Origin of the sequence: Variovorax glucosi, from assembly GCF_051216695.1 — a bacterium.
Taxonomy (GTDB): Bacteria; Pseudomonadota; Gammaproteobacteria; order Burkholderiales; family Burkholderiaceae_C; genus Variovorax.
The window spans coordinates 394659-451316 of the sequence record NZ_JBPJZE010000003.1 but is presented as its reverse complement, the minus strand read 5'-3'; the positions used below and the strand labels follow the sequence as shown (position 1 = coordinate 451316).

The window sequence follows — 56658 nt, the reverse complement described above, 5'->3', positions numbered from 1 at the left end:
CTGACTCGGCTTCTGAGTCTTTCGAACAAGCACCTGCCGTGGCAGGTGCTTTTTTTTGGCCCTTGAAAACGAGAAAAAAGAGCGTCGCGCGCAAAATTGCGTTTTTCCTCATGCGGAGAACCCGATGAACGCCCCCCTGCACCGCGAAATGCCCACCGGCCTGCTCGACGCCGAACGCACGCTTTCCGAAGTCACCACGAAGTGGGACACCGACATCGTCCGGCAACTGTCCGAATACATCGCCATTCCGGCCAAGTCGCCCGGTTTCGACAAGGACTGGATCGCCAACGGCTACATCGAGACGGTCATGCGAAATGCGGCCGCCTGGGTCGAGGCGCAGAAGATCGATGGATTGACGCTGGAAATCGTCCGCCTCGAAGGACGCACGCCTGTGCTGTTCTTCGAAGTCGCCGCCACCGGCACCGCCATGACCGACACCGTGCTGATGTACGGCCACCTCGACAAGCAGCCCGAGTTCACCGGCTGGCGCAACGATCTCGGTCCGTGGACGCCTAAATACGAAGACGGCAAGCTCTACGGACGTGGCGGCGCCGACGACGGCTATGCGGTCTATGCCAGCATCGCGGCAGTGCAGGCGCTAAAGAGCCAGGGCGTCGCGCATCCGCGCATCGTCGGCTTGATCGAGACCTGCGAGGAAAGCGGTTCCTACGATCTGCTGCCGTACGTGAACGCTTTGCGGTCGCGGCTCGGCAACGTCGCGCTGGTGATCTGCCTCGACTCGGGCGCCGGCAACTACGACCAGCTCTGGCTGACGACATCCCTGCGTGGCATGGCCGGCGGCCTGCTCAAGGTGGAAGTGCTGACCGAAGGCGTGCATTCCGGTGATGCGTCGGGTCTGGTGCCATCGAGCTTCCGGATCATGCGGCAGGTGCTCGACCGGCTCGAAGACAGCAAGACCGGCCGTCTGCTGCCCGCGAGTTTCCATTGCGAAGTGCCCGCCGACCGTCTGGCGCAGGCCAAGGTGACGGCCGCGATCCTCGGCGACGAGATCCACAAGCGCTTTCCGTGGGCACATTACGACTGCGGCGGCTCGACGGCATTCACGTTGCCGACGACCACCGACCCGGTCGAGGCGCTGCTCAACCGCACATGGAAGCCGACGCTGTCGGTCACCGGCGCGGACGGGTTTCCGGCGCTCAAGGATGCGGGCAACGTGCTGCGTCCGTACACCGCCTTCAAGCTGTCGCTTCGTCTGCCGCCGCTGGTCGATGCTGGCGAGGCGGTGCAGGAACTGAAGAAGCTGCTGGAAGACAACGCGCCTTATCAGGCCAAGGTGACTTTCGAAGGCGGCGGCGGTGCCACCGGCTGGAACGCACCGAGCATCACGCCGTGGTTCGAGCGCGCGCTCGATTCGGCTTCGCAAGCGCACTTCGGCAGTTCATGCGGCTATATCGGCCAGGGCGGCACGATTCCGCTGATGAACATGCTGAGCGAAGGCTTCCCGACTGCGCAGATGATGGTCTGCGGCGTGCTCGGCCCTAAAAGCAACGCCCATGGCCCGAACGAGTTCCTGCATGTGCCGTATGCGAAGAAGCTGACGGCGGCGGTGGCCGAAGTGATTGCCGCGCTGCCGATCGCGCATCTGGCCGAGAGCGCCGCAGCCTGATCTTTCAGCGCTTTTGAAGCAGGCTCGACAGCGAGCCCATCAGATCCTGCTCGTCGCCCAGACCCTGCGCCGGCGCCGTGCCATGCGGCGTCAGCTTGTCGATCAGCGACGGCAGCAGCGCGGCAAGCAGCGGCAGCAGGGTCGCCGCGCTCATGCCGAGCTTGCCGGCCAGGTTCGAGATCATGTCGCCGCCGAGCGCGTTGCCGACTTCGCCTTCTGACACCGGCGCGTTCTCGCCCTTGCCGATCCACGAATTGACCTTGTCGCCCAGGCCGGCCTGCTCGAATTTCGAGACCAGTCCGCCGAGGCCGCCGGCTGCACCGTTGTTCGCCAGCAGGCTGCCGAGGACGCTTGCCAGGCCGCCGGCGCCGGCCGCTCCTCCGGCACCGCCCAAACCGCCGAGCAGACCTCCGAGTCCGCCCAGCGAGCCAAGGTCGCCGAATCCGCCCGTTGCTCCGCCCGTTGCCGCGTTATCGCCCTGCGAGCGCCCCGCGCTGCCGCCGAGCACCTGTCCGAGTACCGAATCGAGTAATCCCATGATGTGTTCCTTGGTTGAATGGTCTGGATGATGAAATCAGGTCACGGCCCGCGCGGCGGGCGCTTCGGCAGCAGCGGGCTGCTCACGCTTTCTACACCCGCAAGCGCCAGCACGGTGAGCAAAGAGCGTTGCGCGCCTTGCCAGGCGTCCGTCAGGTCGATCCATTCGCCGAGCGAGTGGAAGCCGCCGGTCTCGCCGCCGCTACCGACCACGATTGCGGGCACACCCAGCGACATCGCGACATTCGCATCGGTGCTGGCGCCGACCAGCGTGGTGCGCAGGCCGAAGGCTGTATTGGCGCGCATCGCGGCCTCGACGATGGGCGTGTCGGACGGCGTGCGGCCGCCCGGCCGGTCGCCGATCAGCCGCACCGAGGCCACGAGTGTGGCAACACCCCAGCGCCGGTTCTCCTCGGCGACGGCGGCATCGACCGCGCTCAGGACGCGCCGCTCGGTGCGCGCCAGCGCGGGCATGCCGTCGGAGCGGATGTCGACAGCCATCCGCGCCTGCGCGGCAATGGTGTTGACCGAACTGCCGCCCGAAACAGTGCCGACCGTGAAAGTGGTGCGCGGATAGCCGGCGGGCCGGATGTCGGCGATCTTCGCGATGGCGCGACCCATGCCGTGGATCGCACTCGGCACCTTGCCGAAATCCGCGTAACTGTGGCCGCCCGGACCCTCGAACGTCACCTGGTGGCGCCGGCTTGCCGTGCCGGAGACGATCACCATGCCGTCGCCGGCCGGCTCCAGCCCGACCATGCCGTCGATGTCGCGATGGTCGGAGAACAACCGCTTCATGCCGCGCAGATTGCCGAGTTCTTCCTCGCCGACGCTGCCGACGAAAAGCAGGTCGCCGACCGTGACGATCTTGCTGTCGTCGAGCACCTTGATCCACGACAGCAGCACCGCGAGCCCGCGCGTGTCGTCGGAGATGCCGGGCGCGTAGAGCCGACCGTCGCGCTCCTTCACTTTCACATCGGTGCCGGCGGGGAACACTGTGTCGAGATGCGCCGAAACCAGCAGCTTCGGCCCACGTCCCCGGCTGTTGCCGACGCCCTTGCGCAGACCGATCACGTTGCCTTCGTCGTCGATATAGGCGTCGGGCAGACCGAGCGCCTTCATGCGGGACAGAAAGGCCTCGGCGCGTGCCCGTTCCTTGAACGGCGGTGCCTCGATCTCGGTCAGCAGCCGCAAATCTTCGGTGGCGCGCGTGTGGTCCGCCTTGACGGCTGCGAGCAGGTCGGCGACGGGCGGGGAGCCGAGCAATCGCACATAGGCCCGATCGACTTCGGGCCGCACCGGCCACCATGCCGCCGATGCGCCGTTGGGGCTTTCGACGCCGGGTTGCGCCCATGCGCCGGCGCAAAGGCAGGCGCTCATGAACAAGCCTGCGGACACGCGGCGGCATGACCAGCGCCGCGACGTCGAGCGCGGCCGTGCCAGCGTCATGCGCTCGCCCGGGCGGGCGAAGTGAGCGATGTCAGCGAAATGAGTGCGGCAAGACCGGCGGTTTCTGCCCGCAGCACCCGCGTGCCGAGTGTGACGGGCGCAAAACCTTCGGCCAGCGCGCGCGCTTCTTCGCCAGCACTCAGCCCGCCTTCCGGACCGCTGAGCACGCGCCAGGCGCGCGGAGCGTCGTTGCCGGCGATCGGTCGGTCGATGGCCTGCGTGCCGGCGGCGAGGCTCAGGATCAGCCGCTGCGGCGGATCGATGTCGCCGCTGTCCGGCGCGCCGATCCAGTCGGCGAACGCCCGCACCGGATGGATCATCGGCACGCGGTTGCGGCCGCACTGCTCGCAGGCCGCGACCGCGATGGCTTCCCAGTGCGCGCGCTTCTTCTCGGCCCGTTCGCCGACCAGCTTCAACACGCCGTGCGCGCTCATCAGCGGCTGGATGCTGGCGACGCCGAGTTCGGTCGCCTTCTCGACCAGCCAGTCCATGCGCTCGTTCGCCGGCATGCCGGCTGCCAGATGCACGACGGCGCCGGCTTCGCGCTCGACCGGGTCGTGTGCGCCGACGACCACCGCGACATCGCTGCGGCCCATGCGCTCGACCGTGGCTGCGTACTCGCCGCCGGCACCGTCGAACAGCGTCAGCGCCTCGCCGGGTTGCATCCGCAGCACCTGCACATGGCGCGCTGCGCCGGGCGGCAGCGAGAGCGTGTCGCCGGAACGGAGCGCCACGGCGCAGAAGAAGCGCGGCACCGCGTCAGACCCGGCCGTAGGCGAAGCCGACCTGGGCCTGCGTGCCCTCGATCTCGTCGATGGCGCGCAGCAGCGGCGTGAGTTGCGTGTAGCGGCCGGCGGTAGCGCGGATGTAAGCGATGAAACGCGGCGTGTCGGCCAGGTACTTCGGCTTGCCGTCGCGCAGCGTCAGGCGCGCGAAGATGCCGGCGACCTTCAGATGGCGCTGCAGGCCCATCCATTCAACTGCGCGATAGAAAGCGCCGAAATCCTCGTCGACGGGCAGGCCGGCCTTGCGCGCCGCCTGCCAGTAGCGCACGGTGACGTCGAGCACGAAATCCTCGTTCCAGCTCAGGAAGGCATCGCGCATCAGGCTGGCGATGTCGTAGGTGATCGGGCCGTGGACGGCGTCCTGGAAGTCGAGCACGCCAAGCCGTTTCTGCGCGCTGCCGGGCGTCGGAACCATCAGGTTGCGTGGCATGAAATCCCGGTGCACGTAGACCGTCGGCGATGAAAGGTTGTTCTCGACGATCAGCTTGAAACTGCGTTCGAGCCGCTCCTGCAGCTTGCCCTCGACGGCAACGCCGCGGTGCCGGGTGACGTACCACTCCGGGAACAGCGCCAGTTCGCGCTCCAGCAGGGCGCGGTCGTACGGCGGCAGTACGCCCGGCTTCGACGCCAGCTGCCAGCGAACCAGCTCTTCGATGGCTTCGTCATACAGCGGACGGCTGGCTTCGGCATTGTCCGGGTCGATGACGTCGAGCATGGTCTGGCGGCCGAGATCGTCTAGCAGCAGGAAGCCGTTTGCGGTGTCCCATTCGAGCACCTGCGGCGCATGGGCGCCGGCATCGCGCATGAGTTGTGCGACCTTCACGAAGGGCGCGCTGTCCTCCTGGGCGGGCGGCGCGTCCATCACGATGCGGGTGGCTGCGCCTTCGGTGCCGGAGTCGTCTGTGTCGATCCGGAAATAGCGGCGAAAGCTGGCGTCTGCCGAGGCCAGGCGCACGGTCCGCGGCAGCAGTCGCTGCGCCGGCGCGATGCGCGCGAGCCATTTGGCGAAAGCATCGCCGCGAGCCGGGTCGCTCCAGACGACGGGGGAAGCGATTTCGGCAGCGTTGACGGGGGTGTCGCCAGCAGGCGGGAACGAGGGTGCGGTCATGGATAATCGATTCTACAAATCCGCCTTCCGCGGGCACTGCGCAATTCGCCACCTTCGTGCGGTGCATGGCGCCCCCGTTCCCAGATCTCTCCGATCTCCCCGACGATCCTGACGACGCTGCCCATGTCTGAATCCAACCGTCTTCGCGCCTGGCGCGCCCGTTCCGAATGAGCCGGTCCATCCGGCCCTTGCGGCGCGTACTGAGACCTTCGCGTCCGCCGCTTCCCCTGGCCTTGCTGACGCTGGCGCTGATTCCGGTGCTGAGTCCGACATCCGCACAGGCGCAAGGCGCTTCCGGCAACCCCGATACCGCCTGGATCGGCACGCCGCTCACGCTGCGACGCTCGCCGGCGCTGGTCGAGATCATTCCCCAGGCCCAGCGGGCCCAGCGGCCGAACTTCATCGGCGGCGACAGCATCACCGGGCGCCCCGACCTCGAAACGGTGATCCAGGGCAATGCATCCGTGCGCCGCGGCGACACCGTCATCACCGCCGATCGGCTGGAGTACTACCAGCCCGACGACCTGGCCAAGGCCCGCGGCAACGTGCGGGTCAACCAGGCCGGCAACATCTACGAAGGCCCCGAACTGGAGTTGAAGCTCGAAACCTTCGAGGGCTTCTTCAACAACGTCCGATACCGTTTTCTCGAGACCGGCGGTCATGGCGAGGCGGAGCGCATCGATTTCGTCGACGCCAACGTGTCGGTTGCGCGCAGCGCCACCTACACCACCTGCCGCATCGAGGATTACCCCGGCTGGATGCCCGCCTGGTTGCTGAGCGCGGCCACACTGACGACCGACACCGAGGAGAACGTCGGTGTCGCGACCGATGCGCGCATGAGTTTCATGGGCGTCACCACGCCGGCGCTTCCGTCGCTGAGCTTCCCGCTCAACAACCAGCGCAAGAGCGGCCTGCTGCCTCCGCTGTTCGGAGTCGACAGCGTCAACGGCATCGAGTTGCTGCAGCCGTACTACTGGAACATCGCGCCCAACCGCGACGCCACGCTGTACCCGACGTTCATGAGCAAGCGCGGCGTCAATGTCGGCAGCGAGTTCCGGTATCTGGAAAGCGCCTATCGCGGCACCCTGCGCCTCGACTACATGCCCAGCGACTCCCTGCGCGACCGCGATCGCTGGGGCATCTGGACCAGCCACAACCAGTCCTTCGATCCGAAACCGTTCGGGCTCGATTCGCTCACCGGCACGCTGACGATCAACCGCGTCAGCGACAACGACTACTGGCGCGATTTTTCCCGCACGCCGACGCTGTCTTCGCGCCTGCTGCCGAGTCAGGGCTCGCTCAACTGGTCCAAGGGCGACTGGAACGGGCAGATCCGGGCGCTCAAGTACCAGACGCTGCAGTACGACCTGTCGCCGATCACTCCGCCCTACGACCGGCTGCCGCAGCTCACCGCCAACAACACCAAGTACGACCTGGGCGGTTTCGACGTCACGACCACGCTCGACTACACCCGCTTCAGCGCCAGCCAGCAGTACGCGCCGTTGCTCAACGGCATCAAGCAGCCCGACGGCGAGCGCGCGTTCGGGCAGGTGGCGGTCAGCCGGCCGTGGATCACGCCGGCGAGTTTCGTGATTCCGAAGGTGATCCTCAACTCGACTGCCTACCAGTTCGATTCCCCGCTGGCCGGTGGCGCCACGTCGGCAAACCGGACGCTGCCGACCTTCAGCCTCGACAGCGGGCTGGTGTTCGAGCGCGACGCCAATTTCTTCGGCCGCGCATTCCTGCAGACGCTGGAGCCGCGCGCCTACTACGTTCGCACGCCCTACCGCGACCAGAGCAAGCTGCCGGTTTACGACAGCGCCGCCAACGACTTCAACTTCGCGACCATCTACACCGAGAACGCGTTCTCCGGCAACGACCGCATCTCCGACAGCAACCTGCTCACGCTTGGCGTCAGCACGCGGCTGATCGACCCCGACAGCGGCGTCGAGGCGGCGCGCTTCGGCATTGCGCAGCGTATCCGTTTCGCCGACCAGAAGGTCACGCTGCCCGGTGTGCTTCCGGTCACGGACCGGCTGAGCGACGTGCTGCTCGGCGCCCAGATCAACTGGACGCCGAAGTGGAGCCTGGACACCACCGTGCAGTACAACCCGGATTCGCAGCGGTCCGAGCGCACCACGGTGAGCACGCGCTACAACCCGGCGCCGTACCACAACCTCAACCTGGCGTTCCGCTATCAGGCGGACACCACGCCGCTGTTGAACGACGGCAGCAAGTCGATCGACATGGGTTTCCAGTGGCCGCTCAACGACTTCTGGGGTGACAAGGGCAAGGTTCTTCCGGCCGGCAAGGGCGCCGGTGGCGGACGCTGGTACGCAGTGGGTCGCCTCAACTACAGCCTCAAGGAAAGCCGGCTCACCGACGGCGTGATCGGCGTCGAATACGATGGCTGCTGCTATATCGGGCGCATCGTGCTGGAACGTCTGACGACCGGACAGGTCTCAACCAACACGCGGATCATGTTCCAGCTCGAATTCGTCGGTTTCGCCAGCGTCGGCACCAGCCCGCTGCAGAGCCTGACCCGGAACATCCAGCGCTACCAGCCCCTGCGCCAGCCCGGAGGCGAGATGACGAGCCGCTTCACCCAATACGACTAAGCAATGAAACTTACCCCCAGTCTTCGCGCACTTCGTGTCGCTTCGCCAACCCCCTTGCAGGGGGCAACACCGGTGGCCCGGCGGAGCCGGTTCCACGGTGTTTTTGGTCTGACGGCAATAGGCGCGGTGGTGCTCACCACCGCATTCCTTGCCACCGGTGTCCAGGCGCAAGGCCTGGGCTTGCGTCCGCCGGGCGGCGGCGGCATCACGGACATCATGCGCATGGGCGTTTCGCCGACGGTTCCGCGTGCGGATACGGCGCAGCCGACGGGGCAGCGTGCGGCCGAGTTCATCGTCGCACTGGTGAATTCCGAGCCGATCACCAACACCGAAGTGCAGAGTCGCGTGGAGCGCATCGTGCGCGAGAACCCCGAAGCGGCGCAGCGCATGCAACGCTCCGAACTGACGCGGCTGGTGCTGGAGCGCGTCATCGCCGAGCGCGCGCAACTGCAGCTTGCGAAGGAAAACGGCATCAAGATCGACGACATCGCCGTCGACCAGGCCGAAGAAACCGTGGCGCGCCAGAACCAGATCACGGTGCCGGAGCTGCGCCGGCGCGTGGTTGCGGAAGGCATGTCGCAATCGGAGTTTCGTACCGACCTCAAGAACCAGCTGGTGCTGACCCGTCTGCGCGAGCGCGAAGTCAACAGCCGCGTGAAGATCAGCGACGTCGAAGTCGACCAGTACCTGCAGGAACAGCGCAACGCTGCCAAGCCGCAGGAGATCAACCTCGCGCAGGTGCTCGTCCTCGTGCCCGAGAACGCGACCGAGGCTCAGATCGCCACGCTGCAGCAAAAGGCCCGCGCGATCGCCGATCGCGCACGCTCCGGCGAGGATTTCGCCAAGCTGGCCCGCGAAGTGTCCGACGCACCCGACCGCGCCAGCGGCGGCGTGCTCGGTCTGCGCGCCGTCGACCGCTATCCGCCGCTCTTCGTCGAAGCGACGCAGGCCACTGCGGTCAACGGCATCGCCGGCCCTGTCCGTTCGCCTGCCGGTTTCCATGTCCTGAAGGTGCTGGCCAAGGCGCAGCAGGGCGGCATCGGAGAAGGCACGGTGACGCAGACGCAGGTCCGCCACATCCTGCTGCGCACCGATGCCCAGCGCAGCACGGCGCAGGCGATCGAGCAACTGGCCGAGTTCAAGCGCCGTCTTCAGGCCGGCACTGCGAATTTCGCCGGTCTGGCGCGCGACAACTCCCAGGACGGCAGCGCCAAGGACGGCGGTGAGCTGGGCTGGACGCGTCCGGGGCAGTTCGTGCCGGAATTCGAGGAAGTGGTCGAGCGGCTCGCGCCCGGACAGGTCAGCGATCCTGTGGTGACGCGATTCGGTGTCCACCTGATCGAGGTCGAAGGTCGGCGTGAGTCGCAGCTGACCCAGGCCGAACTGCGCGAAGCCGGACGCAACGCACTGCGCGAAAAGAAGACGGACGAGGCGTTCGAGACCTGGACGCAGGAAGTGCGTGCCCGTGCCTACGTCGAATTCCGCGAAACTCCTCAGTAACCGGTAATGGCACAGCACATCGCGCGCAAGCGCTTCGGGCAGCACTTTCTGTCCGACGGCGGAATCATCGATGCGATCGTCGATGCGATCGCACCGCAGCCGGGCGACGCGATGGTCGAGATCGGGCCGGGGCTCGCCGCGCTGACGCAACCGCTGGTCGAACGGCTCGGCCGGCTCACGGTGATCGAGCTGGACCGCGACCTGGCGCAAAGGCTGCGCGGACACGGTCAGCTCGACGTGATCGAGTCCGATGTGCTGAAGGTCGATTTCGCGACGCTGGCGGCCAGGCTCGGCGCACCGGCGGCGGAAGGTGGCGCGACCAGGGCGCTGCGCGTGGTCGGCAACCTTCCGTACAACATCTCGACGCCGATCCTGTTCCACCTGCTCGGCTTTGCACCACTGATCGCCGACCAGCACTTCATGCTGCAGAAGGAAGTCATCGACCGCATGGTGGCGCGCCCGGCCACGTCGGACTACAGCCGGCTCAGCGTGATGCTGCAGTGGCGCTACGCGATGGAGAACATCCTGTTCGTGCCGCCTGAAAGCTTCGTTCCACCGCCCCGCGTCGACAGCGCCGTCGTGCGGATGGTGCCACTTGCGCAGCCGCCGGATGTCGATCCGAAGCGCCTGAGCGAAATCGTGCAGGTCGCTTTCAGCCAGCGCCGCAAGATCATGCGGCATACGTTGGGCAAGTGGCTGGAACTGCACGGATTCAGCGGCAGCTTCGATGTACAGCGCCGGGCCGAAGAAGTACCGGTCGACGAATATGTGGCGCTGGCGCAGGCGGTACCGCCGGAGACCGCACCGATCGCGTGAATCGCTGCGCTATTTCGCCCATGAAGAAAGCCCGTCGTCGACGGGCTTTCTTCATGGTGCAGGAGCGCCTCGAAGCGCTTTTGCAATCAGGCTGCGCTGAGCCAGTAACCCGAATTGAAGGGGCTGCTCATGCGCAGCGCCAGGGGCGACACGTCGACCAACTTGTCGGTCGGCATTTTTTCGGCGGTAGGATCGACGGCCGGAACCTCGATACCCAGGGTCGGCGCATTGCCGTTCAAAGCCTCGTTCGCCCGTTCTGCTTGGCTGGTGTTTGCAGAACGGGCTACAGAAAAGAATAGAAGCACCTGAACGGTATCTTCCGGTCTCCCCAGTAGTCGGATGCATCCCGGAAGATGTCGAGCAGCTGCTCGCGCGCTTCCTTGTCGAACTTGCCGTTGGCCGGAATCTGCTCGAGCACGACGATGAAGCCGGGCTGCGGGCCCGACTTGTGCAGGGGATCGGTCATGCAGTCGTACAGCGCGTCGAAGTTCTTTCCGAAGTGCGACGGGAAGGTGAATTGCTGTGCAATGAGGTCGAGCACGTCCTGCTTGGTCTGGGCATTGGCCAGATTCGCGTACAGAAAATGCTGCCCCGCCGATTGCGCAGCTTCCTGCAGATCGCTCACGCGGAAAGCGCGAATCGACTGCACGATATTGGGGCGCACGGCACGAAGGGATAAGGTCATCTCCGCAGGTCTTTCCATGGTTGTCGTCATCATCTTTTCTTGGGGGCGCGAGACTGCGCCGTTCCGATCATCCAGTTCAAAGCTCATGGCACGATGCGCCTGAAGCTTGCGTAGTGGTCCGCTGTGTACCAGCAGGCCGCTGTAGGCGAATTGCGTCTTTCGCCGTTGTCTTTACTGCCGCCGCAGACGATGCGCCTGGCGCCTCTGTTGGAGGCGCCGGGTGTGTCGACCGTGTATTCGCGGTAGTGTCCGCGCCGTTCGGGCGGCAGAAGCCGTTCGCGGTTGCCGAACACCGTGCCGTCCTTGTCGTGACGGAAAGGACCGCCGTCGAGAATGGCTTGATAGGTGCGTTGGCCCTGTGCGGGCAGCTCGGCCAGCGGAATCGATTCCTGGGACAGCTGCCTCGCAGCCATGCCGGTGCTGTCGCGGGCTTGCGCCTCGGTCGCTCCCATCGCCAGATTCGCAAGCAGACAGGCTGCAAGGACAAATCGGGAAGCGAGAGACGTGATCGAGGCGTGAGCCGCCATGGGTGCACCACAAGGAAAAAGAGCGGGAGGCCGAATCGGGAATCAACCGTGGGGTTAACCCGTAAATTCAAGCCCGCCAGTGTGCACCAGGCAGGCGCAAATAGCAAGCGCGTGCCCAAAAAACGGGCAGGCTGCTAGCATTTGCAGATCCTGGAAAAGTAAGTGGCCGCTGTCGTCCGACAGGGCCACCGTTCTCACTTGCCGATCAACGGTCGGCGTTGGCGTCGGCGACCGTCAGCGCGGTCATGTTCACGATGCGTCGCACTGTCGCACTGGCCGTGAGAATGTGAACAGGTTTTGCAGCACCGAGGAGAACCGGGCCGATGGCAATGTTGCCGCCGGCTGCGGTCTTGAGCAGGTTGTACGAGATGTTGGCTGCATCGAGGTTGGGAAACACCAGCAGGTTGGCGTTGCCCGACAGCGCGCTGTGCGGCATGACCTGCGCACGCTGCTTGCCGTCGAGCGCGACGTCGCCGTGCATCTCGCCGTCGACTTCGAGCCACGGCGCCTGTTCGCGCAGCAGTTCGAGCACGCGGCGCATCTTGAGGGCGCTCGGCTGGCTGGTCGTGCCGAAATTCGAATGCGACAGCAGCGCAGCCTTCGGCTTGAGGCCGAAACGCATCATTTCCTCGGCCGCCATGGTCGTGATCTCGGCCAGCTCTTCGGGCGACGGGTCGTAGTTGACATGCGTGTCGACCAGGAAAACCTGGCGATCGGGCAGCAACAGGCCGTTCATGCAGGCGTAGACCGGAACGTTCTGCGGCGTGCTGGCGCAGCCGCCGGGACGCTTGCCGATGACCTGATCGATGTGGTGCAGGTGGGTCTGCGTGGTGCCCCAGGTGCCGCAGATCAGGCCGTCGACCTCGCCCTTGTGCAGCAACATCGAGCCGATCAGCGTCAGGCGACGGCGCATTTCGATCTTGGCCGTCTGCACGGTCGTGCCAAGCCGCTCGGTCATGCGGTGGTAGGTCTGCCAGAAATCGCGGTAGCGGTGGTCCTGCTCGACATTGACGATGTCGTAATCGAGCTCTTCCTTCAGGCGCAGGCCGAATTTCTCGATGCGCTGCGCAATGATCGCCGGGCGGCCGATCAGCGTCGGACGGGCAATGCCTTCGTCGACCACGATCTGTACCGCGCGCAGCACGCGCTCTTCCTCGCCCTCGCTGAAGGCGACGCGTTTCTTGGTCGCGCGCTTGGCCGCGTCGAAGATCGGCTTCATCATCGTGCCGGACGCGTAGACGAAACTCTGCAGCTTGTCGCGGTAGGCGTCGAGATCGGCGATCGGGCGCATCGCGACGCCGCATTCGGCCGCTGCCTTGGCCACGGCCGGCGCGATCTTCATCATCAGGCGCGGGTCGAACGGCTTCGGGATCAGGTACTCGGGGCCGAAACTGAGCTTCTCGCCCACGTAAGCCGCAGCCACGCGCTCGCTCTGTTCCGCCTGGGCCAGATCGGCGATGGCGTGGACGGCGGCGACTTCCATCTCGTCGGTGATGGTGGTGGCGCCGCAATCGAGCGCGCCGCGGAAGATGTACGGGAAGCACAGGACGTTGTTGACCTGGTTCGGGTAATCGGTGCGGCCGGTCGCCATGATCACGTCGTCGCGCACCGCATGTGCGTCTTCGGGCGCGATCTCGGGATTCGGATTCGCCAGCGCGAAGATCACCGGGCGCGGTGCCATCTTGGCAACCATCGCCGGCTTCAGCACGCCTCCGGCTGACAGGCCGAGGAACACGTCGGCGCCTTCGATGATCTCGGCCAGCGTGCGGGCCTGGGTCGACTGCATGTACTGGCGCTTGTCGTCGTCCATCAACTCTTCGCGGCCTTCGTAGACCACGCCGGCCAGATCGGTGACGTACACGTTGGAGCGTTCGAGCCCGACCTTGAGCAGCAGGTTCAGGCAGGCCAGCGCCGCAGCGCCAGCGCCGGACGTGACCAGCTTGACCTTGCCGATGTCTTTCCCCGCGACCTTCAGGCCGTTGAGCAGCGCGGCGGCGACGGTGATGGCGGTGCCGTGCTGGTCGTCGTGGAAGACCGGGATCTTCATGCGCTTGCGCAGCTCGCGCTCGACGTAGAAACAGTCGGGCGCCTTGATGTCTTCGAGGTTGATGGCGCCGAAGGTCGGCTCCAGCGAAGCGATGATCTCGACCAGCTTGACCGGGTCCTTCTCGTCGATCTCGATGTCGAACACGTCGACACCGGCGAATTTTTTGAAAAGGACGCCCTTTCCTTCCATTACCGGCTTGGAAGCCAGCGCGCCGATGTCGCCCAGACCGAGCACCGCGGTGCCGTTGGTGATGACGCCGACCAGGTTGCCGCGCGAGGTGTACTTGAACGCGTTGAGCGGGTCCTTGACGATTTCCTCGCAAGGCGCAGCGACGCCGGGCGAATAGGCCAGCGCCAGGTCGCGCTGGTTGACCATCTGCTTGGTCGCCGCGATGGCGATCTTGCCGGGCGTCGGGAGCTCGTGGTATTCGAGGGCGGCGCGGCGCAGTTCGGCGCGTTTGTCTTCTGCGCTCGGCACTGCCAGCGAGGAGGTACTCAGGGAGGCTAAATCGGACATTGGCGGCGGGCTCCTGCCGTCGCTGGCGTACGCGGAATGCTGCGTCGGCGACAGATTTGTAAAGGGGCGCGATTGTAGACCTCAGGCCTTCCGAGCCCGTCCCGAACCGACATTGCGATGTGGCAACATTCCACGACCGACAACCGCAAAAGAGGAGCTGCCATGGCGCTGATGGATTTCATCAAGAAACAGTTCATCGACATCCTCCAGTGGACCGAAACCGGCGATGGCACGCTGGCCTGGCGCTTTCCGATGGCCGAGATGGAAGTGCAGAACGGCGCTTCGCTGACGGTGCGCGAATCGCAGGTGGCGGTGTTCGTCAACGAAGGCAAGATGGCCGATGTGTTCGGGCCCGGCATGTACAGGCTCACGACGCAGACGCTGCCCGTGCTCACGTACCTGAAGAACTGGGACAAGCTGTTCGAGTCGCCGTTCAAGACGGACGTCTACTTCTTCAGCACGCGCCAGCAGATCGACCAGAAATGGGGCACGCCCCAGCCGATCACGATCCGCGACAAGGACTTCGGCGCGGTGCGGCTGCGCGCTTTCGGCAACTACAGCTTCCGCATCGACGATGCGAAGCTGTTCCATACCGAAATCTCCGGCACGCGCGATGTGTACACCGTGGCCGATCTCGACGGCCAGCTGCGCGGCCTCGTGTTGCAGAACATCAGCAACGCGATCGCCGCCAGCGGCGTGCCGTTTCTCGATCTGGCGGCCAACCAGATCCAGTTCGCTACGGCGCTCGGCGCGCAGCTGCAGCCGGAGTTCGCGAAGATTGGCATCCGGCTCGAGAACATCACCGTCCAGAACGTCTCGCTGCCCGAGGAGCTGCAGAAGATCCTCGACCAGAAGATCGGGATGGGCATGGTCGGCGGCGACATGGGCAAATTCATGCAGTACCAGACCGCCCAGGCCATTCCGAAGTTCGCCGAGGGCTCGGCGAACGGCTCCGGCGGCATCGCCGGCGACGCGATGGGCCTGGGAGCCGGTGTGGCGCTCGGCCAGGTGCTGGCTCAGAACCTGGCGCAGGGTCTGAATCCGAATGCCGCCGCGACGGCCGCCGTTGCAGCGGCGGCGCCTGTGACGGAGATCAGCGCCAACGACGTGATGGCGACGCTGGAAAAACTCGGCGACCTCAAGGCCAAGGGCATCCTCACGCAGGAAGAGTTCGATGCAAAGAAGGCGGAACTCCTGAAGAAGCTGGTCTGATGCGGCTTCATGGCTGAGGAAAGAGGCGCCCAGCGCGCCTACCGTGCGCCCTGTCCGGGCTGCGGCGCGCCGGTGGAATTCAGGTCGGCGCAGTCGAGCTTCGCCGTCTGCGCGTACTGCCGGAGCACGGTCGTGCGCGACGGCGACAAGCTCTCGCGAGTCGGCAGGATGGCGGAGCTGTTCGACGATTTCAGTCCGCTGCAGCTGTTCGCGGCCGGCCGGATCGGCGGCGAATCGTTCACGCTGATCGGCCGGCTGCAATACGCCTACGCCGGCGGTCGCTGGACCGAGTGGATCGCAGTTTTCGCGGACTCGGGCACGCGCACTGGCGTGCTGAGCGAGGACAACGGCGCGTTCGTGTTCTCGACGCCGGTCGTGCTCGACCGCGACGCGCCGCCACCCGACACGCTGCGGGTCGGCGCCAGCACTGCGTTCAACGGCCAGACCTACACCGTCGCCTCCAACGAACAGGTGACGCTGGTTTCGGCCCAGGGCGAGCTGCCGCGGCTGCCTGCGCTCGGCACGCCTTTCGCGGTGGTCGAACTGCGCAGCGACAAGGGCGAAGTGCTGAGCCTCGATTACGGAAGCGACGGCGTGCAGCCGCCGACCGCATCGCTGGGCCGCGCCGTGCGGCTCGACGATCTGAAGCTCACCGGCCTGCGCGACGCCTCGACGACCGAAGAAAAAGGCCGTGCCTTCAACTGCCCGAACTGCGGATCGCCGGTGACGGTGAATCTGGCGGACAGCAAGAGCATCGTCTGCGGAAACTGTCACAGCATCATCGATCTGACGCAGGGTATCGGCGGCGAACTCCGGCATGCCGAGCAGGACGCGCCGGTCCAGCCGCTGATCGCGCTGGGCAGCATCGGCCTGCTTCAGGGCCAGTCATGGCAGGTGGTCGGCTTCCAGCACCGGCTGGGCGCGGAATCCGGTCAGGTCGACGCCGAAGACGGCGAGCATTTCGGATGGAACGAATACCTGCTCTACAACCGGCAGCGCGGTTTCAGCTTCCTGGTCGACTCGGAAGACGGCTGGAGCATGGTCGCGCCCACCACCGGCGCGCCGACGACTCCCGGCAACGGCAAGACCGCCAGATACCTCGGTAAGACCTACACGCAACAGTCCGTCTACAACGCCGAAACCAGCTACGTTGCGGGCGAGTTCTATTGGCGGGTGGAGCGCGGACAACGGACGTCGAACCGCGATTTCTCGAGCGGTGCATCGCTGCTGTCGATGGAGCGCTCGGCCAACGAGATCACCTGGTCGCTGGGCAGCAGGATGGACAGTGCGGCAGTCGCTGCCGCATTCGGACTCGATGTGCGCAAGGACCTCTTCAAGCGCAGCGACGCGGCGCCGCTGAGTGCTGCTTCGGGCCTGGGATGCGGCACCATCGTCCTGATCGCCGTCGTCATCGTCGTCCTGCTGATCATCCTGAGCACCTGCAGCAGCCGGGCGGGAACCGGTTCAGGTGGCTATGCAGGTTCGTCGCGCAGTTCGGGTGGCTCGTACGGCGGCTATTCGAGCGGCGGCGGTCATAAATGAAAACACAACTTCCGGGAGATCTTCATGGACTATGAATGGCTGAAAGTCGGCGCCATCGTGGCGTCGCTCATCTATGCCGCGATCGGCGTGGCCGTCTTCTGGCTGGCCTTCGTGATCATCGACAGGCTGACGCCGTACGACCTCTGGGCGGAGCTGGTGGAGAAGCAGAACCAGGCGCTGGCGCTGGTGGTCGCCGCGATGTGCCTTGGCATATCGATCATCGTGGCTGCGGCGATTCATTGAGTCTCGCGCCATTGCACTCGCCTGCAGCGCGGGCGCGAGTCCCGCAGCCCATCGACATCGCGCTGCTCGCCAGCGTCTTCGTCGTCGCGGCCTGCGGGCTGGTCTACGAACTGAGCGCGGCGGCGCTCAGTTCGTACCTGCTGGGCGATTCGGTGCTGCAGTTCAGCACCGTCATCGGTACCTATCTGTTCGCAATGGGCGTCGGTTCCTGGCTTTCTCGCTACTTCGACCGGCAACTGCCGGCGCACTTCCTGCGCATCGAACTGATGGTGGCGCTGGTCGGCGGTGCGCTGCCGGCACTGCTGTTTCTGGCCAACGCCTATGTGCCGGGCGCGTTCCGCCTGCTGCTCTACGGGCTGGTGATGGTCGTGGGCACGCTGGTCGGACTGGAGATTCCGCTGGTGATGCGCATCCTGCGGCGCAACGCGGCGTTGAAAGACCTGGTCTCGCAGGTTCTGACCTTCGACTATCTCGGCGCGCTGGCTGTGTCGGTGGCGTTTCCGCTGGTCTTCGTGCCGCATCTCGGCATGATCCGCACCGGCTTGCTGTTCGGTTTGATGAATGCGGCGGTGGCCGTGTGGGCGCTGTGGCTCTTCCGGCACGAGCTGCGGCGTTTCGCGGCGCATGCGGCGGCCTGCGGCATCACGCTGGCGCTCCTGGCAACGGCGTTCGTGCTCGCCGACCGCATCACGACACTGGCCGAGGACAAGTTCTACCAGGACCCGGTAATCTTCAGCGCGACCTCGCCCTACCAGCGCATCGTCGTGACCCGCGGGGCGGTCGGGCACCGGTTGTTCCTCAACGGCAATCTGCAGTTCGCCGAGCGCGACGAATACCGTTACCACGAGGCGCTGGTGCACCCGGCGATGGCTGCGCAGGGAGCGCCCAGGCGGGTGGCGGTGCTCGGCGGCGGCGACGGCATGGCGGTACGCGAGATCCTCAAGTACCCGTCGGTGGAACAGGTCACGCTGGTCGAACTCGATCCGCACATGACGCAGCTGTTCACCGACCACGACACGCTGGCCGCGCTGAACGGCCATTCGCTTTCCTCGCCGAAGGTGAAGATCGTCAACACCGACGCCTTCCAGTGGCTGCAACAGGGCGGTGCGGTCGGTGCGGTCGGGGAAGAGATGTTCGACGTCATCGTCGTCGACTTCCCCGATCCGACGAATTTCGCGATCGGCAAGCTCTACACCAGCGCGTTCTACGCCCTGCTCGACCGCCGGCTCTCCGCCAGCGGCTATGCGGTGATCCAGACCACGTCGCCGCTGATCGCGCGCAAGAGCTTCTGGACCGTCGTGACGACCGTCGAATCGGTCGGCCTCACCGCGACGCCGTATCACGCGCATGTGCCGAGCTTCGGCGAATGGGGCTTCGTCATTGCGAGCCGCCGCCCGTACCGCCTGCCGGACACGCTGCCCGACGGACTGCGCTTCCTGTCGAAGTCGACCTTGCCGCTGTTGTTCGACTTTCCGCTCGACATGGCGCGCGTGCCGGCCACGGTCAACCGGCTGTCCAACCAGACCTTGGTCACGACCTACGAGAAAGAGTGGGGCAGGTGAAGCTCGCCCCCAGGCTGCGCGCACTTCGCGTCGCTTCGCCAACCCCCTGCCGTGGGCGACACCGGCAGCCGGGCGGAGCCCGTTCCGCGGTGTTTCTGCAGCGACGGCATGGTGGAAGGCCGTCATGAAGCGCCGGGCGTTTCTCGGCACTGCTGCCGGTGCCTTGGCGCTGGCCGGTTGCGAGGATCGGCCCTCCATCGACGGCGGGTTCGTCGGCGACGACGCGGTCCGCGGTCATGCCTGGCGCGACGGCGCAGGACGCGGCCTTGCGCCGTCGGTGGTTCGGCGGGCGCGCGTCGTCGTCGCTGGCGGCGGTGTCGCGGGACTTGCTGCGGCCAGGGCGCTGCGCTTGCGGGGTGAAGACGATTTCGTTCTGCTCGAACTGGAAGACGCGGCCGGCGGCAACAGCCGCGGCGGCATGGTCGACGGCATCGCCTGCCCGCTCGGCGCGCACTATCTCCCGGTGCCCGGCGACGATGCGCACGAGGTCCAGGACCTGCTAGAGGAACTGGGCCTGCGCCGCCGCGTCGCCGGCCGATGGATCTACGACGAGCGCCATCTGTGCCACAGCCCGCAGGAAAGGCTGTTCTTCCGGGGCGCCTGGCAGGACGGACTGCTGCCGCTGCAGGACGTCGGCGCATTAACGCTGGCGCAATACCGCAGCTTCGCGCGCCGCGTGGTCGAACTGCAGCGCGACCTGCGTTTCGCGATGCCGATGCTGCGCGCGCCGGTCACGCCGGACCTGCTTGCGCTGGACGCGGTCGATTTCGCGGGCTGGCTCGACCGCGAAGGTTTCGACGATCCGCATCTGCGGTGGTACCTCGGTTATTGCTGCCGCGACGACTACGGTGCAGGCGCGGCGCAAGTCTCGGCCTGGGCAGGCCTGCACTATTTCGCCAGCCGGCACGGCTTTCATGTACCGGAAGCGGACGGAAGCAGCGAAGGCGGTGCCGACGACGCCGTCCTCACATGGCCCGAAGGCAACGGCTGGCTCACCCGCCGGATGGCAGCGCCGCTGGGCGACAGATTGCGCACCGGCCAGGCCGTCACGCGCATCGCGGAGACGCGGCACGGGGTCGAGGTCGATGTGTTCGACATCGCATCGCGCACGCTGGTGCGCTGGCAGGCCGAACGCTGCATCGTCGCTTTGCCCATCTTCATCGCCGCGCGGGTCGTCGAAAACCCGCCCGAGTTCCTGCGCAACGCCGCCTCGCATCTGCGCTACGCGCCATGGCTCGTCGCGAACCTGCATTTGGGCGCTCCGCTGGCCGACCGGCCCGGCGCCGCACCCAGCTGGGACAACGTGGTCTACGGCACGCGCGGCCTCGGTTATGTCGATGCGCGCCACCAGATGCTCGATCCGACGCCGCAGGCGACGGTGCTGAGCTGGTATCGCCCGCTGGGCCCGAGCGACCACGACGGCGCGAACGGACGCCGCGAGCTGCTCGAACGTCCCTGGAGCGGCTGGCGCGACGAACTCCTGGCGGAACTGTCGGTACCGCACCCCGATCTGGCGCAGCGCACCAAGCGCATCGAGATCGCTCGCTACGGCCACGCGATGGCGATTCCGTCGCCGGGAGGGCTCGGTCGGCTGCAGTCTTCAGGCGGCGTCGGAAGATCGGCCGGCCGGCTGGCCTTCGCACATGCGGACTGGTCGGGCTATTCGGTCTTCGAGGAAGCCTTCACGCGCGGTCACCTGGCAGGCGCGTCGGCAACCTAGCGCATCAGGGCTTCGATCTCGTCGCCGTCGACAGGCACGCCGCGCGTGATCAGCTCGCAGCCGTCCGCGGTGACGATGGCGTCGTCCTCGATGCGGATGCCGATGTTGTGGAACTGCTCCGGCACGTCGTCGGACGGCCTGACGTAGATGCCGGGCTCGATCGTCAGGACCATGCCCGGACGCAGGATACGGCTCGGGCGGGGCTTCGCCGTTTCCGAAGGCGCCAGCTCGCCCGGTTCGACATAGCTGCCGCAATCGTGTACATCCATGCCCAGCCAGTGACTGGTGCGGTGCATATAGAAAGCGGCGTAAGCGCGCTTCTCGATCACGTCATCGACGCTGCCGACCTTGCCGGCGTCGAGCAGGCCGAGGTCGAGCATGCCCTGCGACAGCACCCGCAGCGTCGCGTCGTGCGGGTCGTTGAAGCGGTTGCCGACGCGGGTGGCTGCGACGGCTGCGTACTGGCTGGCCAGTACCAGGTCGTAGAGCGCGCGCTGCGGTCCGGTGAACTTGCCGTCGGCCGGGAAGGTGCGGGTGATGTCGCTGGCGTACCCGTCGAGCTCGCAGCCCGCGTCGATCAGCACCAGCTCGCCGGCGCGTACCGGCGCTGCATCGGCACGGTAATGCAGCACGCAGGCGTTGGCGCCGGCCGCGACGATCGAGCTGTAGGCCGGATATTGGGAGCCGCCTTGCCGGAATTCATGCAGCAGTTCTGCATCGAGATGGTATTCGCGCACATCCTTACCCTCGCGCAACATCCGGGCGCTCGTCTGCATCGCGCGGACATGGGCGCCGGCGCTGATCCGTGCGGCCCGGCGCATGACGTCCTGCTCGAAGTCGTCCTTGACGAGCCGCATCTCGTCAAGCGGTCCGCAGAGGTCGCGCAACTGTTCCGGACACATGGCTCCAGTCCGAACGCGGCCCCGAACGGCGGAAAGCCATCCGTCCATGCGGGTCTCTAGTCCCTTGTGTGTGGCGAACGGGTACCAGACCGCGTTGCGGTTTTCCAACAGCAGCGGTAAACGTGTATCGAGTTCATCGATCGAATAGGCGTTGTCAATCGACAACATTGCGGGTGCGGATTCCGGGCCGAGCCGATACCCATCCCATATCTCTCGTTCTAGATCCTTGGGCATACAAAACAGCGTCGTGCTGCCGTCCGCAGCGATCACGAGCCAACCGTTTGGTTCCCCGAAGCCCGTCAAATAGTGAAAGTAGCTGTCAAAACGGTAGAGGAAGTCGCTGTCGCGATTGCGCTGCCGTTCGGGCGAAGTGGGGATCACGGCGATGTCGTTAGGGCCGAGAAACGATGCCAAACGCGCCCGCCGCTGCATGTAAGGAGATGAAGTCATGGCGATGACGATGCCACAGGACATGTAACGCTGCCATGTTGCAGTGCAACGAAATTAGAAAACATTTGTGATGAAGGTTGCCCTAAAACTCGATCAAAGCAAAAATTCGCTTGTCAATAGGAGGAGGACGGTAGTGATCGTAAATATTAGAGCTAACGTGACTTATTCACATGTAAGCCATTTGGATTCATCTTTCGCAATAGGCCATGTGCCCAATGCGATCGACAAATTCTTTTCGAAAGTCGTGACGGCATAACGCTGACGCCTTCGAGAGCCAGTCCGGAATTTATCCGGTCGAGCCAATCCACTTCCCCTCTCCACTCCGGCTTTGCTGAGAAGCAAGGCTATCGCGAACGGCTCCGTTCGGCCGACGGCTGAACGCTGCGCTTCAATTTTTAAATTTTTTGCCTCAATAAGGTTTTATTACTGTGTCAAAAGTACTAATTAGCGCGTGTTTTGGCGCGCTCATGACGCTAACGGTCGGTGCGCCAATCACCGCAGTCGCGCAAACCAGCGTGACCGGGCAAAGCGGCGCTTTCTCCCTGAGCACGACGACCACGGTGAGCTACGGTGCCAACGGCGCTTTCAACACCCTGACTCTCGCCCCCGGTAATTACGTGTGCGGCGACCAGCTCTTCGGCGATCCGGCACCCGGCGTCAACAAGTCCTGCTTCGCGTCGACCACGACGGCGGCCACCACGACGACCTCCAGCTCGACGGTGCTCACCCTGCTGACCGGCCAGAGCGGTTCGTTCAAGCTGACCTCGTCGTCCAACATCGCCTACGGCTCCGGCACGCAGCTTGCACAGAAGACGCTTGCCAGCGGCACGTACGTCTGCGGCGACCAGCTGTTCGGCGACCCGGCGCCCGGCCAGGCGAAGTCCTGCTATTCCGCCTCCGGCTCCACCAGCACGACCACGCCCGTCGCGGCGAAGCCGTCGTCGACCGACCAGCTCTCGCTGCTGATCGGCCAGAGCGGCTCCTTCACGCTGACGTCGGCGGCTTCCATCGTCTACGGCTCGGGTACGCAGATCGTGGAGAAGTCCCTCGCTGCCGGCACCTACACCTGCGGCGACCAGCTCTTCGGCGACCCGGCTCCGGGTGTCAACAAACAGTGCTATTTCTCGACGTCGACGACTGCGTCGACGCCTGCCGCGACGACACCCACCGTGACGACGCCGGTTGCGAGCACCCCGTCGCCCGTCGCCACCAACGGCAGCGTGCTGGCCGTGGCCGGCGACGTGGTCGTCAACGGCGCCGTCTCCAACGCCGAATACCAGGCCATGGCGCAGAAGATGGGAACCGATGCGGCGGTCGCCTACCGCTACGGCCCGTCCTCCGTGGATTACGGCACCTCGACCCAGGGCGGCCTGCCGAGCTATGCGAAGCGCAACAGCCAGTCGATGGGCATGGTCTCGATCCAGAATCCCAACGGCCAGGGCAATCGCGGTTGCGGCTGGAACGGCTACTGCGGCACGTGGCAGATCGGCGGCCCCATCGAATACACACCGGGCGACTACAGCTCCAGCGTTCTGAACTTCGGCTACATCCCCGATGCCTCGCCGGACGGCAGCTTCTATCCCAAGTCATACGCCGCAGGCGTCGGCTCGGTGCAGGCGCTTTCCGTCGCGCACAACACCATGTCGGTCGAACCCGAGGCCAGCTGGACCCGCTACAACGGCGTCTCCTCGGACGGCGGCTCGATCGATGCCGGCATCGAAACGTACATGAAGAGCTTCACGCTCGAGAAGCCAGTGGCCCTGGGCAAGTGCTACGGCCGGGGCGGCTGGTGCACCAACACGCTGGCCGCCTATGCGGATGGCCGCATCGTCAGCGTCGGCAGCAACACCGCCAACAACCTGGTGAGCACCAAACTGCCTTCGGGCAAGGTGCCGACCGCCATCACGCTCACCAACAGCGGCGAATTCGCGCTGGTGACGGTTTGGGACACCGCAGCCGTGCGCGGTCAGATCGCCGTGCTGGCACTCGGCGACGGTTGCCACAGCTGCACGATGGAAAACGAGAACGGCGGCTGGGAAAGCAACTGGGGCAACTGGAAGCGTTCCTATCCGGGCCTGCCGGGCCTGGGTAACTACAACTTCATCAAGCTGGTCGGTTTTGTCGACCTGCCGGACACCGTGAAGGCGCCGACGGAAATCTCCACGTCGACCGGCCTGTCGCATTGGGACTACCAGACGGTGCGCAACTACTGGGACACCGACCTGGACAACAACGGCATCCGCAACCGCTTCCAGCAGGGCGACCTGTCGAACGCATATGCACGTGCCGGCGTCGCCGTCGTGATCTCGAAGTCCGAGAAGCGCGCCGCCTTCGTTGACCTGCGCCCACTGTTCGCCTACTACAAGCAGCAGTATTTCGGTCAGTCGCAGTCGGGCTTCAACTCGATGATCGCGAACCGCGGCAACGCCGCTTCCCAGTGGCCCTACACCTTCGACGTGGCCCCGAGCCAGAAGCCGTCGGTGATCAAGGTGGTCGATCTGGCCAACCGCCCGACCGCCGTCAAGGTCAGCCTGACCGCGCCTTACCGCGCTTTCATCGCCACCCAGGAAGGCAAGCTGCGCGTGTTCGACCTCGGCACCGGCTACCTGAACCAGGCCGGCGGCGGTACGCCTTCGGACATCTCGGAGCGCTTCTCGGTGGACGTGGGCCGCAACCCGACCGCCATCAGCTATGTCAAGGAGCACGGCATCAACGCGGCTTCGGCGATGAAGGACATCTACCCGAACGGCTACGAGAAGGAACTCATCGTCACCTCGCGTGGCGACCGCAAGCTGCAGTGGGTGCGCTTCGACTCTGGTCTGACCAGCGGTTCGGTGGCACGCACGCTGCAGGAAAGCCGCATGATCGATCCGATCTCGACCGAAGACGCCGACAACCACGGCACTGAAAGCTACCTGGTGAGCGTGGCCGACTATGCAGGCAAGGGCATCCACAACTTCCTGTACGGCCCGATCTACTGGCACACCTACGACGCTTCGAAGGCATGCTCGGATGCAAAGGGCGGCTGCAAGCTCCTGAACAACGCTGCCTTCGAGTACGGCGGCACGTTCAAACTGCCCGGCAAGCCGTTCCACGCCATGGGCGCGAACATCAACTGATGTAGATCAGGCGGTTTCGTTGAGCGCGGTCAGCCGCGCCGGCGTTCCGACATCCGTCCAGGAGCCCAGGTAGCGTTCAGCGCTGACCTGGGCTTTTTTCATTGCCGCGCGCAGCATCGGCGCCAGCGGTGCCGCTACACCGGCGGGGTTGCCGGGATCGATATCGCAGTTCGGCGGAGCGAAGAACGCCGCACGGTAGAGCGCGATGGTGGAGAAAGTCAGGCGCTCATGACCTTTGACAGCGTCGTTGTGTGCCAGGCCGTCGGCCGACAGCCCGAAGTCGCCTCGCGGGTTGTGCGCCGGATTGGGCACCAGCCAGAGGTGCGCCAGCTTGTCGCTGGTTGCGAAACGATCGACAGCAGCCTGGGTAAAGCGGAAATCCGGCGCGTACACATCGCCGGCCACGACCCAGAAGATGTCGTCCAGCAGCGGCAGCGCACGCACGATGCCGCCTGCGGTTTCGAGCGCGCCGCCGAAATCCCGGCCTTCGTGCGAATAGGCAATGCGTACCGGCAACGGCGAACCGGGGCTGCCCAGATCCGCCTCGTTGCCGAAGTGCTCGACGATGCGCTCGCCCAGCCAGGCGGTGTTGACGACAAAGGAACCGAAACCGCCCGCAGCCAGCGCCTCCATCGGCCACTGCATCAATGGCTTGCCGCGCACCGTCAGCAGCGGCTTTGGCAGGCTGTCCGTCAGCGGCCGCATGCGTTCGCCGCGTCCGGCAGCCAGGAGCATGGCCCGGGCCCTGGTCGTCGTGGGCGCGGTTGGCGTGACAGGTGCGGCAGGTGCGGCAGTTACGGGAGTCCCGGCGCTCATGCCAGCGCACGCCGCGAAACGGGGCCGCCGCGCAGGATCCGCTGCCGTTCGACCCGCTGCGGCTCGAACAACGCCGTCAATGTCTCCATCAGCGCCTCGGCCTTCGCTGAATGGTCTGCGCCGAAGTTGCAGACGTAGACGTCGATCGTCACCGCATGCAGTTCGGGCCAGGTGTGCAGGCAGACATGCGACTCGGCCAGCAGCACTGTCGCCGTGACGCCGCCGGGCCCGTGCGGCGTACCCGGAAATGCGTGGAACAGCCGGCCGACCGATTGCAGCCCGGCCGCATCGACGGCGCGCACGCAGCGCTCGGACAGCAGTCGTGCATCGGTCAGCCAGTCGCTTGCGCAACGACAGTCGTGGAGGTCTTCGATCAGGTGCAAACCGTGCATGGGGCGCGACTCTATCAGCGCCCGTTAAAATTCGGGGTTTCTCGCAACACCTCCCCCGAAAGCCCTGTACAGATGGCCAACCAAGCCTTGATGGCCAACGCGATCCGCGCGCTGGCGATGGATGCCGTTCAACTCGCCAATTCCGGACACCCCGGCGCCCCGATGGGCATGGCCGACATGGCTGCAGCGCTGTGGGGCGAGCACCTCCGCCACAACCCGGCGAATCCGCACTGGCCCGATCGCGACCGCTTCGTGTTGTCGAATGGCCATGCGTCGATGCTGATCTATTCGGTGCTTCACCTGACCGGCTACGACCTGTCGATCGACGAGCTGAAGAAATTCCGCCAGCTGCACAGCAAGACCGCCGGCCATCCCGAATACGGCATCACGCCCGGCATCGAGACCACGACCGGCCCGCTGGGCCAGGGCATCACCAACGCGGTCGGCTTCGCGCTGGCCGAAAAGCTGCTCGCGGCCGAGTTCAACCGCGACGGCCATACCGTTGTCGACCATCACACCTACGCCTTCCTCGGCGACGGCTGCCTGATGGAAGGCATCAGCCACGAAGCCGCGGCGCTGGCCGGCGCATGGCGGCTCGGCAAGCTGATCGCGCTGTACGACGACAACGGCATCAGCATCGACGGCCAGGTCAAGCCCTGGTTCGTCGACGACACCGCGGCGCGCTTCAAGGCCTACGACTGGAACGTTGTCGGCCCTGTCGACGGCCACGATGCAGGCGCCGTCTCGCGCGCCATCGGCGAAGCGAAACTGCTCGGCACCGCCGGCAACCGCCCGACGCTCATCCTCTGCAAGACCCACATCGGCAAGGGCAGCCCAAACCGCGCGAACACGGCCAAGGCACACGGCGAACCGCTCGGCGCCGAGGAAATCGGCCTGACGCGCGATGCGCTCCAGTGGACGCACGCACCGTTCGAGCTGCCCGAAGCGGTCTACGCGGAATGGGATGCCCGGGAAGCGGGCGCGAAGAACGAAGCCGAGTGGAACGACCGGTTCGCCGCCTATGCCGCAGCTTTCCCGGAACTGGCGTCGGAATTCATGCGCCGCATGAAGGGCGAGCTGCCGAAGAATTTCCACCAGACCGCGTTCGACGCCGTCATCGCAGCCCATACGAAGGGCGAGAACGTCGCCAGCCGCAAGGCGTCGCAGATCGCGCTGGAAGCCTTCACGGCCGCGCTGCCCGAAATGCTCGGCGGCAGCGCCGACCTGACCGGCTCCAACCTCACCAACACCAAGAGCACGCCCGCGCTGCGTTTCGATGCGACCACCGGTGTCGTGACGATGGAAGCGCCGAAAGCCGCCGCACAAGGCGCCGAGGACGAGGCCAAGCCGTCCAGCAGCGCAGACGCGCCGGCAGCCGCACCGCACGGCCTGATCGGCCGTCACATCAACTACGGCGTGCGCGAATTCGGCATGGCGGCGATCATGAACGGCGTCGCGCTGCATGGCGGCTATATCCCGTACGGCGGCACCTTTCTCACCTTTAGCGACTACAGCCGCAACGCGATCCGCATGGCCGCGCTGATGAAGCTGCGCGCGATCCACGTCTTCACGCACGACTCCATCGGTCTCGGCGAAGACGGCCCGACGCACCAGTCGATCGAACACGCGGCATCGCTGCGGCTGATCCCGAACCTCGACGTCTGGCGTCCGGGCGACACGGCCGAAACGGCAGTGGCCTGGGCCGTCGCGCTGCAGAACGCCACCCGCCCGACCGCCCTGCTGCTGTCGCGCCAGAACCTGCCGTACGCGCCCAAGGGCGACCTCTCCGACATCAGCAAGGGCGCCTACGTGCTGGCCGAGCCGGAGCGCGTCGGCCTGAAGAACAAGAAGGCCAAGGCCGTCATCATCGCCACCGGTTCGGAAGTGCAGCTCGCGCTCAAGGCGCAGGAGCTGCTGGCCGCGAAGAAGATCGGCGTGCGCGTGGTGTCGGTGCCCTCGACCACCGCCTTCGACCGCCAGGACGTCGCCTACAAGAAGAGCGTGCTGCCGAAGGGTTTGCCGCGCATCGCGGTCGAGATGGGCTCGACCGACGGCTGGTGGAAGTACGGTGTGTCGGCGGTGGTCGGCATCGACACCTTCGGCGAGTCGGCACCGGCCGGCGTGCTGTTCAAGCATTTCGGCTTCACCCCGGAAAACGTCGCGGCGACCGTCGAAGCGGTCCTTTCGCGCTGAAATTCATCCTTCGCTATCTTTTCAACCTTCAGGAGCAAGTCACATGGCTATCAAACTCGGCATCAACGGCTTCGGCCGCATCGGTCGCAACGTGTTGCGCGCAGCAGTGCAGAACTTCAGGAACGAGATCGAGATCGTCGCCATCAACGACCTGCTCGAGCCCGACTACCTCGCCTACATGCTCCAGTACGACTCGGTGCACGGCCGTTTCCAGGGTGAAGTTTCGGTCGAAGGCAACACGCTGATCGTCAACGGCAAGAAGATCCGCCTGACGCAGGAGCGCGATCCGTCGGCGCTCAAGTGGGACGAAGTCGGCGCCGACATCGTGCTCGAAGCCACCGGCCTGTTCCTCACCAAGGAAACCTGCCAGAAGCACATCGACGCAGGCGCCAAGAAAGTCATCATGTCGGCACCGTGCAAGGACGACACGCCGATGTTCGTCTATGGCGTGAACGACAAGAAGTACGCCGGCGAAGCCATCATCAGCAACGCCAGCTGCACCACCAACGCCCTGGCCCCGCTGGCCAAGGTGTTGAACGACAAGTGGGGCATCAAGCGCGGCCTGATGACCACCGTGCACGCCACCACCGCGACGCAGAAGACCGTCGACGGCCCGAGCAACAAGGACTGGCGCGGCGGCCGCGGCATCCTGGAAAACATTATTCCTTCGTCGACCGGTGCAGCCAAGGCGGTGGGCGTCGTGATTCCCGAGCTGAACAAGAAGCTCACCGGCATGAGCTTCCGCGTGCCGACCTCCGACGTGTCGGTGGTCGACCTGACCGTCGAGCTGGTGAAGGAAGCCACGTACAAGGAAATCTGCGCCGAAATGAAGGCACAGAGCGAAGGCGCACTCAAGGGCGTGCTGGGCTACACCGAAGACAAGGTCGTCGCGACCGACTTCCGCGGCGACCCGCGTACCTCGATCTTCGACGCCGACGCAGGTCTGGCGCTCGACAGCACCTTCGTCAAGCTCGTGAGCTGGTATGACAACGAATGGGGCTACTCGAACAAGTGCCTCGAGATGGTTCGCGTCGTCTCGAAGTAAACAGGGCCGTCAGACCGCTTCGAGCACGTGGATCGCGCGGCTGGAGGTGAATTCCTTCGTCTTCGCGCCGTAGGCTGCCATGTGCGCCGATGCGGCATGCGCCTTGAGCGCAGCGACGCTTTCCCAGCGCTCGATCACCACGAAGGTGTCGTCGCCGAACGCGTCGCGCGACGGCGGCATGCCTTCGGCATCGACCGTCGCTTCGTAGAAGATGCAGCCGTCTTCGGCAAGCACTGCCGGCCGGTTGGCGCGGTAGGCCTCGAGGATGTGTTCGCGCTGGCCCGGCTTGGCTGTGATGATGGCGATGACGTGGATCATGGTTCTTGTCTCCTGAGTTGAATCGGAGCCGTCATTCTGCGATGTCCGCCGGTCGCTCCTCGCGTCCGTCCGGATGTTTCGCGAAGCGCGCCGGATCGCGTCCGTGCACCGGCGCAGCGTCGTCCCAGGGCCAGCCGCCGAACTGCGTGCGCTGGTAGTCGCTCACCGCTTGGGAAATTTCGGCTTTCGTGTTCATCACGAACGGCCCATATTGCGCAACCGGTTCGCCGATCGGACGGCCCTGCAACAGCAGGAATTCGCTCTCCATCGCATCGCCGTTCACCAGCTCGACCGCCATGTCCCCGCGCAGCTCGATGGCAGCGTGCCCGGTCACGTGCTGGCCGGCGATTGAAACCGCATCGCCCTTGAAGAAATACAGGCTGCGGCGCGAGCCTTTGCCTGTCGCAGCCGGCAGCGTCCATTTGGCGCCTGGTGCCATCTTCAGCGTCCAGATCGCGACGTCGGCATCGGCCTGCGCTGCCCATGAGTCGGGTGGCGGCGCCAGCGGGTCGCGCGCACCGACAGCGGCGCCGTCCGATGCGGCTAGTTTGCCGGCGATGCAGGCGACTTCGGTCGCACGACCGCCTGAATCGGTCGCCGTGAAGCGTGGAATGTTTTCGGCCCAGAACATCGTGAAGTGCGGCGCCACCATCTTGTTGCGCGCCGGCAGATTGAGCCAGATCTGGAACAGCTCCAGCGGATTCGACGCCGTGCTGTCGAGCAACGGGAACATCTCGGAATGCTGCAGCCCGGCGCCGGCCGTCACCCATTGCACGTCGCCGTCTCCGAAACGTGCGGTCGCGCCGAGCGAATCGGCATGGTCGATCCGGCCCTTGCGAACGATGGTCACTGTCTCGAAGCCGCGATGCGGGTGACCGGGGAAGCCCGGAACGGTCTCGCCGTGGTACATGCTCCAGCCGTCCTTGCGGCTGAAGTCCTGGCCTATCGCGCGGCCCGAGAGCGAATCCGCAGGGCCCATGTCGGGGTTCGCCGGTGGATAGGCGTCGTCGTGGTAGGCGCAGAAGAGGAAAGGGTCGACCGTGGGCCAGGGGAAGCCGAGGGGGCGAATTGCGACGACGGTGTCGGTCGCCGGGATGACGGGCGTATCAAGCATGAACTTCTCCTGTGGGACGGCAATATAGAAACAGGTGGGTACGAAGCGTCTGACTGAAAGACCAAAACCAAGGACGCCACGTTCCGCTGATGGGACAGATTCAATGGCACCCGTTCTCTTTCAGGGCATGTCTTGCTTTTGCGATGGTGTCGTAGGGATTCAGCGGCGGCAGGCATTTGTCGTCTTGCGAAAGTACCAATTTGCCCTCTGCATCTTCGCTGAATCGAACGAGAAATGTCGTTTTGTACAGCGGGTCGGGTGAAGCAGCCGGGCTGTCGGAAGCGCAATACCAACCTGAGTTGCAGGTCCAGCGGCTGTCGTAATAGCCGACGACGATCAGCATGCCGTCCTTGACTACTTTTGAGGGTGCCATTGCGTAGACGTCGAAGCAGCCGGGTTTGGCTTCGATGAAATCGGGTTGCGGTATTTTGAGAGGTTGCACCGCGACAAGTTTTCGCAAAAGGCTCACAATAAAAAGATGACATTGGCGAAACATGCTGATGGCGCTTTGGCACTCTTCTCGATCCATGGCATTTGAATATTGAACGTTTTCGCGACATGAGGGAGGCGCAACAAGATCGGTACGGAATGCCTTGATATAGGAAAAAAACTCCGTGTTCTGGAATGACCACTTATATTCAGTTTGGGATGTGACGGCGGTAAGCCCTGTTTTACTCACATATCCATCTTTTAAAATTTCTACAGCACCATGGCTTTCGACATAACTGTCGAATTCAGACCTGGATACTGATCTTATAAATTCTTCAGCTTTTCGGGGTGACGTACCGCGCTGCAAGGTTAATTCGGCTAGCGCATTGGACGTCAGAAAAAACGCAGCAATGATTGTGAGAACAGTTTTCATCTGACCAGTTAAATCAAGAAAAAATCTCAAATGCTAATTTTGTGTACAAACGACGATTTGCCGGCTCACTTCCGAGGGTCAAAGTGAAGCTGCCATCGGTATTCAACTTTCCCAATTCGCCTCGATTAACAATCATCGTAACGGAATCGATGGCGCGGTCTGAGGCCCCTTTATCTGCTGCTGGCGCGCAATTTTTTGAGGTCCAAAACCACACTGCTGAGCGAATACCATATTCAGTTTGAGCAAGAAGATCTGGGAGCAGCAGGAAATTCTGATAACCATGTAACCAGTATTTATCGTAAGCATGTAGGAAATTTTCGTAGTTTTCTCTTCCAGTCACCTGCTTCAATCCACGGCCTCGATAAAGCCAGCCATCTCCCGGCGCGAGATTCCCGTTTCTCAGGCCATAGGCTTTGTTAGCGATATTTTCTTGCAGAGCTGGGCGATTGATTTTGCCTCTCGCGTCTTTTGTGTAGCCATCGACATCCGCTTCAAGCGGGGCTTTCCTGTAGTAGGAAAACTTGGCTTTCAATCTTTCGGGTGGATAGCTTAGATTTTCCGAAGCAGTCCTCATCCCCTGTCCTGCTTCCTGTCTGATCTGACCAAAAAAATGCGATTGTCTCAACGCTGTATTCAGAAAATGTCTTGACGAGTATTTGTTTAGCTCGCTGCAGACATCGCGCATGTGATCGTCGGTGATTTCTGGATAAAATCTCTTCAAGTCTGATTTTTGCAGCCATGCACAACGGCTCAAAACTGAAATAAAAGTGATCGGATGAAAATGCCATTGCGCGTTTTTATATGCCAGAGGCAGGTCCGCGCAGCAGATCGACTCGATATGTGCTTTGAGTTCCGCCCAGTTCTTTCCGGTGGCATCGTCTTTGAAATGAGGCTCCTCCTTGACATGCGTATAACGCGATTCGAACGTACTCCGATCGAATTCGGACGGAAACCTGCAGATGAGTTTGGTCAGCTTGCGTCTGAAAAATTCCGTGCGCGGTTGTGTCGCCTGTTTTGACAGCGTTGTTCGTCCTTCCCCGGTTTTCAAAAGTGCATTGATACGCAGGGCGATGTCCGGAATTTGACGGGCCAGCAAGGTTCGCAGCGTCGGACTGTCGCAGCGCTGGTCGAGCGCGTTGCCGCCCTCAGCATCATCTCCGATGCACTGCCATCCAAGAAATGAAGGAAAGTCTGCGTCGCTGAACTTGTATGTTCCCGATGCATTCAGGTCGGCCCAGCGATCACCAATAGGCGTCTTGATCTTTCGCCAGTGCTCGATGCCAGCCGTTATTTTTGGGTTTGGTGCAATTGCGCGTCCGAACCGAAGCAGGTCATACCACTCGCACCGGGTGCTTTGTCCTGCGGGAAGCGCATGCAGGCTCGCATGTCGATCGGCCGCCTTTTTGTAGAGTTCATATTCGCCGTCGGATTCAGTCACGCACGAAGCACTTTCAGTTTGCAGAATCGGTTCGCCGGCCTTATCCCCTTCTGCAAAATAGCTGGTCAGTGTTGAGTTTCCTGCGTACGCGATCTGGATCCACAACGCGGTTCCCAAACCAGTCGACCCTGTTGTTGCGGTGTGTGTTCTCGGCTCGGTTAACAACGCTGGCGTCGAGGCTGGCAGATAGACATACGTGTTCCCCCAGACGGCATCGGTGCGGCCGTCGGTGGTGGGTTTGGCGCCGAGATCTGGAAGCGCCGGGGTGTCCTGGCCAACCAGTTTTTTGAGGTTGACCTCATCCATGCAGATCTCAAAATGCAGGTGTGCATCCTGACCGTAGATCTGTCCGGCGACGCCCAGTTCGTGCTTCCTGAACAGCCGGTCGCCGGTTTTTATTTCTAGCGCCGGCGCTTTGGGCTTTGCCGTTGTCAGCTCAAGTTTGGCCAGCGACTTCAGATGCATGTATACGCTATGGAAAGTGACTGAAGTCGGACCTGCATCGGAGGCGCCGATTTCCAGCACGTGTTCCAGGATCACCAATCCGTTATCGGTCCACTCGGGCCTGTCGCTGAAGGCGCCGTAGTTTTGCTGCGGGTTCTGAGCGGTCTGTGGCTGTCGCACGTAGATGACTGTTCCATCGGCGACCGCGCGCACTGGCGCGTAGCCTTTTGCGCCGTCGACCGGTGCAATTAGGTGCACGCCGTTGTGCCATTCCAGAAAAGAGTTGACCGGATAGCCTCCGGTGAATGAATAACGCACGGCGTTTTCGTCGTCGTCCTGGATTGCATCGGTCAGAAATGGATGACTTATCAACATTGTTGGACCCTGTTGTTCAAGAAGAAAAACCGCGGCGGGCTTTTGGGGTGCCGGTCGCCATTGGCGGTGTGACGACGGGAATGCCATCCGGCCCGATCTGCCCGTGCCCCGCTGCATGCGCAGTCCATGCGCCTTTGGTCCCATGCGTGATTCCCGCCGAGTTCCACCGCGAATAACTCCCCGCGCCGTTGATCAGCACTTCCTCTTTCGCCGTGATCGTGATTCGTTCGGCCGTATGTGTGATCTCCAGCTTTGCCAGCAAATGGACTGCGTTCTGCAGCGCGGTGATGTCGATGTCGCCGCTGGCCGCGATCAGGCGCATGCCGGTTTTGGCAGCGAAGAGTCGGATGGCGTCTCGGGCGCTGGCGAGGAAGCTGCGGCCAGCGGAGATGCTGGTGTGGCCGCCGCTGGTGATGGCTGTGTGCGTGCCGCTGGCGATGTGAGTGGATTCGGCAGCGGTGCTTTCGATGCCGGCTGCGCTGGCGAGCACGAGGTGGGGCTGCGCCAATTCGGGAAACGTGCTTTCAACGGTGCCGTTGCAGGATGCCGATCTGTTTGAAGCGTTGGCGCTGCCTGGGCCGCTGGCCTTGCCGCGAGAGCCCTTGATCTCGTCGCATTGCGCGTGCAGCGCGTCCGCCACTGCATCCTGATCGCCGCCGTTCTGCGCTTGAGCCTGCTTGGCTGCATCCGACAGTTGCGCATGCTGGTCCTGTGCAGCCGCGAGCCGGGCAACGCTCTCGGTCAGTTCCTTCGCATGACCTATCGCTTTCGTTCTGGCCTCCGTCGAGATAAGCATTCCATCGCCAGCCCGCAGCACCCCATGCCCGTCCGTCCGTAGTTCAAACCCTTCACCCCGTGCGTCCTTGCGCCCCGCGTTGTCCTCTATCCGCGTCAGATATCCCAGCCCCAGGCTCGAACTCAAGTGATCGCTCTTGAGCTGCACCTGAATCTTCTTTGCCGTGTCGTCCAGCACCAGATGGTTCGAGCGTCCGAATGCGCTGTTGCCGTAGCCGGCAGTCAATTCGCGCGACCGGAATCCCGAGAGCGCAGACTGTCCCGGCAGCGCCCAAGGCGGCATGTTCATCTGGTTGTGCACACGTCCCGTGCAGATCGGTAGATCAGGATCTCCACCGATGAAAGAAACAAGCACTTCCTGGCCGACACGTGGCAGCTGAATGCCGCCAAGCTGATTCCCGGCCCACGGTGAACTCACGCGCAGCCAGCAGGTGCTGTTCTGATTCTTCTGTCCGATGCGGTCCCAAAAGAAATGCACCTTGATGCGGCCCAGCGAATCCGTCCAGATATCCTGGCCTTCGGGGCCGACGACGAGGGCTGTCTGCGGGCCGTGGCTGAACGGCTTTGCGGGAACGCCTTCAGGCCGAAGCGGTTCTTTGACAGGATGCAGCACGAGGTCGGCGCGAACCTGCCAGTGCTGCGAACGGTGGCTGTGCCCGGGCATTGAATTGCCGTCTACCCGACGCTGGCTGTCCTGTCCCACATCCTCGATCAGCAGATTTGCATCGATTACCAGATGCTCGACGTTCGCCGCCTCTCTCGGATGACCGACCAGCCGAAACACAAAGCCCGGCACCATTCCGCGCAGATTGCCGCTGGCCTGCACCCGGACACCGGCAGTGCGCAAAGCCTCCATCCGCACCAACGCGATCTGCCGAGCTTCGTCATGCACGTCGTTCGGCCCCGACGCTTCGGCAGCAGCTCCCGCACCCGGTTGCGCGTAGTGGCTGTCGGCATGCCATCGATAGACCTCGCCATCGGCTTGTGCTGTCGGTCCGGGATCGGTCTGGCTGACCGACAGATCGGCACGTGGCCTCAGGTAGTCGTAGTCGCGTGTCGAATAGCGCCCGCTGGTCAGCCGGCTCACTGGCGCAAAGCTGTGCAGATACTCGGAATCCGTCTTCCAGCCCGGCGGGTGGTATTCGACGTTGCGACAGGCTGCATTCGGCATGTCGCTGAACGCGCCGATCGTATCGGTGAGAACCAGGCGGTGCGGACCGACGGAGGCGTCGGCGTCATCGTCATCGTCAAACCGCCCTGCTTGCGCCGCTTCCGATCCTCGCCGCCCATGCTCGAAGTGATAGCTGATCCCCCATTCCGCGCACAACCGAGCGACGAATTCAAAGTCCGTCTCGTTGAACTGCGTCTGGAAATCCCGCACCGGATAACGCTCCACCAGCCGCTTCTCGACCGGAAAGCCGTAATCGACGAGCACCTCATCCAGAATCTGAACAACTGTCTTGTTCTGGAAAATCCTGCAGTCCGTGCGCAACGTCGCCAGATGCAACCAGGGCTTCAGCGTCAGCCGGATCTGGACATGACGGCCTTCCTCGCCCCATAGACAAGCCTCGGTGACGATCGAATTGATTTCGCGAAGCCCCGCGCCGTCGAGCTCGATGCAGCATCCGATCTCGCCTCCGACCCAGCCGTCGAGGTCGACATCGATCGCATCGGCCAAGACGCCACCGACCGACCCCTCCGCCTCGTCCGCCTTCAGGTCCAGCTGGTAGCAGAACAGCGAATTCACGCCCTCGCGACCGGACAGGCGGACCGGCGTCCAAGCCTGGAGAACCGAAGCACGCCCCGACTTCTCAGTCCGCTCGAACGCGGGCAATCTCACCCGCAAAGTGCGCCGCAGCGCATCGCCTTCATCAACAAAGATCAGCATCCCGAACCCCCTGAACCGGCCCTTCAAACGAGGGCTCGCGGGGATTATGAGAAGTCGTCGCGGACCGCCTTACCTGGCTATGAGGTGCAAAGTTCTACCAACCTTGCGCGGCACCCACCAACGTAAAAAGCCGTCGTACCTGCGCATTGCAGGTACCACGGCTCCTTAAACTTCGAAAACGATCGGCTCTACAGAAACATCAATGATGATGCCCGTGCGCCCCATGCACGTGCCGATGCGCGATCTCCTCTTCCGAAGCCGCGCGTACCTCCAGCACCTTGATCGTGAAACGCAATTCCATCCCTGCGAGCGGATGGTTGCCGTCGAGCAGCACCTTGTCGCCCTTGATCTTCTTCACATGGAAGATGTGCGGCTCGCCGTCGTCGGTACGGCCTTCCAGCTGCCCGCCGACCTTCACGCCCGGCGGAAAGTCGCTCTTCGGGATCGTGCGCTCGAGCGTCTCGTCACGCTGACCGAAAGCGTCTTCAGGCAGCAATTGCAAGGTCACGGTGTGCCCGACTTCCTTGCCTTCGAGCGCAGCCTCGATCTTCGGCAGGGTGTTGTCGTAGCCGCCGTGCAGATAAGTCATCGGCTCCTTGGCCTCTTCGATGAACTTGCCCTTTGCGTCGGCGACCTTGTAGCTGAGGGTGATGGCGGTGTCTTTTTGGATCTTCATTCGCGGATTCTCGTGCAAGCTGATCGCGTCCTCAGGCCGGCGATGTGAACACCAGCATCGAACGGCCGGTCACCGTGTAGCGCTGGCCAGGCTCGAAGCTCACGTCTTCCTGTACGTCAAGCGCTGTGTCGACCACGCGCGTCCAGGTCTTGCCTTCGCCGCGCACCGGCAGCGCGTAATCGATCGCGCCTTCCCAGGCGTTGAAGACGATGAAGACGCTGTCGTCCGCTGCGGCGCGCGGCAGTGAAGACGATGGTGCCGTGCCTTCGAGCAGCAGTCCGAAGCAGCGCGTCTGGGTGTCGTTCCAGTGCGCGGCGTCCATCTCGTTGCCGTCCGGCGCAAACCAGGTCGAGTCCTTCACTTGCGCAGCTTCGCTCCACTGGCCGCTCAGGAAGCGATTGCGGCGAAGAACCGGCAACGTGCGGCGCAGGTGTGTCAGATGCTGCGTGAACTTGCGCAGCGATTCGCCGCGTTCGTCTATCGCTTCCCACTGAACCCACGAGATGTCGTCGTCCTGGCAGTACGCGTTGTTGTTGCCGTTCTGCGAACGGCCGAACTCATCGCCGGCCAGAAGCATCGGCGTGCCTTGCGACAGCATCAGCGTGGCGAGCTGGTTGCGCTGCTGGCGCGCGCGCAGCGTGAGCACGGCTTCATCGTCGGTCGGACCTTCGACGCCGCAATTCCAGGACCGGTTGTCCGAATGGCCGTCGCGGTTGTTCTCGTTGTTGGCTTCGTTGTGCTTCTCGTTGTAGCTCACGGTGTCCGCCAGCGTGAAGCCGTCGTGCGCGCTGATGAAGTTGACGCTGGCCCACGGACGCCGGCCGCGGTGGTTGAAGCGGTCTCCGCTGGCCGTGACGCACTGCGCCAGCGCCGATGCCATCGCCTCGTCGCCCTTCCAGAACGCGCGCACCGTGTCGCGGAACTTGTCATTCCACTCGGCCCAGCCGGGCGGGAAACCGCCGACCTGGTAGCCGCCCGGGCCGATGTCCCACGGCTCGGCGATCAGCTTGACGCTGGACAGCACCGGGTCCTGGCGGCAGCTCTTGAGGAAACCGCCGCCTTCGTCGAAGCCGTGCGGCTCTCGCGCCAGGATGGTGGCGAGGTCGAAGCGGAAGCCGTCGACGCGCATTTCCGTCACCCAGTAACGCAGACTGTCGGTCACCATCTGCAGCACGCGTGGATGGCTGAGATTGACGGTGTTGCCCGTGCCGGTGTCGTTGATGTAATAGCGTGGGCCGGGACCGTCGCCCTCTTCACCTGAGCCGTTGCCGGGCATCAGCCGGTAGTAGCTGGCGTTGTCGATGCCCTTGAAGGAGATAGTCGGGCCCATCTCGTTGCCTTCGGGCGTGTGGTTGTAGACCACGTCGAGGATCACTTCGAGGCCGTGCGCGTGGAAGCGATCGACCATCGCCTTGAATTCGTCGATGTTCGGGCCGTCCATGTAGCGCGGATCGAGGGCGAAGAAGCCCATCGTGTCGTAGCCCCAGAAGTTGGTCAGGCCCTTTTCCAGCAGGAATGGCTGGTTCAGGAACATCTGGATCGGCAGCAGCTCGACGCTGGTCACGCCGAGCGCCTTGATCGGCGCGATCACTTCGTCGGTCATGCCGGCGAAGGTGCCGCGGAAGTTTTCCGGCACGTCTGGATGACGCATCGTGAAACCCTTGAGATGGGTCTCGTAGAACACGGTCTCGTTCCACGGCACGCGTACGTCGTCGGTCTGCTTCCATTCGAAGCGCGAATCGACGACCACGCACTTCGGCACGAAGGCGGCGCTGTCGCGCTCGTCGAAGCTCAGGTCGCCATCCGGGTGGCCGACCGTGTAGCCGAACACTTCGGGACCCCACTTGAGCTCGCCCATGTGCGCCTTGGCATACGGGTCGAGCAGCAGTTTGTTCGGGTTGAAGCGATGGCCCTTCTTAGGTTCGTACGGGCCGTGGACGCGGTAGCCGTAGCGGGCGCCGGGCTTGATGCCCGGCACGAAACCGTGCCAGACCTCGTCGGTGTACTCCGGCAGCGTAATGCGCGCGGTTTCGGTGGTACCGCTGTCGTCGTAGATGCAGAGTTCGACCTTGGTCGCATGGGCCGAGAACAGCGCGAAGTTCACGCCCTTGCCGTTGTACGTGGCGCCGAGCGGATGGGGCGTGCCTTCTTCGAGGGCGAAAGAAGTGTCGGATTTGTCGGTTGCGGGGACTGTCATGGTGGTGGGTCTGAAGGCGTGGAGTGGGCAGGAATTCGAAAGGATCTCGTGACTCTGCGTCATCGCGTCGCGAAGCCCAAGCGTGGATAGCTTCAGTTGTCGTAGGCCGAAAGCACGCCGTGCGACAGCGCAGCCGCGAGCCGGTCGAATTGCACATCCTCCGTTACAGCAAAAGCTTTCTGATGCACCTCTACGGTGCATCGGTGCGACGTCTTTAGAGAATGAGGTCGATATAACTACTTTTATCCAACAAATTCTCAAGAAAACGAAAGGATGTAGGTTCAATTGCTTACAAATCTCACATCGCGACTTACGATTCATTAACAAATGCGAATCGATTGTGGTCCGCAGAACGCCGAATCACTCACCTCAGCGACGAAATGGTCCCAATGAGCAAGTTGAACAATTACGCCGATCCCTCCGGCAAGGCCGGACACAAGGTCGGCCTGGATATCGCCCGTGTGGCTGCGGTCAGCCTGGTCATCGTCTCCCACTACATCGGCGGACTGCAGTTTCTTGGTGTGTTCGGCGTCGAACTGTTCTTCGCACTGAGCGGCTACCTGATCGGACGGGTGCTCTACAAGAACCTTGCCCCGGAAAACGACTGGTCGATGACGGAAGTCAGGAACTTCTGGGTCCGGCGCTGGTGGCGGACCCTCCCGAACTACTACCTGTTCCTGGTGGTGTTCGCCGTCTTTCACGCTTTCTACGGCGGCTTGCCGAGCCTGTCCAAGTTTCCCGAATACCTGATCTTCTTCCAGAATCTTCTCAAGACGCCCGAAGGTTTCTACAGCGTTTCCTGGTCGCTCGCCATCGAGGAAGGGTTCTATCTGCTGTTCCCGCTGACCATCTTCGTCTTCACGAAATCCGGTTTGAGCCGGCGCGCTTCGGTGACGTGGACGATCGCGCTGTTTCTCGTCGTGCCGCCGCTGTTGCGCATGTATGCCCTGCAGAACGCCGACCCGGTCGACGTCCGCCTCATGACGCTGCCCCGGCTGGATGCGATCTTCTACGGCGTGGCGGTCACGTTCCTTGTGAGCAGGTTCGAGCCGGGTCCGCGGATGCGCGTTCTTTCGTTGCTTGCGTCGGTTGTCGTGCTGGGTTTCTTCTTCTTCCGATTCGCGACGCAGAGCGTGTCGGAAGACGTCTACACCGCGGCTTATGTCCTGCTGCCGCTGTGCTTTGCGATGTCTCTGCCGTGGCTCGAGGAGGTCAAAGATTTCTCGGCCGTCCGTCCGGGCCTTTCGAACATGATCTCGAAGATCAGCGTCTGGTCGTTCTCGATCTACCTGAGCCACATGCCGATCCTCTTCACGGTCTATTGGTTGGCAGGTGATCTGAGGCAGTCCACGGCCGGCAACCTGATCTCCAAGATCGTCGCGCTGGTGCTGTGCATCCTGGCCTCACGCCTGATCTTCGAGAAGTTCGAGAAGCCGCTCACCGATATGCGCCCGGCATCGACCGGCGGAAAAACATCGCAAAAGCCAAGCCGCTCGCAACCGCAAGAAATCAGCTCCGGCTATCAGCCGATCCGATAACCGGCAGCGACCTTTCGGCAGCGCCCGCAGACGCTCACCCGGCGTCGGCCTGCGCGTCGAGCGACGGCGTCTGCCAGCCCAGCAATTCGGCCAGCCGAAGCACCACCCAGCGCGCCTCGTCCGCAGAGACCCCGGAGTCCGGCGAGCGCAGCCCGGCGTGAATGCGGTGCAGCACCTCGTCCTCTGACGGCACCTCGACATGCGCGAGGATGCGCGCGTGCTCGACCAGGTGCGTCGCCAGGTCTTCGCAAGCCTCGTAGCGGGCGCGCACCGTCTCGATCGGTTCGCGCAGGCGCTGCTGGTGCGGATTCGTGAAAAGCGCGAAGAAGGAGGGTGGGATATCGATCTGGTAGTCGTCGGACATGGGTGTTGAGGACGGGCGTGTGAAGACCAGCCGATGGTAGGCCGGCATTGTTGGCCCACCGCTTCCCCATGTGAGAATGTGCGCATGGAGCATGTCAGCCTGACCATTGCGTTGCACGACGAGTCGCGTGGTTATGCGATCTCGCCGAAGCGCGTGCCATTGGCCCTTCTCAGCAGCTTTATCTCCGATGTAAAAGACTTCGTTCGCGGAAGCGAGAAGGAAATCGATCCAGCCGAATTGGACGTCTCGATAGTGGATGGTTCGTTGGCGGTCGAGGTGCCTGCGATGTTCGCGCCTCGTCTGCTTCACGATATTCAATTGCTTCAGGGGTCTGTCGACCTTGCGAAAATCGATGCCAGGCGGCGGCTCATCGTGGAGCAATGGCAGAGTGGCGCCAAAGCTTCGCTATCGCGCACGATACGCATCGCATCGAACGCGCTCGATCACGTGATCGTGATTGACAGGAGCACCGACTTTCGCGCACTCAACATCGAGAAATGGGTCGATGTAGAGAGGTATATCCAGGGCGAGCTGATGGATCTGGGCGGTGTTCGGGAATCGAACGCTCATATCAAGTTGCCTAGCGGCAAGACATTGACGGTGCGTACCGACAAAGATTTGATCAGGGCGAAGACCGACAACATGGTCTATCGAGTCGTAAATCTGCGCATCAGGGCCAAGTACAACCTCGACAGCGGAGAACTCAGGGACCCGGTGCTGATCGATTTCGTGGACTACGCACCAAAATTCGATGCCGATGCTTTCGCGCAGCTCACCCGAAAGGGGGCCGAGGCCTGGAAGGATGTTTCAGACCCGGCACAGTGGGTGCGTCAGCTGCGAGGCGCCAACGAATGAATGGCGTGCTGCTTGACACAAGCTACCTCATTTCTCTTAGCGATCCGAATCGCGCAAACCATGCCGTCGCCAAACGGTACTTTTTCGAAGCCATTCAACGCGGCGTGATGATGTACCTCTCGACCATCGTGGTGTCGGAGTTCGAGGTCAAGCAGAAGATCGATGATTTTGGATTGCACAACTTCATCGTGCTGCCGTTCAACATCGACGATGCCAAGGCTGCTGCAAGCCTAACCTTGGCGGCGATCGCAGCACGACCAAGCAGCTATCCACGCAACACCGTCAAGGATGACGTCAAACTGCTTGCGCAATGTGAAATGGCTGGCATTTCTCATTTTCTGACCGATGACGAGAAGTGCGTCGCGAACATCGAGACGCTTCGCAAAACGTATGCAACGCGAGCTTTGCCGTTCGGTATTTTCTGCGGTGCTACGTTCAGTGAGACCTGGTTCAACCCTGGAAATCAGTCGACGCTGCTGGACGGCGTCTGATCGGATTTCAGCTCAGCCGCAACTTTAAACGCGAGACCGCGACGCTCGCCAGATCCAGCCCCTCGGCCTCCAGCGACGCCGGTATCGTTTCCCCCAGCAGCAGGCTCCGCGCCAGCAGCGCCGTCCCCGCCGCGCTCTGGATGCCGTAGCCGCCCTGCGCCGCCAGCCAGAAGAAGCCTTCTACTTCGCCGTCCCAGCCGATCGCAAAGTCTCCGTCGGCCACGAAACTGCGCAGGCCTGCCCAGGTGCGGTGCGGACGGCGGATCGTCATCGTCGTCGCCTGCTCGATGGCGTGGATGCCCATCGCGATGTCCAGTTCCTCGGCCACCACGTCGTGCGGCGGCGCGGGATCGGCATTGGCCGGCGAGCCCAGCAGCTGGCCGGCATCGGGCTTGAAGTAATAGCTTTCGTCGATGCCGACCACGGCTGGCCAGCGCGCCGCATCCGTACCTTCGGGAGGCGAGAAGATGAAGGCGCTGCGGCGTCGCGGCTCCAGGCCGATGGGTCGCGCACCGGCCAGCGCGGCCAGTTCGTCGGCCCAGGCACCGGCTGCGTTGACGACGTTGCGCGTGGAAACCGTCGTGCCGTCGGCCAGCGTCACGGTCCAGCAGCCGTCGGCGCGGGTGAGTGCGACGACGCCCGCATCGCAGCGCAGCGTGCCGCCCCGGCGCCGGAAGCCGCGCAGATAACCCTGGTGCAGCGCATGCACGTCGATGTCCGCTGCGTCGTCTTCGGCGATGCCGGCTGCGGCCGCTTCGGGACGCAGGCACGGCACGGTGGCGAGCAGTTCGGCCTGCACGACACGGCGGATGTCGGTCGAGCGACCCGAGAGTTCGGTCCACGCCGCTTCGAGCAGGTCCAGCTGGTCCGGCCCGGCCACGTGCAGCACGCCGCGCGGCGTGAGGATCGGGTCGTCGCCGAATTCCGGCGGCGGCGTATCGTAGAAGGCGCGGCTGGCTCGCGTCAGCGCGCGGATCGCCTCTGTGCCGTAGGTCGCCATGTAGAGCGCGGCCGAGCGGCCGGTGGCGTGATAGCCGGGCTGGCTCTCGCGCTCCAGCAGCAGGACCGATGCTGTGGCCGACAGCTCCCAGGCCACCGACGCACCGGCGATGCCGGCGCCGATGACGACGAAATCATGGATCCGAGGACTCTGCACGCGGTCCTGCATCTCAGACCGCCGACGCAGAACCGCCGCCCGTCACCGAGCCGTACACAGGCGGCGCCGTCACGATCGAATCCAGCGCCGGCTCGGAGAACCGCAGCTTGCCGATGTCCGGCAGCGGACGGCGCAGCTTCGCGTCGCCCGCGAACGCCTGCTCCATCGCATGCCCGACGCCCAGCACGTGTCGGTCCGCGCGGAACCGGCCGACGACCTGCAGCCCGAACGGCATGCCCGCCGCGTCGGTGCCGCAGGGCAGCGCGAGCGAGGGATGCGTGGTCAGCGTCGTGACGTAGGTCAGCGACAGCCAGCGGTAGTAGTTCTGCTGCGCGACGCCGTTGATGTGCGTCGCGTGCGGCTGCGTCCACGGGAACGGCGAGACCGGCGTGGTCGGTGCCAGCAGGATGTCGAACTCGCGGAACGTGGCCTGGAAACGACCGAGGATGCGGGTCTGCTCGGCCTGCGCCCAGGCGCTGTCGAGCAGGCTCATGGCCGCGCCCATCTCGTAGTTGGCGCGCGGGTTCGGGCCGAGGCTCATCGGATCGCGCTCGTAGGCTTCGCGCATGCCGGCGACGAAGGCTTCGGCGCGCAGCACGTCGAAGCAGCGGTGCACGTCGCCCAGGTCGAGCGACACCGGCTCGCAACTGCGGAACAGGTGTCGCATCGCGGCGATCTTTTCGCGGAACGTGGCACGGATGCCTTCATCGACATCGCAGGCGCCGAAATCTTCCGTGTAGCCGACCCGCAGCGTGCCGAGATCGACGTTCTCCGGTATCTGGAACGACAGCGGATCGAGCGGATAGCTCAGCGGATCGCCGGCCGACATGCCGGCGGTCGCGGCCAGCTGCAGGCAGGCGTCGGCGACGGTGCGACCCATCGGGCCCACGACCGCGATCGAGGTCCAGCCGAGCGGCTTGCGCACGCTCGGCACCACGCCGGGCGACGGCCGGAAACCGACGACGCCGCACTTGGCGGCCGGAATGCGCAGCGAACCGCCTGTGTCGGAGCCGGTGCAGATCGGCAGCATGTCGAGCGCCAGCGCGGCGGCCGAGCCGCCCGACGAGCCGCCCGCGTTCAAGCGGGTGTCGAACGGATTGCCGGTCGCGCCCCAGACCGGGTTGAAGCTGTTCGCGCCGGCGCCCATCTCGGGCACGTTGGTCTTGCCGGCGACGATCGCGCCGGCCGCGCGCAGGCGGGCGACGAGTTCGTTGTCTGCGGCCGGCACGTTGGCGCGGTAGATCGGCGAGCCGAAGGTGGTGAGCAGTCCTTCCGTGTTCTCCAGGTCCTTCACACCCAGCGGCAACCCGTGCAGCAGCCCGAGCGGCGCGCCGGACATCACCGCCGCCTCCGCCGCCTTGGCTTCAGTGCGCGCGCGGTCGAAACAGGTCGCGGTGACGGCGTTGACGTACGGATTGACCGCTTCGATGCGGGCGATGCAGGCGTCGAGCAGTTCGACCGGCGACAGCTGGCGCGCGCCGATCAGGCGGCGCAGTTCGGTGGCGGGCAGGGCGACGATGTCTTTGGATGTCATGGCGTGGCGGCTTCTCTGGCTGTGTCTATATATATGTGTGTGTCGGGCTATCTGCTCAGACCGCGCGCCGCGATCGGCCAGACGCTTTCGACCGTATCGCCACGGAATCCGACCAGCGCGTCGTGCAGGTTGAAGGTCGGATCGCAATGGCCGGGCACGAGATGCAGGCGGCTGCCGAGCGCCGGCAGCGGCTTTGCGTCGTCCCTGCCCGTCACGATACCGTGCTCGTCGTTGGCCTGGTCGTAGCGCAGATGCGCTGCCTGCCAGATGCCGGGCAGGCCGGAATCGGTCGCCAGCGACTTGAGGCCGGCATCGACGACGACATGGCCGCCGGCCGCCGTGCTCATCACGGTCGTGGCGAGGAACAGCGCATGGTCGAAGCGCAGTGCACCGGAGCGGTCGTCGTACTCGCTGTCGCCGTAGTCGCGGTCCATGAAGGCGTAGGAACCGGGTTGTACTTCGGTGAAGACGCCGCTCTGCAGGTCGAATTCGACGCTGCCTGTGCCGCCGCCGGTCACGGTCGCACAGCGCACGCCGTGATGACCGAGCGCTGCAAGCACGGCGCCGGTGCGCTCGGCTGCGCGCTGCGATTGCGTTCTGCGCATGTCGTGCGAACGAATGTGCTGCAGGCCGCCGTGGTACGCCTGCAATCCGCGGAATTCGAGCTGCGGATGCGCTGCCAGCCGCTCGAGCAGCCGCAGCACGCCGTCCGCATCGGGTACGCCGCAGCGGCCCTGGCCGATGTCGATCTCGACGAACACGCCGATCCGGCTGCATTCCTGCGCCGTGGCCGCGCCCAGCGCATCGATCTGCCGCGCGTCGTCCACGCAGACGCTCATGCGCGCATGGTGCGCGGCGCGTGCCAGCAGCAAAGTCCTGGCGCCGTTCGCCGAGAGCGCCGGCTGGTTGCTGATGTGGATGTCGCGCACGCCGGCCGCGATGAAAGGCAGCGCCTCGCTCACCTTCTGGCAGCAGATGCCGACGGCCCCGCGCGCGATCTGCGCCAGCGCGACGGCCGGCGTCTTGTGCGCCTTGGCATGCGGCCGGAGCGCCACCCCGGTCCCGGCTGCGTTTGCCGCCGCCTGCATGCGGTCGAGATTGCGCTCGAAGGCGTTCAGGTCGAGCAGCAGCGCGGGCGTGTCGACGTCTTCGAGCGATACGCCGGGAACGGCGATCGGCGGCAGCGTCAGATTGGAAGCCAAGTTTTCAGTCCGCCTGGATGTTGGCCCGTGCGGCGACGGCGCGCATCAGCGGCAGCTCGCGTTCGATCATCTTGGCGACTGCAGCGCCGGTCTGGTAGCTCGGCTCCAGGCCGGCCGTGGTCAGCTTCTCGCGCACTTCCGGCATGGCGACGGTGTCGGCGAGCGCCTTTTCGAGCTTCGCCTTGACGGCCGGCGGCAAGCCACGCGGGGCGACGATCGCGATCCAGGTGTCGGCATCGACGTCGAAACCGCTCTCGGCGAAGGTCGGCACGTCCGGCAGCATCGGCGAGCGCTTGGCCGTGCTCACGGCTATGGCCTTGATCTTGCCGGTCTTCAACTGCGGAATGGCTGCGGTCACGGTGTCGACCGAAAACGGCACCTGGCCGCCCATCAGGTCGGTCATGGCCGGCGCGCTGCCCTTGTACGGAACGTGGACCATCTTCGTGCCGGTGGCGCGCAGGATCAGCTCGCCGGTGAACTGCGAGGTGGTGCCGGTGCCGAAGGAGGCGTAGGAATACTTGTCGGGCGAAGCCTTGACCAGCGCGACGAATTCCTTCGGCGTGCTGGCCGGCACGTCCTTGTTGGCCAGCAGGATCAGGCCGGTACGGGCAATCAGGCCGAGCGGCTCGAAGCTCTTGACCGGGTCGTACGGGAGCTTCGGCTGGATGGCCGGGTTCACCGTGAAAGTCGTGCCGGAGCTGATCAGCAGCGTGTAGCCGTCCGGCGCGGCCTTGGCTGCGTAGGTCGCGCCGATGATGGTGCCGGCGCCGGCGCGGTTGTCGATGGTCACCGGCTGGCCGAGCTTGTCGCCCAGCGTCTTGCCGATCAGCCGGCCCACGACGTCGGTCGAACCGCCGGCAGGGAACGGAATCACCAGCGTGACCGGACGCGACGGGTAAGCCGTCTCGGCCCAGGCAGCGCTCAGGGGCGCGGCGATGGCGGTGGTGGCGATGACGACGCTGGTGAGGATGGCGGTGGGTTTCATGAGGGGTTCTGAAGGTTGAAGGATTCTGAAGCTGAAGCTGAAGCAGAAGAAGACGCGCGTGCGCCACGGGCGAGGAAGCGGGCGTATTCCTCGTCGGGCACGAACAGCCCGCCGGTGGTCCACGCGATGTGCGTGGCATCGTGCATGTGCGCGGTCAGGCCATGCGCGGCGAGGTAGGCGCGGCCGGCGTCGGTGCCGGTCAGCATGCCGGGGCCGGAAAGGCCGGCAGCGGCGGACGGCTCGATGCGGATGTCCTCTGTCTGTGCCGCCAGGTGCAGGTGGGCGAACAGCGTTTCGTCCTCGACCGTGTACACGCCGGCCAGCAGCGGCTTCATCATTTCCGCTGCCAGCGCGGAGGCGCGCGGCACGGCCAGGCCGTCGGCCTCGGTGCGATTGTCCAGTCCCACGTCGTAGACGGAAGGGTGCGGGCCGAGGTGCAGGTGCGCGAACGCGGGCGTGCCGGCCAGCATCTGCACCAGGAAGCAGGGCGAGCGGGTCGGCTCGGCGAAGAAGCAGTGCACGTGCGGCCCGTAGATCTGCGCCAGCCCGAAAGCGATGCCGCCCGGCGCGCCGCCGACGCCGCAGGGCAGGTAGACGAACAGCGGATGTTCGGCATCGACCGTGCGGCCGGCATCGGCGAATTGCCGTGCCAGATGCGGCGTGCCGGCGGCATAGCCAAGCAGCAAGGACAGCGACTGTTCGTCGTCGACGAAGTGACAGGCGGGATCGGCGTCGGCATCGCTGCGGCCCGCCGCGACGGCTTTTTCGTAGTCGCCCGCATGCTCGACCACCTCGACGCCGCGCTTGCGCAGACGGTCTTTCTTCCATTGCTTCGCATCGGCCGACATGTGGACGACCGCCTGGAAACCCAGCGCCGATGCCATCACGCCGATAGCCAGGCCCAGATTGCCGGTCGAGCCGACCGCGACCTTGTGCGCCGCGAACAGCGTGCGGGCTTCGGGCGAAGCGAGGCAACGGTAGTCGGCGTTGTCGTTCGTATCGAGCAAGCCATGACGACGGGCCAGCGCTTCGGCATGCTCAAGCACCTCATGGATGCCGCCACGCGCCTTGATCGATCCGGCGACCGGCAACGCATGGTCGCTCTTGACCATCAGCAGGCCGCAGTCCGCCGAAATGTCGAGCGCCTGTTGCAATCGCGGCACGGCGATCAGTGCGGATTCGATGCGTCCGGCGCTGGATTCCAGTTCCGGGAAGAGTACGGTGAGCAGCGGCGCAAAGCGCGTCAGGCGGTCCGCAGTGGCCGACACATCAGCCGAGCTAATGCCGTTGAAGGACGGACCGGCGCCGCCATCGGTGGTTCGTGTGGCTGTCCAGAGCACGGGATGACCGGCCTTCAGGTCATCGAAAAGCGAAGAGTTCGGTACGGCGTTCAGCGTGTTCATGTGATGCCATGTTCGTACTCGAAAGGCCGACGCACAACGCATTTATAGTCAGTGCACCATTAGTTTTACTGATACGCACCATGCAAGTTCGCCTCACGCCGTCGCTGCTTGCATGGTTACGGTGCTTCGAGGCCACCGCACGGTGCCGAAGCTTCACCAAGGCCGCTTCGGAACTGTGCATCACGCAGGGTGCGGTCAGCCAGCAGGTGAAGCTGCTGGAGGAATGGCTCGAGCGGCCGCTGTTCCTGCGCACCCCGCGCGCGCTGATCGCGACACCCGAGGGGCAATGGCTGTCGGTGGTGCTGCGGGAGTCTTTCCAGGCGATGGAGACGACGCTCGGCCAGCTGCGCACGGTGCCGGACGATCGGCCGATCACGCTGAGCTGCGCACCATCCTTCGCGATGGGCTGGCTCACGCCGCGGCTGGGCGACCTGTTCCGGGCGCATCCACAGGTCGGGCTGCGCGTGGTCGGCGAATTCCACGCGCTCGACCGCGAACGCATGGAAAGCGACGACGTGGCTGCCGCAGTGCGTTTCGATCTCGGCGATTACCACGACCTGCAGGCGACGGTATTCCTCGATGAATGGCTGCTGCCGGTCGCGACGCCGGCCTTCATGGCCGCGCATCCCGAACTGCGCAGTGCGGCCGATCTCCAGGCGCCGATGCTGCTGCACGACACCAGCCCATGGGCCGGTGCAGGGCCGTTCGAGGAGTGGGAGCACTGGCTCGCGGTCAATGGCGCCGAAGTGGCCGATCTCGCGCAGGGCCATCACTTCAATCTGTCGCAGATGGCGGTCGGCGGGGCACTGGCCGGACAGGGCATCGCGATGGGCCGTGCGGCGCTGGTGTTCGACGAACTGACGAGTGGACGGCTGGTGATGCCGTTCGGCCAGCCGGTACGCTCGCGGGCGTCCTATTACTTCGTCAGCCGCATGGCGCTATCGCCGCGCACCGCATTGGTTCGCGACTGGATTGCAGCCGAGGCTTCACGTTTCCGAATCAGACGTGATCAGTTTTTGAACTGAACCATCGGCTTTCTATTGCTTTGATGTATTGCGCCTACGCTGGCGCGGGCGAAATTCTTACGAATCACGCAATTTGCGAATAAGAACGGGTGCAAATGCACTATGCCGGTCAGTGCATTTGCATGTGTCGCGAGTGCGCGATGGAATCTAGCATCTGGAATATGCAATCCATCCGTACGAACATGAATGATAAATACGACGCAGCGAGACGATTCGTCGAAAGCGACTTTCTGGCGCTGCAATCGCATATGGAAAATTGTGCCGTTCATTGCAGGTCGACCGACAGGATCAGGGAGACGGTCGCAGTCGCATTGCAATTCGCCGGAAGCAGGCTCGTATCGACGGCATGCGTGAGTTGTTTGCTGATCGTTGCGGCATTTTCGTACGCCTGAAGACTTTCCTACATTGCGCCGAGCCGGCATCTTACAAATCGGAATTAAAACTACAAAAAGTAGTTCGAATGCACTACGCCGGCTAGTGCATCTGCAAGTGGGCGCGGCGTTCTGCCGAAGCTATTCTCCACACCAGACGAATTTCCGATTCCATTCAATTTCAGTCAATTACCTGATCAATCGAACCGAACGGTTCAGGAACGAAACAGTGAACAAGAACACAATGGACGGCAACCTGAAAAAAGTCAAGGGCTCCGTCAAGGAAGCACTCGGCAAGGTCATGGGAAACGACGGACTCGAAGCCGAGGGAGCCACCGAGAAATCCGCGGGCAAGACGCAGGAAAAGCTCGGAAAGATGCAGGAAAAGGCGAAAGACGCCACCAAAAAAGACGGCAAACCCGACCCACAAATTCAATTGGATAAGGAATAAACATGTTCGACAAGACCGAAGGCGCCATGCAGAACGTTGCAGGCAGGATTCAGGAAGTATTTGGAAAAGTAATCGGTGATCCGATGACGCAGGTCAGGGGCCGCACCCGGCGTGTCGCAGGTGGCGCGCAATACGGCTATGGCGAAGTCGTCCAGCGTTTTCGCGAAAGCGCTGTCAGGCACCCGGTCGCGACGGTAGCCGTCATCGGCAGTGTCTTCTTCCTCCTGGGCGCCATGTGGACCGCTCACGAACGCACCGAAGAAGAAGAAAACGAAGCCACCGCTAAATAAACCGGAATCAGAATTCATGTCGACATCCACCACCGTCATCTCGTCCAGACCCCTCGGCCTGCCCTTCAACCGCGTGTCCTGGGGCGCCATATTTGCCGGATTGTTTCTGGCACTGATCACCTATCTGTTCCTGGGCGTGCTCGGAACGGCCATCGGCGCAGGATCGATCGATGCAATGGGCGACCGCAATCCATTGGCCGGATTCGGAACCGGTGCTGGCGTGTGGGTCGGTGTATCGACACTCGTGGCGCTTGCCGTCGGCGCTTTCGTTGCCGGACACACCGCGCCTTCGAAAGGCATCCTTCACGGCATTCTTTGCTGGGCAGTCACCACGCTGGTCACGCTCTACGCACTCTCGTCGCTGGCTGGCGGCGTGATCGGAACGGCGACGCGTGTCGCGGGCAGCGGCATTTCGCTGGCCGGTCAAGGCGTCGCGGCTGCAGCGCCCGGCATCGCATCTGGCGTGAAGGATCAATTGCAGAAGAACGGAATCGACTTTGACTTCACCGATGCCCGCAATCAGCTCGAAACGCTGCTGCGCCAGACCGGCAAGGCCGAATTGAGCCCTGAAGCCCTCAAGTCGAATGCCAATAGCGCGGTCCAGGATGGAAAGTCGACGGCTGAGCAAGCCGCCACGAAGCCACAGAATACAGGCAACGACCTGAGCGCATTCTTCGATCGTCTTCGCCAGAAGGCGCAGCCGGGGCTCGATGCCGCCGACAAGGAAGCATTGATCAACATCATCGTTGCGCGCACCGGCAAGAGCCGTGCAGAGGCCGAACAGATTGCCGGCAATTTCCAGCAGACGTTCGATCAGGCGATGGCCAAGTACAACGAACTGAAGGCGCAGGCCGAGCAAAAAGCGCGTGAAGCCGGTGACGTCGCGGCCAAGGGCGTAAGCCACGCCGCCTGGGCTGGCGTCGGCATCATGCTGCTGGGCTTGCTGATTTCTGCCGCAGCCGGTTTCTTCGGACGCCGTACCGCACTGCGCGCCGAGGCCTCTGCAGTCGTCGCCTGATTCCAAGCCGACCTTTTCTCGACACTTTCTCGCATTCCTGATTTCGACGCCATGACCCAGGCTGTTCTTCAGGCACAAACCGATCGGCGCCAGCTGCAGCAGATCATTGCAGGCCTCACGGAGGGCGTCATTCTCGTCGAGCCCGACGATCAGAAGATCGTCTGGGCCAACGAGGCGGCGCTAAAGATGCACGGCGTCAAGGCGCTGAACGAACTGGGGCATGACGTCACGCAATACCGGGAGCGGTTTCAATTGCGCTACCGGAACAATCATGCACTGGCCGATGGGCAATACCCGATCGAGCGCGTGATTTCCGGCGAAAGCTTTACCGATGTGGTCGTCGAGGTATTTCTCGCAACCGACCATTCCGTGAGTTGGGTTCATCGGGTGCGAAGCCTGGTGTTGACCAACGGCGATGGCGATCCCGATCTTCTTGTGCTCATCCTGCATGACGCAAGCGAATGGGCGGGTGCCGAATTGCGCTTCGAGCGAACATTCAATGCAAATCCGGCGCCGGCAATCATTTGCAGACTGAGCGACCAGCGCTACATCAAGGTGAATCTCGGCTTTCTCGAGATGACCGGATACGCCCGGGAGGATCTCATCGGGCGCACGGCATACCAATTCGACGTGTTCGAAAACGCAGAGAGGCGGGAGCTTGCCATCCAGCGTCTCAGCGAAGGCGGGACCATTCCTCAAATGGAAGCGGATCTCAGGATGCCGGACGGCGGCCACAAGCCCGTCGTGGTCGCAGGCCAGCCAATAGATATCGGTGAGGAAAGCTGCATGCTTTTCACCTTCATGGATCTGGAACCACGAAGAAAGGCCGAAAGCTCCTTGCGGCAGAGCGAAGAACGTTTTCAGAAAGCGTTTCGCATGTTGCCGGTTCCCGGCGCCGTCTTGCGTGCGGACGATCTCGTGCTTCTGGACATGAACCAGGCCTTCGTACAAGCGACCGGTTATTCGTCAGAAAAAGTCGTTGGCCGCCATGGAGAAACCGTCGGCTTGTGGCACGAGGAATTTCTTGCGGCGATCAGGGAATTGCTGACGCCCAACGGCGTGCTGCGAAACCGCGACTTGAAAATCGTGCGCAAGGATGGCGACATCATCAGTTGCCAGGTTTCGGCCGAAAAGGTTTCCATCAATGGACTGGACTGCATCCTTCTGGCCTGGCTGGACATCACAGACCGCAAGCGCTCCGAACTCGAACTGGTCGATGCAATCGAGAAGGTGATGCAGGATACGTCCTGGTTCAGCAAATCGCTGGTCGAAAAGCTTGCCAATGTCAAAAGGGAAGGCGCCTTGCCCGACAAGGGGGAATTCGCGGATTTGACCAGACGCGAACGAGAAGTCTTCGAGGCGTTGTGCACAGGTCAGTCCGACAAGGAAATAGCCAAAAAGCTGGCAGTCGCCCTCAGCACGGTTCGCAACCATGTTGCAAAGATCTATATGAAGCTGAATGTCCATAACAGGAATGCTGCGTTGTTATGGGCTCGAAACCACGGCTATTTCCGTTCAGGGAATCAAAGAAATGAATAAACCATCGTGGAGAGCCGTCGCCATCATTTGCGGTACGGCTGCTCTGGCTATTTCGGCCGGCTGCGCGTCCCAGCGAATATCCGGCGCTCTGGTGCGTTACGGCGTGCCTCCGGACAAGGCGGATTGCGTCGGCGACTCACTTTCCGACCGGCTGTCCGTGGGTCAGCTTCAATCGCTCGGGCGTGCGGCGCGTGCCTATCAGTCGATCGACCGGTCGAGCATTCCGCTGACGTTGATCGACCTCGCGCGGGTTGCTGCGGAATTGCGCGATCCCGTCATTCCGATCGAGATCGTGCGGGCGGGCATCAAGTGCGCGGTGCTGCCAACCGGAACGACGACCTCTGTTTTTTAGAAAACGCTTTTCTTCTCCGACTTTCTTTTTCGACTTTATTTCTTCAAAGGTTTCGCATGTTCAAACTCATCAAACTCGCTCCCATGCTCTGGATGGCATTTCGCTGGTTCAAAAGCCAGAAGAACGGCACCGCCTACAAGACGTCCCGCTATTCGGGCAAGGACAGAAGATTCTGAGGATTCTGAGGATTGGCTTCCCGGTTCGCCGGGTGTGCCGTTAAAGGGCTTTCTGCCCAGCGAACGATCGCTTCCAGCGGCGCCGGTCTGGCAAAGTAATAACCCTGCATCAGCGTGCAGCCTAGCGTGGTCAGCGCCTCGAGTTCTTCCAGTGTCTCGACACCCTCGGCCACGACTTCCACGTTCAGCGCATTTCCGACCTGCACGATGGAATTCACCAACACCCTGTTCTCGCTCGAATCGGCGAGGTCGGAGATGAAGCTGCGGTCTATTTTTATCTGCTGCACGTGTTCGCCGCGCAGCGACGACAACGACGAGTAGCCGACGCCGAAATCGTCGACCGCTACGACGATCCCGGCGGCAGACAGTGCGCCCAGGCGGCTGCGGGTGGCGGGTGTGTCCAGCGCAACTTCTTCGGTGATCTCGATCTGCAGGCGCCGATGCGCGATGCCGCGTTCGGCAAGCATGCCGAGCACGATCTCGTCGACAGCCAGTTGCGCCATCTCGCGTGGCGAGACGTTCATGGCGATCGGTACGTTGGCGAGATCGGAGCCGGTTTCCTCGAGCATCCGCATGCCGAGACAGATCTCTTCGAGGATGTGCCGCAGCAGCTTCTCGGCCAGACCGGTTCCGGCAGCGGCGAAAACGACCTGCTCCGGCGAAATCCACTCATGTCGCGGATGCCGCCACCGCAGCAGCGCTTCCAGGCTGTGGACCCGGCGGCCTGCGCAGTCGACGATCGGCTGGAACCAGACGCAGATCGCGCGCGTCTCGATCGCATGGAGCAGGTCGCGCTCGACATCCCGACGCATCGCGAGGCGCCGGTGGAGCGCTTCGTCGACGATCTGGAAGCGGTTGCGCCCTGCGCGTTTGGCGTCGTACAGCGCCTCGTCGGCCACGGTGATCATGTCGGCGATGTCGCCCATCTTCACGTGGTCCGTGCCTGAAATCACGATGCCGATGCTTACGCCGAGGTGGCCGCCGTAGTGCACGGTCGAGCGCGAAATGGTCCGGATCAGAGATTCCGCGACCGCGGCAGGCGTCTGCAGCCCGTCGCGCGGTGTGTACAGAACGGCGAATTCGTCGCCTCCCCAGCGGCCGAGAATGGGCCGCAAGGCATGCAGTTCGCGACGCAGCCATCGGCCCACGTCCTGCAGTACCCGATCGCCTGCGTTGTGGCCGAACGCATCGTTGACCGTTTTGAAGCCGTCCAGGTCCAGCAGCAGAAGGCAGTGGGGATTGGCTATGTCGGAGGCGATGTGCTGGGTCGCGCGCTGGGTGAAGCCCTCGCGGTTGAGAAGTCCGGTCAGGGCGTCGTGCGATGCCCGGAAAGCCATCTGCTGCGCCGATTTCTGCATGGCATCGTGCGCCTGCAGCAGTTGTGCGGCCAGCGCGGTCGCCTCGTTCCTGCGCCGGCTCGCCGAGCGGAACGCGCCTTCGCTCTGGACGGCCGCTCGCGAGAGTCCTGCGAGATAGAGCAGCGCCATCGTCGCGAGGGCCATGTTGTCGAAGCCGCCGGCATAGGCCAGGCAGACCGCGACCGACAGGAGCGGCGGCGTGATGAAGCTGATCGGCACACGGGCGAAGGCCGTTCCGTGGGCCACCGAGCCTGCACAGGTGCCGCAGACCAGCATCATGTAGAAAAGTGTCTGCGGCGAGGTATAGCCCTCGCTCAGCAGAGGTATCAGCGCCCAGACCAGGCCACCGGCCGCTGCTCCCCAGGCGGCTGTCCTGAGATGTCGCTCCACGACAGCGGCGTCCGTCGTGCTGAAGGGCCGGCGCAGGAACGACCGGCGCAGCAGACTCAGCAGAACCGAAAGCAGCAGCCAGCAGACGCCGCCGCGCACATAGCCTGAATTCACCGCCACCGCCGCCCCCGCAATGCTCAGGACGATGTTGGCCGGGACGGTCACCATCAGGTTGCGGCGCACCGTGACAAGCTGATCGACGCGGACCATTTGGCGCAAGACACGATCGTCGACCGGCGCAATGAGCGTGGAATTGGACTCGCTGTTGGACTCGCTGGCGTTCATTGAAAGAGAAAGTAAGAGGCAGAGCTTTATATAACGACTACAAGAAGCACTGCCTTCGTCGGACGCGCATGGCACGCCTGGTACGGGAAAACACTCGGCATGTCCAATTCGCTTTCAGCCGCTTCGCCGGCCGTCCTTCCGCAGGTTCTTCCGCCGAAGTCCGCGCGCGCGACCACGTTGCGTTTTTTCGATCTGGGCAAGAAAGCCGTTGTGGCCTGGGTCGACGATCTCGCCCCGAGCATGGGCGCCGCCATCTCGTACTACACGATCTTCTCGCTGGCGCCGCTGCTGGTGATCGTCATCGCCATCGCGGGTGCGATCTTCGGGCGCGAGGCGGTGCAGGGCGAGATCGTCGTC

The 56658-nt window shown here is 63.7% G+C and carries 48 protein-coding genes (1 of these 48 cut by a window edge); 22 read left to right on the top strand and 26 right to left on the bottom strand.

Annotation, left to right across the window (positions count from 1 at the left end; all coding sequences use genetic code 11):
• The first annotated feature begins 124 nt into the window (after positions 1-124).
• Positions 125-1627 (top strand): M20 family metallopeptidase, encoded by a 1503-nt coding sequence (locus tag ACSFA3_RS16800; RefSeq protein WP_435506621.1) that lies wholly within the window; start codon positions 125-127, stop codon positions 1625-1627.
• Between the two features lie 4 nt (positions 1628-1631).
• On the opposite strand, the gene ACSFA3_RS16795 is transcribed toward ACSFA3_RS16800, so the two are convergent.
• The 4 genes from ACSFA3_RS16795 to ACSFA3_RS16780 all read right to left on the bottom strand — a co-directional run bounded on the left by ACSFA3_RS16795 (position 1632) and on the right by ACSFA3_RS16780 (position 5506).
• Positions 1632-2165, bottom strand: a complete 534-nt coding sequence (locus tag ACSFA3_RS16795) for a YidB family protein (RefSeq protein WP_435506620.1) — start codon at positions 2163-2165, stop codon at positions 1632-1634.
• Positions 2166-2206: 41 nt separating this feature from the next.
• Positions 2207-3544 carry a M20/M25/M40 family metallo-hydrolase gene (locus ACSFA3_RS16790; RefSeq protein ID WP_435506619.1) on the bottom strand — a complete coding sequence of 446 codons (1338 nt, stop codon included), beginning with the start codon at positions 3542-3544 and terminating at the stop codon, positions 2207-2209.
• 65 nt (positions 3545-3609) lie between these two features.
• Positions 3610-4368, bottom strand: a complete 759-nt coding sequence (locus tag ACSFA3_RS16785) for a 16S rRNA (uracil(1498)-N(3))-methyltransferase (RefSeq protein WP_435506618.1) — start codon at positions 4366-4368, stop codon at positions 3610-3612.
• A gap of 4 nt (positions 4369-4372) precedes the next feature.
• On the bottom strand, positions 4373-5506 hold the full coding sequence (locus tag ACSFA3_RS16780) for an aminoglycoside phosphotransferase family protein (protein WP_435506617.1): 1134 nt from the start codon (positions 5504-5506) through the stop codon (positions 4373-4375).
• Between the two features lie 167 nt (positions 5507-5673).
• On the opposite strand from ACSFA3_RS16780, the gene ACSFA3_RS16775 reads away from it, so the two are divergent.
• From ACSFA3_RS16775 to rsmA, 3 genes are all read left to right on the top strand, one after another.
• Positions 5674-8124 (top strand): LPS-assembly protein LptD, encoded by a 2451-nt coding sequence (locus ACSFA3_RS16775; RefSeq protein ID WP_435506616.1) that lies wholly within the window; start codon positions 5674-5676, stop codon positions 8122-8124.
• 129 nt (positions 8125-8253) lie between these two features.
• On the top strand, positions 8254-9624 hold the full coding sequence (locus tag ACSFA3_RS16770) for a peptidylprolyl isomerase (protein WP_435506615.1): 1371 nt from the start codon (positions 8254-8256) through the stop codon (positions 9622-9624).
• 6 nt (positions 9625-9630) lie between these two features.
• Positions 9631-10440, top strand: a complete 810-nt coding sequence (rsmA, locus tag ACSFA3_RS16765; RefSeq protein ID WP_435506614.1) for a 16S rRNA (adenine(1518)-N(6)/adenine(1519)-N(6))-dimethyltransferase RsmA — start codon at positions 9631-9633, stop codon at positions 10438-10440.
• Between the two features lie 86 nt (positions 10441-10526).
• Here rsmA and ACSFA3_RS16760 read toward each other — a convergent pair whose 3' ends face one another.
• The 4 genes from ACSFA3_RS16760 to ACSFA3_RS16745 all read right to left on the bottom strand — a co-directional run bounded on the left by ACSFA3_RS16760 (position 10527) and on the right by ACSFA3_RS16745 (position 14215).
• The gene (locus tag ACSFA3_RS16760) at positions 10527-10745 is read right to left on the bottom strand and encodes a hypothetical protein (protein WP_435506613.1); all 219 of its coding nucleotides are present in this window, start codon (positions 10743-10745) and stop codon (positions 10527-10529) included.
• Positions 10724-11143 (bottom strand): barstar family protein, encoded by a 420-nt coding sequence (locus ACSFA3_RS16755; protein WP_435506922.1) that lies wholly within the window; start codon positions 11141-11143, stop codon positions 10724-10726. Before ACSFA3_RS16755 ends, ACSFA3_RS16760 begins: the two co-directional genes overlap by 22 nt.
• A gap of 65 nt (positions 11144-11208) precedes the next feature.
• Entirely contained in the window at positions 11209-11652 is a 444-nt protein-coding gene (locus ACSFA3_RS16750; protein WP_435506612.1) for a guanyl-specific ribonuclease, read from the bottom strand.
• Between the two features lie 205 nt (positions 11653-11857).
• On the bottom strand, positions 11858-14215 hold the full coding sequence (locus ACSFA3_RS16745) for an NADP-dependent malic enzyme (RefSeq protein ID WP_435506611.1): 2358 nt from the start codon (positions 14213-14215) through the stop codon (positions 11858-11860).
• 162 nt (positions 14216-14377) lie between these two features.
• On the opposite strand from ACSFA3_RS16745, the gene ACSFA3_RS16740 reads away from it, so the two are divergent.
• From ACSFA3_RS16740 to ACSFA3_RS16720, 5 genes are all read left to right on the top strand, one after another.
• Positions 14378-15427 carry an SPFH domain-containing protein gene (locus tag ACSFA3_RS16740; protein WP_435506610.1) on the top strand — a complete coding sequence of 350 codons (1050 nt, stop codon included), beginning with the start codon at positions 14378-14380 and terminating at the stop codon, positions 15425-15427.
• Positions 15428-15436: 9 nt separating this feature from the next.
• Positions 15437-16969 carry a DUF4178 domain-containing protein gene (locus tag ACSFA3_RS16735; protein ID WP_435506609.1) on the top strand — a complete coding sequence of 511 codons (1533 nt, stop codon included), beginning with the start codon at positions 15437-15439 and terminating at the stop codon, positions 16967-16969.
• A gap of 24 nt (positions 16970-16993) precedes the next feature.
• Complete coding sequence (locus ACSFA3_RS16730; RefSeq protein ID WP_435506608.1) at positions 16994-17212, top strand: DUF350 domain-containing protein; 219 nt, start codon at positions 16994-16996, stop codon at positions 17210-17212.
• Positions 17209-18774: a polyamine aminopropyltransferase gene (locus tag ACSFA3_RS16725; RefSeq protein WP_435506607.1), complete on the top strand. Its 1566-nt coding sequence runs from the start codon at positions 17209-17211 to the stop codon at positions 18772-18774. Before ACSFA3_RS16730 ends, ACSFA3_RS16725 begins: the two co-directional genes overlap by 4 nt.
• Before the next feature lie 124 nt (positions 18775-18898).
• Entirely contained in the window at positions 18899-20494 is a 1596-nt protein-coding gene (locus tag ACSFA3_RS16720; protein ID WP_435506606.1) for an FAD-dependent oxidoreductase, read from the top strand.
• On the opposite strand, the gene ACSFA3_RS16715 is transcribed toward ACSFA3_RS16720, so the two are convergent.
• Entirely contained in the window at positions 20491-21846 is a 1356-nt protein-coding gene (locus ACSFA3_RS16715) for an aminopeptidase P N-terminal domain-containing protein (RefSeq protein ID WP_435506605.1), read from the bottom strand. The genes ACSFA3_RS16720 and ACSFA3_RS16715 overlap by 4 nt on opposite strands.
• 467 nt (positions 21847-22313) lie before the next feature.
• Here ACSFA3_RS16715 and ACSFA3_RS16710 point away from each other — a divergent pair, with 467 nt between their 5' ends.
• A complete protein-coding gene (locus tag ACSFA3_RS16710; protein WP_435506604.1) occupies positions 22314-24965 on the top strand; it encodes a hypothetical protein in 2652 nt (883 codons plus the stop codon).
• 6 nt (positions 24966-24971) lie between these two features.
• Here ACSFA3_RS16710 and ACSFA3_RS16705 read toward each other — a convergent pair whose 3' ends face one another.
• Positions 24972-25700, bottom strand: a complete 729-nt coding sequence (locus ACSFA3_RS16705) for a nucleotidyltransferase family protein (protein ID WP_435506603.1) — start codon at positions 25698-25700, stop codon at positions 24972-24974.
• A gap of 77 nt (positions 25701-25777) precedes the next feature.
• Positions 25778-26173, bottom strand: a complete 396-nt coding sequence (gene speD / locus ACSFA3_RS16700) for an adenosylmethionine decarboxylase (RefSeq protein WP_435506602.1) — start codon at positions 26171-26173, stop codon at positions 25778-25780.
• 72 nt (positions 26174-26245) lie between these two features.
• On the opposite strand from speD, the gene ACSFA3_RS16695 reads away from it, so the two are divergent.
• A complete protein-coding gene (locus ACSFA3_RS16695; RefSeq protein ID WP_435506601.1) occupies positions 26246-28366 on the top strand; it encodes a transketolase family protein in 2121 nt (706 codons plus the stop codon).
• Positions 28367-28409: 43 nt separating this feature from the next.
• Complete coding sequence (gap, locus tag ACSFA3_RS16690) at positions 28410-29411, top strand: type I glyceraldehyde-3-phosphate dehydrogenase (protein ID WP_435506600.1); 1002 nt, start codon at positions 28410-28412, stop codon at positions 29409-29411.
• Positions 29412-29420: 9 nt separating this feature from the next.
• On the opposite strand, the gene ACSFA3_RS16685 is transcribed toward gap, so the two are convergent.
• From ACSFA3_RS16685 to glgX, 7 genes are all read right to left on the bottom strand, one after another.
• Positions 29421-29729, bottom strand: a complete 309-nt coding sequence (locus tag ACSFA3_RS16685) for a putative quinol monooxygenase (protein ID WP_435506599.1) — start codon at positions 29727-29729, stop codon at positions 29421-29423.
• A gap of 31 nt (positions 29730-29760) precedes the next feature.
• Complete coding sequence (locus ACSFA3_RS16680) at positions 29761-30843, bottom strand: pirin family protein (protein WP_435506598.1); 1083 nt, start codon at positions 30841-30843, stop codon at positions 29761-29763.
• 100 nt (positions 30844-30943) lie between these two features.
• Positions 30944-31705 (bottom strand): hypothetical protein, encoded by a 762-nt coding sequence (locus ACSFA3_RS16675; RefSeq protein ID WP_435506597.1) that lies wholly within the window; start codon positions 31703-31705, stop codon positions 30944-30946.
• 13 nt (positions 31706-31718) lie between these two features.
• Positions 31719-33962, bottom strand: coding sequence for a hypothetical protein (locus ACSFA3_RS16670; protein ID WP_435506596.1), 2244 nt, complete (start codon positions 33960-33962; stop codon positions 31719-31721).
• 16 nt (positions 33963-33978) lie between these two features.
• A complete protein-coding gene (locus tag ACSFA3_RS16665; RefSeq protein WP_435506595.1) occupies positions 33979-36645 on the bottom strand; it encodes a type VI secretion system Vgr family protein in 2667 nt (888 codons plus the stop codon).
• 199 nt (positions 36646-36844) lie between these two features.
• Positions 36845-37321, bottom strand: coding sequence for an FKBP-type peptidyl-prolyl cis-trans isomerase (locus ACSFA3_RS16660; protein WP_435506594.1), 477 nt, complete (start codon positions 37319-37321; stop codon positions 36845-36847).
• Between the two features lie 31 nt (positions 37322-37352).
• A complete protein-coding gene (glgX, locus tag ACSFA3_RS16655; RefSeq protein WP_435506593.1) occupies positions 37353-39518 on the bottom strand; it encodes a glycogen debranching protein GlgX in 2166 nt (721 codons plus the stop codon).
• Positions 39519-39907: 389 nt separating this feature from the next.
• Here glgX and ACSFA3_RS16650 point away from each other — a divergent pair, with 389 nt between their 5' ends.
• The gene (locus ACSFA3_RS16650; protein WP_435506592.1) at positions 39908-41056 is read left to right on the top strand and encodes an acyltransferase family protein; all 1149 of its coding nucleotides are present in this window, start codon (positions 39908-39910) and stop codon (positions 41054-41056) included.
• Positions 41057-41090: 34 nt separating this feature from the next.
• Here the strand turns inward: ACSFA3_RS16650 and ACSFA3_RS16645 are convergent, their stop codons facing one another.
• Positions 41091-41420, bottom strand: a complete 330-nt coding sequence (locus ACSFA3_RS16645; protein ID WP_435506591.1) for a hypothetical protein — start codon at positions 41418-41420, stop codon at positions 41091-41093.
• A gap of 84 nt (positions 41421-41504) precedes the next feature.
• Here ACSFA3_RS16645 and ACSFA3_RS16640 point away from each other — a divergent pair, with 84 nt between their 5' ends.
• Both ACSFA3_RS16640 and ACSFA3_RS16635 read left to right on the top strand, forming a co-directional pair.
• Positions 41505-42275, top strand: coding sequence for a hypothetical protein (locus ACSFA3_RS16640; RefSeq protein WP_435506590.1), 771 nt, complete (start codon positions 41505-41507; stop codon positions 42273-42275).
• Positions 42272-42766: a type II toxin-antitoxin system VapC family toxin gene (locus ACSFA3_RS16635; protein WP_435506589.1), complete on the top strand. Its 495-nt coding sequence runs from the start codon at positions 42272-42274 to the stop codon at positions 42764-42766. Before ACSFA3_RS16640 ends, ACSFA3_RS16635 begins: the two co-directional genes overlap by 4 nt.
• Before the next feature lie 7 nt (positions 42767-42773).
• Here ACSFA3_RS16635 and ACSFA3_RS16630 read toward each other — a convergent pair whose 3' ends face one another.
• From ACSFA3_RS16630 to ACSFA3_RS16610, 5 genes are read right to left on the bottom strand one after another with little or no spacing between them, the layout of a single operon-like run.
• Positions 42774-43922, bottom strand: coding sequence for an NAD(P)/FAD-dependent oxidoreductase (locus tag ACSFA3_RS16630; protein ID WP_435506588.1), 1149 nt, complete (start codon positions 43920-43922; stop codon positions 42774-42776).
• A gap of 13 nt (positions 43923-43935) precedes the next feature.
• Positions 43936-45456: an amidase gene (locus ACSFA3_RS16625; RefSeq protein WP_435506587.1), complete on the bottom strand. Its 1521-nt coding sequence runs from the start codon at positions 45454-45456 to the stop codon at positions 43936-43938.
• A gap of 47 nt (positions 45457-45503) precedes the next feature.
• Complete coding sequence (locus ACSFA3_RS16620) at positions 45504-46658, bottom strand: DSD1 family PLP-dependent enzyme (protein ID WP_435506586.1); 1155 nt, start codon at positions 46656-46658, stop codon at positions 45504-45506.
• A 4-nt stretch (positions 46659-46662) separates the two neighbouring features.
• Entirely contained in the window at positions 46663-47643 is a 981-nt protein-coding gene (locus ACSFA3_RS16615; RefSeq protein WP_435506585.1) for a Bug family tripartite tricarboxylate transporter substrate binding protein, read from the bottom strand.
• On the bottom strand, positions 47640-49046 hold the full coding sequence (locus tag ACSFA3_RS16610; RefSeq protein WP_435506584.1) for a D-serine ammonia-lyase: 1407 nt from the start codon (positions 49044-49046) through the stop codon (positions 47640-47642). Before ACSFA3_RS16610 ends, ACSFA3_RS16615 begins: the two co-directional genes overlap by 4 nt.
• 80 nt (positions 49047-49126) lie before the next feature.
• On the opposite strand from ACSFA3_RS16610, the gene ACSFA3_RS16605 reads away from it, so the two are divergent.
• The gene (locus tag ACSFA3_RS16605; RefSeq protein ID WP_435506583.1) at positions 49127-50071 is read left to right on the top strand and encodes a LysR family transcriptional regulator; all 945 of its coding nucleotides are present in this window, start codon (positions 49127-49129) and stop codon (positions 50069-50071) included.
• Here the strand turns inward: ACSFA3_RS16605 and ACSFA3_RS16600 are convergent.
• Entirely contained in the window at positions 50056-50340 is a 285-nt protein-coding gene (locus tag ACSFA3_RS16600) for a hypothetical protein (RefSeq protein ID WP_435506582.1), read from the bottom strand. The two genes, ACSFA3_RS16605 and ACSFA3_RS16600, sit on opposite strands and share 16 nt — an antisense overlap.
• Before the next feature lie 331 nt (positions 50341-50671).
• Here ACSFA3_RS16600 and ACSFA3_RS16595 point away from each other — a divergent pair, with 331 nt between their 5' ends.
• From ACSFA3_RS16595 to ACSFA3_RS16575, 5 genes are read left to right on the top strand one after another with little or no spacing between them, the layout of a single operon-like run.
• Positions 50672-50893 carry a CsbD family protein gene (locus ACSFA3_RS16595; RefSeq protein ID WP_435506581.1) on the top strand — a complete coding sequence of 74 codons (222 nt, stop codon included), beginning with the start codon at positions 50672-50674 and terminating at the stop codon, positions 50891-50893.
• Positions 50894-50895: 2 nt separating this feature from the next.
• Positions 50896-51183, top strand: coding sequence for a CsbD family protein (locus ACSFA3_RS16590; RefSeq protein WP_435506580.1), 288 nt, complete (start codon positions 50896-50898; stop codon positions 51181-51183).
• A 16-nt stretch (positions 51184-51199) separates the two neighbouring features.
• On the top strand, positions 51200-52201 hold the full coding sequence (locus tag ACSFA3_RS16585; RefSeq protein ID WP_435506579.1) for a hypothetical protein: 1002 nt from the start codon (positions 51200-51202) through the stop codon (positions 52199-52201).
• Between the two features lie 51 nt (positions 52202-52252).
• Entirely contained in the window at positions 52253-53740 is a 1488-nt protein-coding gene (locus tag ACSFA3_RS16580; protein WP_435506578.1) for a PAS domain S-box protein, read from the top strand.
• Positions 53733-54092 carry a hypothetical protein gene (locus tag ACSFA3_RS16575; RefSeq protein ID WP_435506577.1) on the top strand — a complete coding sequence of 120 codons (360 nt, stop codon included), beginning with the start codon at positions 53733-53735 and terminating at the stop codon, positions 54090-54092. Before ACSFA3_RS16580 ends, ACSFA3_RS16575 begins: the two co-directional genes overlap by 8 nt.
• Before the next feature lie 148 nt (positions 54093-54240).
• On the opposite strand, the gene ACSFA3_RS16570 is transcribed toward ACSFA3_RS16575, so the two are convergent.
• Positions 54241-56301, bottom strand: coding sequence for a putative bifunctional diguanylate cyclase/phosphodiesterase (locus ACSFA3_RS16570; protein ID WP_435506576.1), 2061 nt, complete (start codon positions 56299-56301; stop codon positions 54241-54243).
• A gap of 99 nt (positions 56302-56400) precedes the next feature.
• Between ACSFA3_RS16570 and ACSFA3_RS16565 the strand changes: the two genes are divergently transcribed.
• A protein-coding gene (locus ACSFA3_RS16565) for a YihY/virulence factor BrkB family protein (protein ID WP_435506575.1) crosses the window boundary here: on the top strand, positions 56401-56658 show its 5' end (the start). Its footprint extends 1032 nt past the window's final position; only the first 258 of its 1290 coding nucleotides appear in the window; the start codon lies at positions 56401-56403; its stop codon lies off the right edge, out of view.

What these genes read in the sequence shown, in the direction of transcription:
- ACSFA3_RS16800 (WP_435506621.1), top strand. Translation starts at nt 125, where the DNA reads ATGAACGCCCCCCTGCACCGCGAAATGCCCACCGGCCTGCTCGACGCC.
- ACSFA3_RS16795 (WP_435506620.1), bottom strand. Translation starts at nt 2,165, where the DNA reads ATGGGATTACTCGATTCGGTACTCGGACAGGTGCTCGGCGGCAGCGCG.
- ACSFA3_RS16790 (WP_435506619.1), bottom strand. Translation starts at nt 3,544, where the DNA reads ATGAGCGCCTGCCTTTGCGCCGGCGCATGGGCGCAACCCGGCGTCGAA.
- ACSFA3_RS16780 (WP_435506617.1), bottom strand. Translation starts at nt 5,506, where the DNA reads ATGACCGCACCCTCGTTCCCGCCTGCTGGCGACACCCCCGTCAACGCT.
- ACSFA3_RS16775 (WP_435506616.1), top strand. Translation starts at nt 5,674, where the DNA reads ATGAGCCGGTCCATCCGGCCCTTGCGGCGCGTACTGAGACCTTCGCGT.
- rsmA (WP_435506614.1), top strand. Translation starts at nt 9,631, where the DNA reads ATGGCACAGCACATCGCGCGCAAGCGCTTCGGGCAGCACTTTCTGTCC.
- ACSFA3_RS16755 (WP_435506922.1), bottom strand. Translation starts at nt 11,143, where the DNA reads ATGGAAAGACCTGCGGAGATGACCTTATCCCTTCGTGCCGTGCGCCCC.
- ACSFA3_RS16750 (WP_435506612.1), bottom strand. Translation starts at nt 11,652, where the DNA reads ATGGCGGCTCACGCCTCGATCACGTCTCTCGCTTCCCGATTTGTCCTT.
- ACSFA3_RS16745 (WP_435506611.1), bottom strand. Translation starts at nt 14,215, where the DNA reads ATGTCCGATTTAGCCTCCCTGAGTACCTCCTCGCTGGCAGTGCCGAGC.
- ACSFA3_RS16740 (WP_435506610.1), top strand. Translation starts at nt 14,378, where the DNA reads ATGGCGCTGATGGATTTCATCAAGAAACAGTTCATCGACATCCTCCAG.
- ACSFA3_RS16735 (WP_435506609.1), top strand. Translation starts at nt 15,437, where the DNA reads ATGGCTGAGGAAAGAGGCGCCCAGCGCGCCTACCGTGCGCCCTGTCCG.
- ACSFA3_RS16730 (WP_435506608.1), top strand. Translation starts at nt 16,994, where the DNA reads ATGGACTATGAATGGCTGAAAGTCGGCGCCATCGTGGCGTCGCTCATC.
- ACSFA3_RS16720 (WP_435506606.1), top strand. Translation starts at nt 18,899, where the DNA reads ATGAAGCGCCGGGCGTTTCTCGGCACTGCTGCCGGTGCCTTGGCGCTG.
- ACSFA3_RS16715 (WP_435506605.1), bottom strand. Translation starts at nt 21,846, where the DNA reads ATGACTTCATCTCCTTACATGCAGCGGCGGGCGCGTTTGGCATCGTTT.
- ACSFA3_RS16710 (WP_435506604.1), top strand. Translation starts at nt 22,314, where the DNA reads ATGACGCTAACGGTCGGTGCGCCAATCACCGCAGTCGCGCAAACCAGC.
- ACSFA3_RS16705 (WP_435506603.1), bottom strand. Translation starts at nt 25,700, where the DNA reads ATGCTCCTGGCTGCCGGACGCGGCGAACGCATGCGGCCGCTGACGGAC.
- speD (WP_435506602.1), bottom strand. Translation starts at nt 26,173, where the DNA reads ATGCACGGTTTGCACCTGATCGAAGACCTCCACGACTGTCGTTGCGCA.
- ACSFA3_RS16695 (WP_435506601.1), top strand. Translation starts at nt 26,246, where the DNA reads ATGGCCAACCAAGCCTTGATGGCCAACGCGATCCGCGCGCTGGCGATG.
- gap (WP_435506600.1), top strand. Translation starts at nt 28,410, where the DNA reads ATGGCTATCAAACTCGGCATCAACGGCTTCGGCCGCATCGGTCGCAAC.
- ACSFA3_RS16685 (WP_435506599.1), bottom strand. Translation starts at nt 29,729, where the DNA reads ATGATCCACGTCATCGCCATCATCACAGCCAAGCCGGGCCAGCGCGAA.
- ACSFA3_RS16680 (WP_435506598.1), bottom strand. Translation starts at nt 30,843, where the DNA reads ATGCTTGATACGCCCGTCATCCCGGCGACCGACACCGTCGTCGCAATT.
- ACSFA3_RS16675 (WP_435506597.1), bottom strand. Translation starts at nt 31,705, where the DNA reads ATGAAAACTGTTCTCACAATCATTGCTGCGTTTTTTCTGACGTCCAAT.
- ACSFA3_RS16670 (WP_435506596.1), bottom strand. Translation starts at nt 33,962, where the DNA reads ATGTTGATAAGTCATCCATTTCTGACCGATGCAATCCAGGACGACGAC.
- ACSFA3_RS16665 (WP_435506595.1), bottom strand. Translation starts at nt 36,645, where the DNA reads ATGCTGATCTTTGTTGATGAAGGCGATGCGCTGCGGCGCACTTTGCGG.
- ACSFA3_RS16660 (WP_435506594.1), bottom strand. Translation starts at nt 37,321, where the DNA reads ATGAAGATCCAAAAAGACACCGCCATCACCCTCAGCTACAAGGTCGCC.
- glgX (WP_435506593.1), bottom strand. Translation starts at nt 39,518, where the DNA reads ATGACAGTCCCCGCAACCGACAAATCCGACACTTCTTTCGCCCTCGAA.
- ACSFA3_RS16650 (WP_435506592.1), top strand. Translation starts at nt 39,908, where the DNA reads ATGAGCAAGTTGAACAATTACGCCGATCCCTCCGGCAAGGCCGGACAC.
- ACSFA3_RS16645 (WP_435506591.1), bottom strand. Translation starts at nt 41,420, where the DNA reads ATGTCCGACGACTACCAGATCGATATCCCACCCTCCTTCTTCGCGCTT.
- ACSFA3_RS16640 (WP_435506590.1), top strand. Translation starts at nt 41,505, where the DNA reads ATGGAGCATGTCAGCCTGACCATTGCGTTGCACGACGAGTCGCGTGGT.
- ACSFA3_RS16635 (WP_435506589.1), top strand. Translation starts at nt 42,272, where the DNA reads ATGAATGGCGTGCTGCTTGACACAAGCTACCTCATTTCTCTTAGCGAT.
- ACSFA3_RS16625 (WP_435506587.1), bottom strand. Translation starts at nt 45,456, where the DNA reads ATGACATCCAAAGACATCGTCGCCCTGCCCGCCACCGAACTGCGCCGC.
- ACSFA3_RS16615 (WP_435506585.1), bottom strand. Translation starts at nt 47,643, where the DNA reads ATGAAACCCACCGCCATCCTCACCAGCGTCGTCATCGCCACCACCGCC.
- ACSFA3_RS16610 (WP_435506584.1), bottom strand. Translation starts at nt 49,046, where the DNA reads ATGAACACGCTGAACGCCGTACCGAACTCTTCGCTTTTCGATGACCTG.
- ACSFA3_RS16605 (WP_435506583.1), top strand. Translation starts at nt 49,127, where the DNA reads ATGCAAGTTCGCCTCACGCCGTCGCTGCTTGCATGGTTACGGTGCTTC.
- ACSFA3_RS16600 (WP_435506582.1), bottom strand. Translation starts at nt 50,340, where the DNA reads ATGAACGGCACAATTTTCCATATGCGATTGCAGCGCCAGAAAGTCGCT.
- ACSFA3_RS16590 (WP_435506580.1), top strand. Translation starts at nt 50,896, where the DNA reads ATGTTCGACAAGACCGAAGGCGCCATGCAGAACGTTGCAGGCAGGATT.
- ACSFA3_RS16585 (WP_435506579.1), top strand. Translation starts at nt 51,200, where the DNA reads ATGTCGACATCCACCACCGTCATCTCGTCCAGACCCCTCGGCCTGCCC.
- ACSFA3_RS16580 (WP_435506578.1), top strand. Translation starts at nt 52,253, where the DNA reads ATGACCCAGGCTGTTCTTCAGGCACAAACCGATCGGCGCCAGCTGCAG.
- ACSFA3_RS16575 (WP_435506577.1), top strand. Translation starts at nt 53,733, where the DNA reads ATGAATAAACCATCGTGGAGAGCCGTCGCCATCATTTGCGGTACGGCT.
- ACSFA3_RS16570 (WP_435506576.1), bottom strand. Translation starts at nt 56,301, where the DNA reads ATGAACGCCAGCGAGTCCAACAGCGAGTCCAATTCCACGCTCATTGCG.